This window comes from Sediminibacterium sp. FW305-C-61, assembly GCF_058231065.1.
Window position 1 is genome coordinate 346,029 of record NZ_JBIQXR010000003.1, and the last position, 57,671, is coordinate 403,699.

Sequence of the window (57,671 nt, forward strand, 5' to 3'; positions counted from 1 at the left end):
TCTCGAAGCTTACCGTAACCGTGAGGAGCAACTGGCTGTTGAAGAGTCAACGCTGGAGCAAAGGGAAGAGATGGAAAAAGCCTTACATGCCATCATCGAACAACTGCCAGCACAGCGCCGGGAGATATTTGTGCAGGTGTATTTTAAGAAGAAAAAATACCAGGCTGTGGCAGATGAACTGGGCATCAGCATCAATACCGTAAAGGAGCAATTGAGGCGGGTAATGCTGGAACTGAAAGATAAAATGAACGGAAAATTATATTTATGGCTATTGCTGTCACCCATCATCCGGTTATTAAACGACTAAGCTTATTATAGTGTATGCAAGCAGATATGGAGTATATTGATCATTTAATCATTGCACGTCTTTCAGGTAATGCTGAACCGGAAACAGATGCATTCCTCGACGAAATGATAGCAGCGGATGCAGATGTAAGGTCCAGGTGGACAGAGCTACAACAGGTACATGCGCAGTTGCGCCAGGATTTAGATAGAGAGAAAGCATGGAATAATGTGCTTTTTGGAATCAATGAACAATCCAGAGCAAGACAGAAAAGAAGAAGGTATTTACTGGTGCTCCCCATACTGTTGCTGGTGATGGCTGGTGCGGGTATTTTCTATTTTGGTTTTTATAATAACAGCGATCAAAACAATATCGCAGACGTTACAGCCAATACCCTGAAAAAAGGCATTACTTTTTCAACCGACAATGGAAGGGCCAGCTTTGAAAAGAACCAGCAGGGTAGTTTTATGGCGGGTGATGTTAAGCTCACCAACGATGGTGGTGCCCTGCAATACGATGCCTTGACTACATTAGCTAAAACAGCCACCATTGAAGTGCCACAGGGGCTCGATTACCAGCTCACGTTAAGCGATAGCACGAAAGTGTGGATCAATGCGGCAACCAAACTGGAATTTCCGCTTGCATTTACTGGCAATACAAGAGAAGTAAAACTCACCGGCGAAGCTTATTTTGAAGTGAAGCATGATGCCCGTAAACCATTTATTGTGCACAGTGGTCAACTGGCAGTGAAAGTACTCGGCACCAGTTTTAATATCAAAGCATATGCAAATGAACCGGTGCAGGCATCGCTGGTAACAGGTAGGGTGGAAGCGAGTATTGATCAAAGCAATCAACATGTAACGCTTAATCCCGGTAAAGCCGCAAGGATAGAAGCAGATAAACTAATTGAGAAAAGTTTCGATGAAAATTATACGCTGGCCTGGATCAAGGGCTATTATTATTTCAACAGCGAATCACTGAAACAGATTAATTATACGGTGGAGAGATGGTTTGGTTTGAGTTTTGTATTTGAAGATGCTGCCATCGGACAAATAGATTTTAGTGGTGCATTAGAGAAAAAGCAAAACCTTATAGAGTTTTTAACCCGTGTTTGCGCTGCTGCCAATCTTAGTTATAAGGTTGACGGAAATAAGATCGTTCTAAGTAAGAAATAGTTAAAAGATCAGTAAGTATTGCGTATGTTTTTTCATTGTTGTCCGCGGAAATTTGGGTGCAAGAAATTGTTTAGTAGGGCAATAAATAGAAGCTTGGTATTTAGGGAAGTTAAAAAAGATTAAATACAATCAGTCAGCCTGTTTACAGACCATAATTGGTTTAGGTTTAGTACAACTACGACAGCTAAATCAGAGGCCAATTCCGCCTGAGGCTGATGGGAACAGGTAGGGAACCAGGAGTAACATTCAATTTCGAACAGCAGCGTGATCGGTTTTATTCATTGCTAAAATATAATAAAGATTGCTTTAGCCTTAGTTTCGGCCAATTAAAAAAAAGTAAGGGTACTGTTTCCTACTTATGACAAAATGATTGCTGTAGAAGCATTTCAGAGTAGTGCGCTTTTTTTACCGGACAGCAATGTATGATTTTTCATGATTTTCAAGATTTATCATGATAAATCTTGAAAATCATGAAAATCTGTGTTCTATTAATACTCGCGCACATCATCCTTCGCTTAAATCATTAACAGTCACTCCGCACAACTCGTAGCTGTTTTTTACTGAACTGCAAGTCTTGAAGCCAAAGCTTGCAAAAGCCGCCTTTTTTTATTATTTATATCTCCCTAAACCTACCCTTATGACTACCATATTTCTCCAATATGAAGTCTGCGTAAAAAAATGGTTAATTCCTGTCACCCATTTGTCAATCATCCGGCGACTAAGTAATAACCCAAAACTTAGACGCTTTATGACAAGATTAGCGATTCTTCTACGCAGTGCGCTGCTTATCCTGACCCTTGTCTGTGTTTCGCAAACTATGGCGCGATCACAGAAGTACAAGGTTACGATCAAGGCAAAAGAACAACGCCTGCTGGATGTATTTAAGACCATCCAAAAACAAACCAATTTGATTGTGTTTTATTCTAACACCATATTAAATGACCAGGAAAAAGTGTCCATCCAGGTAAAGGATGAGGCGCTGGAGAAAGTGTTGGATCAGATTGTGGCGGGTAAAGGGCTACAGTATGAAGTGCAGGAAAAATATATTGTGATTAGTCCGAAGGAAATTAAAAAAGTTTCATCAGAAAAAAAATCGGAAGCAGGTGGTGAAGAAAAGGAATTAACGCCACCTGATATTACAGTTAATGGAAGGGTGACTAATGAAAATGGAGAGCCGGTTCCCGGCGCTTCTGTATTGATCAAAGGAACCAAGAGAGGTACCAGCGCAGATGTGAATGGTCGCTTCACTTTAACCAATGTACCGGATAATGCAACACTAGTTGTTTCGGGGACAAATATTGAAACGGTGGAGATGAGAGTGCAGGGGAGGACGGAGTTGAGTATTGTGACGAAGATGAAGGTGTCAGAGTTGGAGGAGGTGATTGTGGGGAAGGGGTATTATGAGGAGAAGCAGCGATTTACGGTGGGGAATACGGTGAGAATAACAGCAAAGGATATTGAGAAACAGCCTGTAACCAATCCATTATTTGCGTTACAAGGTCGGGTGCCGGGATTGCTGATTACTCAGAATACTGGGCTGGCGAATGGAGCATTTACCGCACGAATTCAGGGGCAAAATAGTATAGGTTATGGGAATGATCCTTTTATTGTTGTGGATGGTGTACCGCTTTCTTATGGGCTTCCATCTGGTAGTGGCAGGATGTTAGGCCCTTTAAATCCTGCAGGTGGTGGAGCTTCAAATAATGGTAATAATCCTATTAGTTTTATCAATCCAGCAGATATTGAGTCTATTGATATATTAAAAGATGCGGATGCAACGGCTATTTATGGATCCCGTGCCGCCAATGGCGCAATTATTATTACAACAAAGCGTGGGAAATCTGGTAATACAAAGGTTAATGTTGGACTTCAACATGGCTGGAGTCGAGTTGGACGTAAATTAAATCTTCTAAATACTAGGGAATACCTTGATATGCGGTATGAAGCAATCAAAAACGATGGACTAATAATCGGTACAACTGCGACTTTTAATGATTTAAACTTATGGGACACTACTCGCTATACTGATTGGCAAGAAGAACTAATTGGTAAGACAGCGACATATACTAATGCTAATGTGTCAATTTCTGGAGGTACTCAAACCGCTCAATATCTCATAGGAGGTACATATAATAGATCGACAACTGTTTTTCCCGGTGATTTTGAAAATACTAGTGGTTCAATTCATTTCAATATTAATACTTCTAGTGCGAATCAAAAATTCAAATTAAATATTACGGGTAGCTACAACGTAAGTAGTAATGCTATTCCAGGATCCGACCTTACAGAGGATGCATTGACAATAGTGCCAGTAGCCCCCAAACTTTACAATACTGATGGTACTTTGAACTGGGAACCCAACGCGGCAGGAAGTTCTACTTGGGATAATCCATTAACAGCTACTGCTTTCAGGACTTATGACCACGTAGCCAAAGCGCTGACTAGCAGCGCACAGGTAAGCTATAGCCTACTTCCAGGATTAATCATCAAAAGTAATTTTGGGTATAACAATATAAATGTAAATTCTTTTACAAAAGCTCCAATAGCATCTTTACGGCCGGAAGTACGTGCATTCTTACAAAGAAATTCTACTTTGAGCTATTCAACAATCAGTACGTGGCAAGTAGAACCGCAAATCACTTTCAACAAAGTCATAGGTGATTTAGGAATCGATGTAATAACTGGAGCTACCGTCCAGAAAAATCTCGGCGTTAATACATATATACAAGCATCAGGGTTTCCAAGTGACCTTCTTACCCAAGATTTGGCATCTGCAACAAGTTCTATAATAGATCATAGGCAATATATCTACCGATATAATGCTGCCTTTGGAAGATTAGGGTTGAACTGGAAAAAAAAATACTTACTGAATTTTACCACACGTCGTGATGGCAGTAGTCGGTTTGGAGAAAACAATTTATTCAACAATTTTTGGAGTATAGGTTCGGGGTGGATATTCAGCGAAGAGCCTTTTTTGAAGCCGTTAACTAAAATAATCAGCTTCGGAAAGTTAAGGACTAGCTATGGTACAACTGGCAATGATGGGATCCCAGATTATAGTTTTCTTGCTAGCTATTCGAATGTTTCGGTAGGCATTCCTTATCAAGGAGTAGCATCACTTAGGTCAACCGGGATTAAAAATTCATATATTCAATGGGAGGAGACCAGAAAGTTACAAGTAGGGTTAGATTTAGGTTTTTTGAAAGACAGAATTATGTTGAATCTTACCTATGTTCGTAACAGTAGTTCAAATCAGTTAATGAGTTATAGGCTGCCTACAACCACAGGAGTATCAGGTGTTGCTCAAAATTTTCCAGCCACTGTTCAAAATATAAGTTGGGAGTTCCTTGTATCCGCTTCCATTATTAAGCAGAAAAGTCTTAGTTGGACAACAAGCTTTAATCTAACAATACCGAGAAATAAAGTAATTAAGTTTCCTAACATAGAGAATACTTCCTATGCTAATGGTACTTCTGGTATAATTTTAGGACAGCCATTGGGGAGTAATTATTACTATCATTATCTTGGTATGGACCCAGCAACAGGGAATTACACATTTAGCGATGGTCAGGGCAATCCTAGTTTTACGCCCAGTGCCAGTGTAACTGAGGGTAAAACAGTGTTGTCGTTGCAAACTCAATTTTATGGTGGTTGGGTTAATACTTTTTCATATAAAGGGATTTCACTTGACTTCATTTTTCAATTTATTCGACAGCCAAATTTTTTCCTTGATGGAGTGACTGGGCCCTACACACCAGGCCAATTTTCTAGAGGAGCAGGTAATCAAACTAAAAATGTTTTATCAAATCGATGGCAATATCCTGGTGACATAGCCACTAATCCAAGATTCAGCACAGCAAATACTTCACAAAGAATGAGAACTTCTGACGCGTCCTATAATTATGATGCTTCATTCATCCGTCTTAAGAACGTTTCATTATCCTGGCAATTCCCCCCTAGTTGGCTTAAGAACATTCAACTGCAAAATGCTACAATGTTTTTTAGAGGTCAAAACTTGGCAACTATTACTAAATATGGTGGACTTGATCCAGAGACTGGGAGTGTATCCTTGCCTCCTTTACAGGTATGGACACTAGGTCTCAATGTTGTATTTAAATAAAAACAATTAAAAGGAAGTTATGACAAACTATTTATATAATTGGAAGTGGATATTCTCCTATAAAATTTACATAAGAAACTTGGCAATATTCTTGTTTATGTTTCTGGTTTCCTGTAAAAAACTGGTTGAGATTCCTGCACCCATTGACTCTATTTCCAACGAAAACGTGTTTACAATTGATGAGACCGCAATTGCTGCAGTAACAGGGATTTATGCCGAAATGAGTAAGTCAACTTCTTCAACCATAGGCGGTTTTTCAGGGGCAAGCAGCATCGGAGTTTTGACTGGACTTTCAGCAGATGAGTTGGTTTTTTTCGACCCACTAAATACAGGTCGTAACAATGCCTACTATACCAATGCTTTATCTGCAGAGGGGCAGGTATTCAATTTCGGCTTTGAACATTGGTCTCCACTGTACAATTATGTTTATCAATGTAATACTGCGCTTGAAGGCTTAATTGAAGAAAAGGCAGTAGCAGCGTTAACTCCATCTGTTCGGCAGCAATTATTGGGGGAAGTAAAATTTATGCGAGCTTTTTTTTACTTTCACCTTGTAAACCTTTATGGTGATGTGCCACTTGCTCTCAGCACTGATTATAATATAAATACCTTATTATTTCGATCGTCAGTAAATGAAGTTCTGAAACAAATAAAAAGTGACTTAATCGAAGCTACGAGTTTGATTTCTGAAAACTATCTTGCTTCTAATTTGTTGAGTAATTCAGCTGATCGAGTAAGACCAACGAAATGGGCAGCCTTAGCTTTACTCGCTAGAGTACATTTATATCTAAAGGAATATCAACAAGCCGAAAGTGTTAGCACACAACTTATTGAAAATGTTACGTTGTTCGGGTTGCCTTCATTAAATAATGCTTTTTTAAAAACAAGCAAGGAAGCTATATGGCAATTACAGCCCACCACTACCTATTATAATACAGAAGATTCCCGGTTTTTCGTGATTACAGCAAACGGCCCTAACGGTACAAATTTCGCATACTTGAGTGACCAGTTATTAAATGCATTTGAACAGGGAGACAAACGGGCTGTCATGGGCAACTGGATAGATAGTACTATTTACACTGTTTCAGGATCTATTCGGGATACTGTTTATTATCCATACAAGTATAAAAAGAGTTCTCTTGATTCTGCAATTTCAGGAAATACTGCTTCATCTGCAATGACAGAATACCAAATAGTATTAAGATTGGCTGAGCAATATTTGATAAGAGCAGAAGCACGAGCTATGCTGAGCAATATTGATGGCTCCCGACAAGATTTACTTGCGATTCGTAACAGAGCCGGATTATCCTCTGCTACACTCACAGCAAATGATCAATCATCTTTATTATCTGCTATTGCTCATGAGCGGCAAGTAGAATTATTTACTGAATGGGGCCATCGGTGGTTTGACTTAAAAAGAACAAATAAAGTTGATGAAGTGATGACAGTTGTAACGCCAATCAAATCAAAAGGAGCAACCTTGTGGCAGTCTTATCAAAAGTTATATCCTATTTCGCCAACGGACATACAGCGGGCACCAAATCTGTTTCAGAACCCAGGGTATTAGCAACACGATGAAAGAGTATTGAATCGAACTTGACAATAAATTAAGCTATGAACAAAATAAAATATGTTGTTAACCTCCTTTTTTTGCTGCCGGTTTTTACACAGGCGCAGATGAGTCAGACTGTTGCAACAGAACGTGGCACAGGTATTCAATGGACCACAGGACTTAGTTGGAAAGAGGTAATAGAAAAAGCAAAGCAGGAAAGTAAGTATATTTTCTTAGACATCTATGCCACTTGGTGCGGCCCATGTAAGCAGATGGATAAGTATGTATATACTAACGATACCGTCGGTGATTACTTTAATGATCAGTTTATATCAGTGAAAGTACAGATGGACAAAACAAAAAAAGATAATGAAAATGTGAGATTCTGGTATGCTGACGCTCAAAAGATCCAGAAGCAATACCGTATAAGCTCATACCCTACATATATTTTCATTGCTCCTGATGGCAGAACTACTCATGTTGCAAAAGGTTATATGGCTGTAGCAAAATTCATATCAGAGGCGGCGTTGGCAATGAAGCCTGGTCAAGTGTTTGTTGATAAGTATGCAAAGTTTGACAAGTTGGAGGTTGATTATACAAACGGGAAAAAGGATTATTCACAAATGTTATATATGATTAGGTGTTCCCGAGAATTGCGAAAGCAGGAGATATTTAGTGCTTTAGTAAAAGATTACCGGAAATATTTAGAAACTCTAAAGGGAAAGAATTTGTATACAAAAGAGAATATAGAATTTCTGAGCACCTACGGAGTAGTACATTCTAACTCAAAACTATTTGCCCTATTTTTTCCAAATGGTAAGAGGGCTGATAAAGTATCAGGAATAAGTAATCTTTCAATATATGTAGTCAATAGCATTATTCTCAGAGAGACTGTATTTCCTTTTTTGGGGATTAAACCGGGCAACATGCTGGGTGGCCCCATTAAGTTAGAAGAAGCTGATTGGGATAAGTTATATGCAATACTTCTGAAAAAGTGGCCAAAAAAATATGCTGATATAGCACTCCTTGATGGTAAACTTACATGGTACCAGCAGAAGAATAACCCAAAATTTGTGAGGTTTTATTTAGATAAACTGGACAAATATGGCTTTTATAATGGTGACGAGAATAGCAATACATCATATAGCATGGTGAATTTCCATTGCTGGGGAATATTTCTTAGCGAGCAAGACCAGTCACTGTTGGAACGTGCGGTTAAATATATGGCAAAAGTGGTTGATGCAAACCCCAATAATGTCTATTTTATTGACACATATGCTAACCTGTTATATAAGGTAGGGCGAAATGAATTAGCGATTGAGTGGGAACGTAAAGCTTTGGATTTTGTGACTAAGAATGATAATCAGCGTAAAATGAAACTATACAGAGAAATAATAGATAAAATATTAGCAGGAATACCGACTTGGCCAATAAAAAAATAATTGATTTATTAAATTAATTATTCAACAAATCATGATCAAACACTAATCGATAAATATGAAGGAGTTTGTAAAAATAGCTATAGAGATTTTAAATGTTATAGTTAGTTGAACATGAAATACATGATATTTTGTCATTGAAATTTAAAAGTTAATTCGCTATGCAAAAGTTGTCAATATCTTTTATTTAACAAACTCCACGTTATTGACGATTAAAGAAAGTATAAAACATAAAAGAGATTAAAATGAGTATAAAAATCAACCATTTGCTATTAATATCGTTCACAGTAATCGGCTTAGTAGCTTGTAAAAAATCCAATTTTGAAACTGTGGGACTTGTATCACTAAAAGTTGTAAATGTTGTGACTGGAGGAACAACTGCGAGATTAAATGGGTTGACGACTAATATTTCAAATGGAGGAACAACGGGAGGTTCCAACTTTACATTGTTTGCAGGCGCGCCTGATATTTATGTATGGCCTACAAATGATTCGTTAAAACCTTATTACAGTTCGCACAAAAGTGTAGTTATGGGTGAGAACGAGTACTATACACTTTTTCTGGGTGGGACACCTACTACCAGTGAGGGGCTTTTAGTGAAAGAAAACTGGAAGAATTATTCAGATAGTGTAGCTGGTATTCGGTTTGTTAATATGTCTCCAAACAGCAATCCCGTTAATGTAACACTCTCAACCTCCGCGAGCATAAATGAATTTTCTAATATTGCCTATAAACAGGTAACAGATTTTAAGTTATTTCCTGCAAAAAGCAATAATATAACATATACTTTCCAGGTAAGGAGTGTTGCTAACCCGGGAACTGTACTTGCCTCTGTAAGCATGAGTGGTACATCAGCAACAACTTATGTTCCACGATTTAGAAATGTGACATTGGTTTTCAGAGGAAATATTGGAGGATCAGGAGCTTCTGCCCCAGGTATTACCAGGGTAAATTATTACTAAATAATTTTCAATTTCAGGTACAATTAGTTTTTGGAGAATTACTTGTTAACTCTGTTGAGCTAATTAAAAGTTATTTGCATGAACTCAAAAAAATGACATGATCAAAAAGCCTTTTATTTATTGTTTTTTCAGTTTGGTTTTCACTACTCATTTTAATTCTGTTACACAATCACTAAGCAATAGCAATGGCATTTCTGATTCTGACATAATAAATAGTTTGCCGATTCGATGCGTTGGCCCTTTTATTCCATCGAGAATTAGTGATTTAGCTGTTTTAGAAAAAGATCCAATGATATTCTATGTTGCGTCGGCTTCAGGAGGATTATTTAAAACAGTTGACGGAGGGCGATCTTATCAAGTTTTTTTTGATAAGGATGGTGGAGGTAGTGTAGGGGCAATTGCTCTTTCTCAATCTGATCCAGATGTTTTTTGGATTGGTACAGGCGAAAGCTGGCATCGAAATAGTGTCGGCTGGGGTCGGGGGGTGTATAAAACCACTGACGGAGGGAAAACATGGCGGAATATGGGCCTTCACAATTCCAATAGTATCAGCAAAATTATCATTCACCCAAAAGATAAAAACATAGTATTTGTTGCAGTTACAGGTAGCGCTTGGGGACCTGGTAATGAACGCGGACTTTATAAAACAATTGATGGGGGTATAAACTGGAAAAAGGTGTTATATGTGGATGAAAATTCTGGAATAGCAGACATTGCAATTGATTACAAGGATCCTAAGAATTTGCTTGCCACCTCGTGGGATCATCAAAGGCTTCCTTTCATGTACCGTTACAATGGACCTGGAAGTGGAATATATCGTAGCACAGATGAAGGTGAAAACTGGTATAGAGTAACAAAAGGACTTGATCCAGTGCATTTTGGTCGAATATCAATAGATATTTTCCGAAGGGATGGACGCTATGCCGCCGCATGTGCAGAACAAGCACCGGAAAGTGGGTTCTATACTTCAGATGACGGTGGCGAGAGTTGGAAAAAGATGGCAGCTTTCAATTCAAAAAATTCAGACCAGTGGGGACGCCCCTTTTATAATAATCTCCTTCGTTATGACCCTGTCGATGTTAATAAAATTTATCACGCAAATCCTAAACATTTTACAACTGATCGTGGCGAAACATTCCGAGGTACTGTTGGTGACGATCATGCATTGTGGATCAATCCATCAAATCCGCGGCATAGCATTGCAGGTGATGATCTTGGCGTAAAACAATGTTGGAGTACTGGTTATGGAGAAAATAGTCTTTGTGACTATCTTCAATTGCTACCATTAGGTCAATCTTATGGAATAGGTTACGATATGCGTAAGCTATATCATGTAGTTACATCACCACAAGATAATCCTACTGTAATGATTCCGACACAAACAAATAATGGATATGTTGGAGCAAGGCACAATCAATGGTTGCGGGGGGCATCAGAAGGAGGTACCTGTAAAGTAGATCCAAAAGATTGGTCAACAGTTTACGCAGGTGGAAGAGGAGGGGAATTATTTCGTCATAATATACGCTGGGGTCAACAAAAAAATATTACTCCAGAAGGTGTGGGTGGAAAAAGGAGAAATAGATTTCGTGGCGGATGGTATTCTAAGTTTATACTTTCTCCTTGGGACTCCAAAACTATCTATTATGGGGCTAATCATTTATTTAAAAGTACAAACAGGGGAGATTCCTGGACGATGATAAGCCCTGATCTTACACATAATAAGCAAGAATGGAATCAACCTTTATTAGATATAAATGGAAGACCGGCTGGTGAATCCGGGGCGGAGGTATTTCAAACTATAACGACAATTTCTGAGTCTCCCTTAATAAAAGGGGTCCTTTGGGTAGGTACTGATTGTGGTAATGTTCAGCTTTCAATGGATGACGGGAAAACATGGAATAATATAACAGCAAATATTACAGGTTTGCCTAAATATACATGGGTTTCTCATATTTATGCTTCTAACCATTCTCCAGGGCGTGCATATGCGAGCTTTGACGGTCACCGCAATCAGGATTTAAAGTCTTACTTCTACGTAACTGAAGATTACGGGAAAACATGGAAAAAGATTAGCGAACAGTTTCCTGAAAATGAATCTAGCTATGTGATTAAGGAAGGATTGAAAAACCAAGATCTTTTATTCGCAGGAACAGAATTTTCGCTTTTTATCTCTCTTGACAGAGGTGTAACTTGGACAAAATATAGGGGGAAAGGAATATCGAAATTAGCAGGATATCTTCCTGATGTTGCAATTTTCGATATGGAGATTCATCCAAGAGAGCAAGATCTTATCATCGGCACTCATGGAAGAAGCATTTGGGTGTTGCCCATTGGTAACTTGGAGGAGCTCACAAAAGTGAACCGTATGAAAGATGTTCATTTTATGAAACCTGCCAATTATTACTTAATCCCACCTGATTATCAATTTCGCTTTTTAGGGAACAATAATGAACTATTTATTACTCAAAATACACAACCGGGCACCTCAATCAGTTATTATTTAAAGAAGGAAATTAAAGGGAAGGCAAGTGTTCGGATTGAGGATCATATGGGACGTATTCTTTTGAACCCAGGTGGAGGGAAACATATTTCGACTAATTATCCCTTAAAAGCTGGCGTAAATTTTTTTAAATGGAAAGATTATAGTGGGATTATAAAAAAGCCAGGGGAATACAAGCTTATATTAACGATAGGAGGAAGAGAATATTCGCAAATATTTCAGGTTGAAGATGCGGCCGATGAAGTTGTACCAGGTTGGGTAAAACCAAATTATCCAGAGATTAAACTTGCGAAGGAGGGTAGCGAGTAGATATTATATCAACATAGTTTTAAAAGATAAGAATCAATAGCTTATGTGTATTAGGAATAATAAAAGACAGATCATTTTTTTTTCAACCTTACTAATTGCACTTAGTCCGGGTTGCATCAGTAGAAAATATACCACTTGGCCTTCATACTTATATGATCATAGCACTCAACGGACAGTGATGGCTGAGCATGCGGGGGTTTCCAGTGCTCATCCTCTTGCCAGTAAAGTTGGGTTAAACATACTTCAAAAGGGGGGAAATGCTATTGATGCAGCCATTGCTATGCAGTTGGCATTAGCAGTTGTTTACCCTCAAGCAGGGAATCTTGGCGGTGGCGGATTTCTTACACTTCGAATGGCAGATGGAACGGTTAAAACGCTTGATTTCAGAGAGACAGCCCCGGCTCTTGCAACGAGAGATATGTTTTGGCAAAAAAAAGGCGAATTAGGGAAAAAAGATCTTAGAAGAACTGCACATTTGTCGTCAGGTATTCCAGGTACAATTGCTGGAATTTTTGAATGCCTGCCTTATGCGAAACTGCCATTTAAGGATTTAATTCAACCAGCAATTGATCTCGCAGAAAAAGGGTATTCTTTTAAAATACAGTACACAGTTGTATCTCAAGAACGAAATACGATGCCTAATGTCTTTGACGGTAAACTTAAAAGAAAGCTAGGCGAAAGTTTTGTGCAGCCTGAGTTGGCTGCCACATTAAAGCGGATTAGAGACAATGGAAGAAAAGAGTTTTATGAAGGATATACAGCAAATCTTATTGTTGACGAGATGCAAAGAGGTGGCGGAATTATATCAATGGCAGATCTAAAACAGTACAAAGCCATATGGAGAAAACCGCATCGTTTTTTTTACCGGGGCTATGAAGTGATTTCGATGGGACTTCCAAGTGGAGGTGGCATCCTTTTAAACCAAATGCTAAAAATGATTGAGCCTTATCCGGTTTCCACTTACGGGTTTGGTTCTGTTGCTGCCATCAATCTGATGGCAGAGGCTGAACGAAGAGCATACAAGGAAAGGTCTCTTTATTTAGGAGATGGCGATTTTTCAGAAGTTCCTGTTGATTTGCTTGTAAGTGCGCAACATTTAAAAGAGGTTATGAGCGATTTTATACCTGGAAAAGCAGGGGAGAGTACACCTTTGGAATTTTTTTCAAATTCTAATGAAAGTAAGGAAACCACTCATTTCTCAGTGGTCGATGCCCAAGGAAATGCTGTTTCAGTAACAACAACACTAAACGGTGCTTTTGGGAGTGGAGTGATAGTAGGTGGGGCAGGTTTTTTTCTTAACAATGAAATGTTTGACTTTCTTACGAATCCCGGAAAGGGCAATTATCCAGGTGGTGGCGGTAAAGCAAATCAGATTGAACCTCGGAAACGTATGCTCAGTTCCATGAGTCCTACGATCATCACTAAAGACAATAATTTATTCATGGTATTGGGAACACCTGGTGGCACTAATATTCCACTATCAGTATTCCAGACGATAGTGAACGTAATTGATTTTAAGATGTCGGCAACTGATGCCGTCAAAAGCACAAAATTTCATCATAAGTGGATACCAGATATACTCGCTGGAAAATTTAATCCAGATACTGCAAAAGCTTTGAAAAAAATCGGCTATCAATTAAATGGTAGATCTGTGGGGGCTGCGCTGGAAGTCATCAAAATTTCAGATTACAAATATTTGGAGGTTGTTTCACAGATTGGTTGTGCTGAGGGGTATTGACGAATAATAGCTGGCAAGTGTTTACTTGCATTATTGCAAAAAAGAAGTGCTAGGTCATTTTACCCCTTTTTGCATGTGCTAAATTAAAAAATGCCGATAAAAATAATTCCAGATGTAGTAGAGTGTTCAGTGGGAATGATCATATGCAATTTACTTAATTCAAAATGTGCTATTATATAAACGAGTAAAAATATGAAAGGGTAGCTGGTTTAATTTTTTATTGAACATTAGGAGTAACTAGTTAAACAAGTCTGAAAATCCCAAAACTGCTCAATCTGGTAACCTATATCAACTATTTCGAGAATAATTATATTAATATAAATAAGTATGAAAAGAGGAAATCATATGCGAATTAAAATATTGTTTATAATTTTTATTTTTTTAGCAATAGGAAGCTTTGTTTCATTATCATATGGACAGTCTGCTAGTAATATACTTAAGGCAGACGGAATGCCGTCAAATCCAAGGGTTCCTTTTCTATGGTATCGATATTACGATAGTAAGGGGTTATACGATATTATGAGAAAAATTGAAAAAGCCTATCCTAAATTGGCTAAGGTTAGTTCAATTGGAAAGTCTTACCTTGGAAGAGATATTTGGTGTTTGACTATCACAGATTTTTCGGTGGGTCAACCAGATGAAAAACCTGGTATATACCTTGAGGGAAATATTCATGGTAATGAAATACAGGGGGCAGAATTTTCTCTCTATACTGCATGGTATTTAACTGAAATGACATTAGAAAATCCAGTTATCAAAAAGTTGTTGCGTGAAAAAGTTTTTTACATCCTTCCATCAATCAATCCTGATGCCCGTGATCATTTTATACATGTAGCTGGTAGTGAATCGAGTCCGAGATTTAATATGAAAATAAATGATGATGCTTTGGTCTCGCAAAGTCTTACTAATGATCGATATCATAATTGGGCTATGGATTTAGATGGAGATAAGCACTTGACAGAAATCAGAATTCCCTCCTCGAAAGGAAGATATATTGAAAGCCCACAGAGACCATGGCAAATGATATTATTTAATGAATCGAAACCAGTTGAAGGAAGAATCAAATATGAAGTAATCAGCGAGGGGATTGTACAGAAGAATGATTTGTCAGTGTCGAAATATGATTTAAATAGAAATTGGTATTGGTGGTTTAATGCAAGAGATAGTGTTGAAATTTCCAAGCGTGCTGACTTTAGAAAATTTGGTGCATTTCCACAAAAAGAACAACAAGTTGTTCGAGATTTCTTTATAACTCATCCTAACATTTCAGTAGCAGAATCATTTCATAATGCTACAGGTGCTTTTTTTCGTGCAAGAGGCTTACAATTTTTACCAGTTGATAGCACAAATGCTGATAAAGCGGATGAATTAATATATAAAACGTTTGGCGAAAAGGCAATTGAAATTTGTCAGGGATTTGAGTATAATGAAACTCCGCAAAAGCTTACATTGTATAGATCGATAGATTGGATGTACGGTGCCCGGGGGGCGTATGCATTTCTACCAGAGCTTTTTACAAGACTTTATTCAAAATTCCATGGATCGCACTGGTTTGGGGATTCTACAATGGAAATACATGGTAAATTTCAAGATGAAATTTTATTTGGAGATGGTTTTTTACCTTGGCATAAGGTTATGCATCCAACCCTAGGCGAAGTGGAAATTGGAGGAACAAAAAAAACTTATGGACGAATACAGCCTGGTTTCCAAATTCTTGAAGATGCCCACTGTCAAATGGCTTTTACACTTTATATGGCACTTAGGACTGCCAAGGTAGAAATTATCAATTCTACAATTAAGCCTATCGACAAGAATACACAGGAAGTCAGTGTTGTAGTTCGCAATAGCGGATTGTTACCTACACACAGTTCGCCAGATCTGAAGCACGGCATTATTCCTCCAGATTTGGTTACTATAAATAATGCGAGCAAAGTGCTTCAAGTCATATCCACGTCATCTATTCCCAAAACAGCTAATGAAAATGCGGCAATAATAAAGATCACCAATATACCTGGGAGTGGAGAAGTTAAGATTACCTGGGTAGTGGAAGGGAAGGGAGACTATCTGATTTCTGTAAAGAGTATTCGCGGCGGTGTTACTCAACAGCAGATTAAACTTTGAACGGGATCGTAAAAAGAACTTATGCGGAAACATACATGTGCCATAGTTGTCTGATTATTATTTCCTACAATACTCAAACACTGATCAAAGACCAGTATTGGTTGTATGATCGGAATAGGCAGAAACCAGTGTTAGCCGAGAATGGTGCTGTGTCATCAATACACCCAATAGCCAGCAAAGCAGGTGTATATATCCTGAAAAGGAGGTAATGCTGTAGACTCAGCAATTGCCATGCAGTTGGTTCTGGCTGTTGTTCACCTTGCAGCAGGTAACCTTGGAGACGGCGGATTTATGAATGTACGGTTGAGGGATGGTACATGAGTATTCCGCGCAAATATACCAAGCATTCTGTTGAAGTTGGATTCAACTATTGCTAAAATCAAATAATCTTTCCTTCTAATACTCCCAACCCCCATCCCAAGCGTCTTATTCTCATCCACTCGTTCATAAACCAAACGGGTGGATGCATTTTTTCTCATAAAACAGCACTATGTATCTTATTCGTCGATGGCTCTTGTTGAGTCTTTTACCTTTTTGTGTAACTGCCCAAACCTACCAACAACCAACCATCCCCATCGCCACCCGATGGGCAAAACAGGTATCACCCACCAATGCCTTAAATGAATATCCTCGTCCACAATTAACCAGAAACAACCTACCTAACGGACAGGCAAGCTGGGTTAATTTAAACGGACTCTGGGATTATGCTATTTCAGATTCAGTTACAACTACACCTGCTTATGCAGGCAAAATACTGGTGCCCTATCCACTGGAATCATCGCTTTCGGGTGTTAAAAAATCACTTAAGCCAGCAGAAAGACTCTGGTATAAAAAAGTATTCTCTCTTAAATCCAATACCGGTGAAAAGACCATTCTTCATTTTGGTGCGGTAGATTACCAATGCTGGATCTATTTAAATGGAAAAGCCATTGGTGGTCACGAAGGTGGATATACCGCTTTTAGTTTTGATATCACGCCATATATACAGGCAGGCGAAAACGAACTGGTTGTAAAAGTGTATGACCCCTCTGATGCTGGTATCGGTCCAAGAGGTAAACAGGTATTAAATCCATCTGGTATATATTATACACCATCATCGGGTATCTGGCAGACAGTTTGGCTGGAAAGTGTTCCGGAAAAATACATCACACAAATAACCATAACCCCCAATATTGATAAGTCATCTGTAGCCATAAAAGTAGGTGCTGCTACAGATGAACCTATTACTATTACCCTTGATGGTAAAACCACAACAGGTAATTCTAATCAGCTCATCAATATCCCTATTAAAAAAGCAAGACTCTGGTCACCTGCCGATCCTTACCTCTACGACCTGGACATCAAAATGGGTAATGACCAGGTGAAGTCTTATTTCGGCATGCGCAAAGTTTCCGTGCAGAAAGATGTACAGGGGCATGAACGGATTTTTCTGAATAACCAACCCTATTTTAACCTCGGTGTACTTGATCAGGGTTTCTGGCCCGATGGTTTGCACACAGCACCTACAGATGAAGCATTGCGGTTTGATATCGAAGCCATCAAAGCCATGGGCTTTAATACCATTCGTAAACATATTAAAATAGAACCCGCACGCTGGTACTACCATGCCGATAAAATTGGGATGCTGGTATGGCAGGATTTTGTGCAACCCAATCCAAGATTACCGCAAGGAGCAAAAGAAATATTCGAGAAACAAGGTGCTGAAATGATGGCCCAATTGAATAATCATCCCTCCATTACAACATGGGTACTCTTCAATGAAAAATGGGGTGCCTATGATCAGCAAAGACTCACCGAATGGGTAAAACAAACGGACCCTACCAGACTGGTGAATGGTCATAGCGGTGAGATACTCTACGTAAATGAAAAATTGAGAAGCCCTTCACCAAACGCTTATGTATCTGCTGATATCACCGATGTGCATTCTTATCCTGATCCGAAGAATTCACTAGCTATGCCGGGCAAAGCAAGAGTGCTTGGTGAGTTCGGTGGTATTGGTGTATTCATTCCCGGTCACCAGTGGAACACGAATAGCGCCTGGGGTTATATCAATGTAACACCAGCCGCACTCAAAGCCAAATACCAGATGATGAACCAGCACTTACAACTACTGGAGAAAGAAGGGCTCTCGGCTTCTATCTATACACAGCCATTTGATGTGGAAGGTGAGCAAAACGGACTGATGACTTATGACCGGGAGGTCATCAAAATACCGTTTGAAGATTTAAGAAAAATTCATCGGCCACTTTATAGTATTACAGGCAGCCTGCCTGCAGTAAGTGCAGACAATGCAGACCTCACAGAACCCACACAGGTATATGCGAACCTTATGCAGTCTTACCTGAATGGTAAACGTGATGACCAGACATTGAAAGTACTTACACAACTGGCGATTCAAAACAACGATGCAGCAGGCAAACAAAGATTCGGGCAGGCTTATATATCCATGCTTTCAAAACCTTATAGTGCGGATGATCTCGCCTTTCTGGAAGGGAGCACTAAAAAAGTAACTGACCCCGGTTTTCAACCATTGATCCAGCATTTACAGCAGAATACTAACAGGCCACTGCATGTTAAACTGATGAATATGGTATATGCAGACCTGATAGCTCCGGCTGTTCCCAATGCACAGGCCAAACCCAATTGGGATGAAATTGCTGAGAAGGTAAAACCTTATGGTGCTGTTGGGGAAGAAATGTTACTGCGTGCCAAAACCGTACATACCTATAACCAGAAAGACTGGGCTGCTTTTGTACCGACGGCTAAAGCCTATACTGAAAAATATGGCAGCAATTTAAAACCGGAAGAGTTAAAACAATTTAAAGAAGCAATAGCTCAGCATCAATAATGAACACTATAATAGAAAATATAGTTGGGACTGATTATCTATCGGTTCGTGCACCCGGCCGCATCAACCTGATTGGTGAACACACGGATTATAACAATGGATTTGTATTGCCTGCTGCGATCAATAAATATGTACAGGTGCATATCAGCAAAAGATCTGATGATCAAATATCACTTTATGCAAGCCAGTTTGATGAACAACTGGAATTTAGCATGAGTGGAATCAGTCCACAAAAAAAACACTGGTCTAATTATGTCTTAGGTATTGTGGATCAGCTTTTCCAAAAACATTTATCCATTACAGGATTTAATATGTTCATTGAAGGAGATGTTCCAGTAGGAGCAGGTATGTCTTCCTCTGCTGCCATGGAATGTGCCGTATTGCTGGCACTCGATCAATTATTTGCCTTACAGCTTTCAAGGTTCAGTATGCCTTTTATTGCTCAGGCGGCTGAACACAAATTTGCCGGGGTGAAATGTGGTATCATGGATCCTTATGCCAGTATTTTTGGAAAAAAAGGCATGGCGCTGAAACTGGATTGCGCCATGCATACCCATAGCTATGTGCCACTCCACTTACAGGGTTATAAAATGGTGTTGTTAAATACCAATGTCAAACATTCCCTCGCTTCTACCGCTTATAACCAACGCAGGGAAGAATGTGAAGCAGTGGTAGAGAAAGTACAAAAGCATACAGACAATATCCGCTCCTTACGTGATATTACATTACCCATATTGTATGATTTTGTTGATGATCCAACACTTCGCAAAAGAGCCGCTTATGTGATCCGTGAAAATGCCAGACTGCAATCGGCCTGTGTGGATTTACAAATCGGTGATCTCGAAGCTTTCGGAAAAAAAATGACGGAAACCCATAAGGGTCTTCGGGATGATTATGAAGTAAGCTGTGTGGAATTAGACTGGTTAGTAGATGCGGCACTTGCAGAGCCCGGTGTGCTTGGAGCCAGGATGATGGGTGGCGGCTTTGGCGGATGTACCATCAATATCATCAAAGATGAAATGATTGAACCACTCTGGGAAAAACTCGCACCGGCTTATGAAAAAGCAATGGGCAGGAAATTAACCGCTTATATCGCAGAAACCTCAGATGGTGCTTCACCCATAAAACATGTCTATGCGTAATCTATTGATCCTGCTGATGGCAGTGGTGACTGTATACAGTTGCAACCAGGAAAAAACGATGGAAGAAGGCGTATATACCATTTGCAATAAAAGGGGTATGGAAGCTTTCTTTTGCGCAGAAGGTGCCAGGCTGATGCGTCTTGTAGTACCGGATAAAAATGGCCGACCCACGGATGTAGTGGTGGGTTTTGACAGTATTGCGCAATATGCCAAAAGCACAGAACCTTATTTTGGCGCAACCATCGGCCGTTATGGTAACCGCATTGCGAATGGAAAGTTCTCCATTGACAAGAATGCTTACCAGCTCTCTGTGAATAACGGCCCCAATACGCTTCATGGCGGTAAAAATGGGTTTCAGTACCAAAAATGGCAGGTAGAACAGGAGGGAGATTCCACACTCATTTTTACCTATCTATCCAAAGAGGGAGAGGAAGGTTTTCCCGGTAACCTGAACGTGAAAGTTACTTATACCGTTACTTATGATAACCAGTTACGAATGGCTTATGAAGCAACCACAGATCAACCTACAATTGTGAACCTTACCAACCATGCTTTCTTTAATTTAAACGGAGAAGGTAGTGGTACTATTGAAAACCACTTATTACAAATCAATGCTTCGCATTATACACCGGTAGATTCAACACTGATTCCAACAGGATTGATCGCACCCGTGGCTAATACGGTATTTGATTTTACGATGCTTCAAAACATTGGCAGTCGTATTCATGAAACGGATAGCCAGCTTATCTATGGCCTTGGTTATGATCATAATTATGTGCTTGATGGAGATGGTATGCGACATGCTGCAAAAGTAGTGGGTGATCTCTCTGGTATCGTTATGGATATCTATACCGAAGAACCAGGACTACAGTTTTACTCTGGCAATTTTATGCAATCAAAGAACAAACTACGTAAGGGTATGGATGATTTCAGGACAGCCTTTTGTCTGGAGACACAGCATTATCCTGATAGTCCGAATCAACCCTCATTTCCATCAACCCTATTAAAACCCGGAGAAGTTTACCGAACCGTATCCAGTTATCAATTTTCGACGCAATAATATTTTCATGACTGCTGCATTATTAGCCTCCCATCCACACAGAAGACTGAATCAACTGACTGGTGAATGGGTACTTGTTTCGCCACACAGGTCTAAAAGACCCTGGCTGGGAAAAACCGAATCACTGGATGAACCAGCTATTCCGGCTTATCAAAACGATTGTTATCTCTGTCCTGGTAATACCAGAACCAGTGGGGTACAAAACCCTGCTTATCCCGGTGTCTATGTTTTTGATAATGATTTTGCTGCCATATTAAACAGTTCGGAGACATTATTTCCCGAACCTCAGTCTCTGTTTAATTTCGAACTGGTCAGCGGAAGATGTCGTGTTGTTTTATTTTCTCCCAGGCACGATTTGAGTTTACCCGAGCTCGACTTACAACAGTTGAATGAACTGGTGGCTGTATGGATAGCAGAACACAAATCTTTGCGTGAGATACCCCAGATCCGTTATATACAAATTTTTGAAAACAAGGGAGCGATAATGGGATGCTCCAACCCACATCCGCACGGACAGATATGGGCAGGAGATTTTATTCCTGTTGAAATAACCACAGAGGATAAAATGCAGCGTAATTATTTTGAGAATTGTGGTCGCAGTTTGTTGTCGGACTATCTAAAACAGGAACAAAAAGCAGGAGAACGCATCGTTTGTTCGAATGAACATTTTACCGTTGTGGTTCCTTTCTGGGCGGTATGGCCTTATGAGACTTTGGTGATACCACATAATCAGGCAGCAACTATTGAAGCCATGACCAGGGCCGAACAGGCATCATTCGCTGCCATACTAAAAGAAATAACCACACGCTACGACAACCTCTTTGGCATTTCTTTCCCTTATTCTTCAGGGATTCATCAGTCGCCTGTCAATGGTATCAAGAGAAACTGGTGGCACTGGCATGTACATTTTTATCCGCCACTACTTCGGAGTGCTACCGTGAAAAAATTTATGGTAGGTTATGAAATGCTGGCCGAAGCACAAAGGGATATCAGTCCGGAAACAGCCGCTGCGCAACTAAGCGCTTTATCTGGTATTCATTATAAAAAAAGAGTTCTATGCAATTAGCATTTATTGATTACCTCATCATAGCAATCTACTTTTTAATTGTAGTGGGTATAGGGTTATACCTGAAGCGAAGAGTTAAGAGTGGAAATGATTTTCTGATGAGTAATAAAACCATTCCACTCTGGGCAACATCACTAGCATTCATCTCCGCTAATCTCGGAGCACAGGAAGTGTTGGGTATGGCGGCCAGTGGTGCCAAATATGGTTTGTATACCACCCATTTTTACTGGCTGGGTGCGGCATTTGCAATGGTTTTCCTGGGTATCTACATGATGCCTTTTTATTATGGAAGTAAAGCGCGTAGTGTACCTGAATACCTTAAGCTTCGCTTTGATGAAAAGACAAGAACATTCAATGCATTTTCCTTTGCAGGCATGACGGTTTTTTCCTCGGGTATCTCACTCTATGCACTTGCCATGCTGATGGAAGTGATTCTTGGATGGAACTTTGATACTACTATCTGGATTGCAGCATTGATTGTTTTGGTCTATATTTTTCTGGGTGGACTTACCAGTGCCATCTACAACGAAGTGTTGCAGTTTTTTCTGATTGTGATAGGAATTGCGCCGCTTGTATTTATAGGACTGGAAAAAGCAGGTGGTATCAATGGTATCATACAGCACGTGGGTGATGCAAAACTGCATCTGTGGAAGGGGATGGGCAATGCGGCCAATAACCCCATGGGAGTAGACGCTTTTAGTATGATTTTTGGTCTTGGCTTTGTACTTGCTTTTGGTTACTGGTGCACGGATTTTCTGGTAGTGCAAAGAGCAATGATTGCGCGTAACCAACGTGAGGCAAGGCTTACACCGATCATCGCGAGTTTCCCAAAAATACTCATGCCGGTGATTGTGATCTTGCCGGGTATCATACTGCTTGCTTTGCAGGATCAGTTCGCTGAATTTGATCTTCCGAAAAATGCAGGTGGTGATACGGATTATAATATGGTGCTTCCTCTGCTTTTACAAAAGCTCTATCCATCCGGACTGTTGGGTCTTGGAGTAACTGCACTCATCGCCTCTTTTATGAGTGGTATGGCAGGAAACGTAACAGCATTTAATACCGTTTTTACTTTTGATATTTACCAGACCCATATCCGCCCACAGGCATCCGACAAGCATTATCTCTATGTAGGAAAGATCACTACTGTTGTGGGTATTTTGATTTCCATCGCTACGGCTTATGTAGCTCGCAGCTTTAATTCTATCATGGACTTATTACAACTGGTTTTTTCTTTTGTCAATGCGCCGCTGTTCGCCACTTTTTTTCTGGGTATGTTCTGGAGAAGAACTACGGGTCATGGTGCGTTTTATGGACTGGTGAGTGGTACTTTTTCCGCCGCATTGATCCATGGGTTAAGTACCGCAGAGGGAAAGGGTGGTTGGATTACTGAACTGCATCATTTTTATTCCGGTACCGGACAGGCTTTCTGGATGGCTTCGATTGCTTTTATCATCTGTTTTGCGATTACGGTAGTAGTTAGTCTTTGTACCCGTCCAAAATCAAATGAAGCACTGGTGGGATTGGTTTACAGTCTCACACCCAAAGAAACAGTTGTGGAGAAACACTGGTACAAAAATCCACTCTGGCTTGGCCTACTGATGATTGTGTTAACCCTGTTACTGAATTGCTGGTTCAGGTAATTCCAACAAATAATATACGTGCAACCAAACCCTGGCTATATGAAAACTATCTTACTGTGTTTTGTCCTGATTATTTCTCTTTCCTGTTTTGCACAGGAAACCAATAAACAAATTTTTGAATCACCCCAGTTAAAGAGCATAATTACCAAACATAAAACAGTGGCTATTCTTCCTTTCCGCGTGACCATCACCTATAAGAAAATTCCCAAGGGCTACGATGCATCTGCAAACAAAGCGGATGAAGCGAGTCAGGGAGTGAATATGCAACAGGGTATGTATACTTATCTGCTTAGGAAATCGAAAAATTATTCCGTGAGTTTCCAGGAAACAGAGCGTACCAATGTACTCTTAAAAAAAGCAGGACTCTATGAGCGGCTCGATGAAGTGCTTCCGGATTCCATTGCCAATGTATTGGGAGTGGATGCGGTTATCAAATGCAGTTATGCATATGAGAAAACAGGTAGTGAAGGAGGGGCAATCGTTAAAACTTTACTCTTCGGAGGAATCGGCGCCAAGACTGGATCGGGTGCATTAACCATGCAGGTAAACAATGGAGCAGATGGTATGCTGCTCTGGCGTTTTTATAAAGAAATGAATGAGGGTGTTTTCTCTAATGCCAATGAGTTGATGGAAAGAATGATGCGCAAAGTGTCGCGGAATTTTCCTTATGAGAAATGAGAATGAATTGATGGAGCAGGGTGTACAAATTCAGTTGCCATCAGTCATATATAAAATGTTAGTTTTCTTCATGCTTGTAATCGTTAGTTGCATGAGCCGGGCTCCTTTTAAGGATGCCCGGTTTTTTGGTACTGGGTGCTGGGTGCCAGGTATTAGGGGTTTGCTATTAGCCATTAACTGACACATTTAATTGAACACTCCCTAATTGAACACTCCCTAATTGAACAATCCCGTGCGATTAGATAGGTTTTTCCCAGTACCCAGCACCTAACCTCTAGCCCCCCAAAAAAAATCCCCTCCCTCAATACTCCCTTTCCCATTCTCAAGCGTCTATACATTATCAAACAGCTCCCATTTTGGGAACGGTTGTGTTAATCTTTTAATCGGTTCTTGGTCGAACCAGGGGGCGAACCCAAACAATAATATGGGCAGGCGAGTCCCCTTTTTTAAACCTTAAGTATGAGAAAATTATTCATCAGCTTATGCTTATTGCTCGCGTATTATAGCAATGCGCAAAACCCGGTGCAATGGCAGTTTAGTGTAAAAAAAATAAGTGAGGGGCTGTATTCCTGGTCGGCTAAAGCTGCTGTGAATAAGCCCTGGCATATTTATTCACAGTCAACACCAGAGGGTGGACCTATTCCTACCTCCATAGCATTCAATAAGAATCCGATGATTGATTTGGAGGAGCAGGTAAAAGAACAGGGTAAAATGATTACCAAAAGAGAAGAAGTGTTTGGGGTGGATGTAAAATACTACGACGGTACAGTAGAGTTTGTACAGGTATTTAAACTAAAGCGAAAAATTAAAACCAATATCAGCGGAACTATCGAATACATGGTTTGTAACGACAGTGAATGTTTGCCACCCAAAAAACAAAGCTTTTCCCTTGCGGTACAATAAATGGATACTTGCAGGACTTGCCGGATTGCTGTCTTGCAAGTCGCCCCATAAAGCATACCTGATGCCCTATGGGTTGCGCTATCCTACGGTAGCAAATGAGCAGATCTGTATCAACACCGATACTTGTTGTAATGAGGGAGTGCTGATTGGGATATTAATGAAGGAGGGAGCGCATAGGGTGAACATAAGATCCGATCAGCGCCAGATAACGGCATTTTATGCACCGATGGATGCGGAAAGGATAAAACAACTGACAACAAAACTCAACCTGCAATGTGTGCATTTGAAACCGGTACACAGCAGGATGCAATAATCATTTTCTCATGTGCATTAGGTTTAAAAAAAGAAGTGCACTCCCGGGTCTGTTTCCACAGACCCGGCTATTAAAAATATCGGAACCTGAATTGAATGGATAAAATGCTCATTATAGAACCCTTTCCTGATTTGGCAGTCAAGGCACTTGAAAAATATTTTCGGGTGCAAAGGGTAGTTCATTTGTATGAACTAAGAGCAGCATTACAGCAAGACAGATTCCTTTTGGTTTTTTGTCCGGTACGTCTCTATCATCCAAAAATCGCTGAACTATTACTTGCTACAAAACAACCGCCTAAACTGGTATTGGTAAGAACACAACTGGATAAACTGGAACATTTAAACGATGATAATATTCCTTACTGGAACCTGCCATATTCAGTCAAGGTATTACAGTCAATAATAACAACTATAAAACCACAAAGTCAGGAGGATCTGCAACGCATCCACGTAATGGAAAACAGAAGGCTGCAGATTATACGGGTACATACTATTTTACTGATAAAAAAAATACCGCCAGGTCAGGTAATAATTCATACCACAGAAGGGGATCACCTGGTCAATGCAAACCTAACTACCATACTGCAATTGTTACCGGATAATTGCATGGATAGAATTAGCGATCAGTTGGCCGTACCTGTTCACATGGTACATAATATTACTTACAAAGGGTTTGCATTCAGGGGCGGATTTATTCCTATTCGTGACAGGTATTTAAAAACAAGAAAGAAAACCTATAATGAAGAACTTATTTAGGGCAGTCTTAACGGAATGCTTTTTTGAGCAACTAGCATCCAGGAATGGCGCTCTTTAAATAACAAAATGATGAAAAGAATTTATCTCGATAATGCAGCCACTACACCTATTGCTCCGGAAGTGCTGGAAGCCATGATGCCTTACCTGACTGAGCAATTTGGTAATCCCTCTTCACCAGGACAGGAAGGGCGTATTGCCAGACTGGCGGTTGAAAATGCACGCAAAAAAATTGCAGGCTTATTGCATACCAGTCCATCACAACTGGTGTTTACATCCTGTGGTACTGAAGCAAATAACCTGGCTTTACGCGGATTGATCAAAGCAAAAAAAATAACCAGGGTCATCAGTACACGTATCGAACATTCCAGTGTGTACAATACACTTTGTGATTTGACCTGGCAAGGGCAGATAGAATTCGTACAACTCAATGTTGATAGGGAAGGTCGCCCGGATTTGAAAGAACTGGAATCTTATCTGGCAGATGGTCATGGTCATACAATGGTATCACTCATGCATGCCAACAATGAAATCGGCACCATGATCGATTTATGGGAAGTAGGTACGATCTGTTCACGATACAAAACTTTTTTTCACAGCGACACCGTACAAACAATGGGGCATTTTCCAATGAACCTGTCTGAAATACCTGTGGACCTGATGACCATGTCGGCACATAAATTCCATGGTCCGAAAGGAGTAGGTATGTTATGGATGCGCAAGGACCTCGGCCTGCAGGTTATACAAACAGGTGGTTCGCATGAAAATGGTATGCGTGCAGGAACAGAAAATGTAGCAGGTATTGTTGGAATGGCCAAAGCCTTTGAAATGGCCATGCAGTATTACCAGCAGGATAGCCATCATATTCAGCAGCTAAGTAACCTGTTACAGAAAGGACTCGAAAAACTGGGTGCTATCAGGCATGGCAGTAAAAACGATCAACGTTTATACACCGTATTGAATATGGGTTTGCCGGATATTGAAAGAAGTAAGCATTTATTACTTGAACTGGATATCGCCGGAATTTCTGTGAGTGCTGGCTCCGCCTGCAATAGTGGTAAAACATCTAAAGTGATGGCGGCCATTCATGCAGATCAAATGATTAACATCCGTTTTTCCTTTTCACGATACAATCAATTGCCGCAGATAAACCGTGTATTGGATATTATTCAATACCAACTGATCGGCGAATCTATCACCGCTGAAAATCCTTTAGTATGATCCGCAATATTTTATACAAACTGGAGGCCCAGTTAGTGAATATGGCATCTGACCCTGCGGTTAGAGAACTTGAGCTGCTCCATGCTATGAAAGAATTGGTGATGGAAGCTGCAGTAGGTATTAAAGTGCTTGAAAATGTATTCCCGCAACTGGATGATGCCGAAAGGGTACAGTTGATGTCTGTACGCAAGCGTATACTTCACTATATCGTGTATTTCGAATTTGAAATACATGACCTGATGGGAATGAAAAAACCAACCATTGAAACATTAAAACCATTGTATGCAAATGCCAGCTATGAAGAATGGAGCATCGCGATCCGTTCTGCTGAAAATAACTGGCGTAAACCTTTATTACCAAGGGAGGCATTACAGTTTCATACTAATTAAAGAAGAGTAGTTTTCTCATGTGGTTTGGGAAATCACATGCCCGGGTTCCTTTCCAGGATGCCCGGTCTTTTAAAATAAAAACATGAACCTTAAAAAACAGTGTCTGATCATCACCATCCAGCTTACAGATTATATAAGACTGGGAGAATGGCTTGCCGGGAACGATTATGAGGTACAGTTCGCTAAAACGGAAACCGAGATCATAAAAAAAGCAGCAGCACAGCCTTACGACGTGGTATTGTTACACCCCGGTCAATGGCAGTTGCATTTGTTGCAACAATTCATGGTGCTGCATTCATTTGGTCTGATCAGTGGCCGAAGAGATTGCTTTCCGGAATACCTCGATCACCAGGTGGCAATACATGTACGGGAGCCCCTTCGTCCATCTCAGTTTCAACGATTGGAAAAAGGGTTAAGATCTGTCAACAATATATTACTGGCAGATTGTATGATCGTTAAATCACAATGGCATTATCATAAAATTCCATTGGAGCAGATTGATTTTTTAGCGTGTGATAAAGTGCCGGGTTATACAAGGATATGTTATGGAAGAAATGTAGTGGTTGTTTTCGGCATCCTGACAGCATGGGAAAGAAGTCTGCATTGTACAGAACTATTCGAACGTATCGGTGATAATATACTGGTGGCCAAAAAACACCTGGACAGCATCAGCAACGGTTATTTTATAAAAGACCATTATCGGATCAAGGTAGTAGCCAGATATATCGAAACAAATGCCTACCGTAAGAGGAAAGAAAAATTTCCTGTAATCAACATGCACCTGCAGGGAGTAGCAACTCAGCCTGTGAATACCTGAGCAGCACAGGGGCATGGTATTACAAGTACCCTCTGGGCGGTCTCGGCCACCCAAAGGCGGGTAATTTTCATTACCCGCCGATTATTATAAAAACAATGATGAAGTATATATTTTTCATACTACTACTTTTCACTTTTTCCCTGAATCAGCTTTCAGCGCAGGCTGTTATTAAGGCAGGTGTGAAAGATGCTGCGGGACAACCACTGGAAGGTGCCACCGTTCAATTAAAAAGAGCAAAAGATAGCGCGGTTCTGCGACAGACAAGAAGCACCCGCCAGGGTTTTCAGTTACGAAGGGTTATCGCCGGGAACTATATACTGCAACTTCAATTCCTCGGTTTCGCAACAGTAGAAAAAAAATTAGTCGTAAGATCAACAGATACCTTATTGATATTGGATGCAATTGTAATGGAAACTGCCCCAGACACTTCATTAATAGGCGTCGTAGTAAAAGCATCTATACCTCCTGTGCTGGTAAAAAAAGATACGATTGTATACAATGCAGCTGCCTATAAACTTGGTCCCAATGCATCTGTACAGGAACTCCTGAAAAAATTACCGGGTGTGCAGGTGGATAAAGATGGTAATGTGACCGTACAAGGACAAAAAGTAGAAAAGATATATGTAGATGGGAAAGAATTTTTACTCAGTGACCCCAAGTTGCTCACCAAAGATTTCCCCGCTGATATGCTCGCAGCAGTCGAGGCCTTTGATCAGCAAAGTGACGAAAGCAGATTCTCCGGAATCAAAGATTTCAGTGGCACAAAAGCATTGAATTTCAGGATGAAAAAAGATATGCGCAATATGCTCGTAGGGAAAGCATATGGTGCCCAGGCACTCGGTGGAAAGTATAGTGTAGGCGGTAGCCTGCAAAAATTATCTCCCAACGAGTGGTTAAACCTGAGCATAAATGAAAATACCCTAAACGATCTTTTCAAGGGCTACAACGAATTACCCAGGATGGGAGGTTCGGCAGGGGATAAAAAGAGCAGGGAAGCGATGATCAATTACCGTAACCGCTTTTCAAATAAAATATCCGGCGGATTTAGTTACCGTATGAGTGATATCGATAATAGAATACGAAGAAACAGCATACGGAGAGATTTTTTAACAGACTCAATCCTAAATAAAGCGAGTAGCCAAACACAACAAACTGCACAATTACAACATCAGTTCCGGGGTGACCTGGTATGGCAGACAGATAGTATGCAATCCATTGTTTTCCGTCCCAATATATCTCTTCAAAAATCGGATGAACATACGATCGATAGTTCCGTGCTGCGTTCTGAAAAAAATGGTATGCAATCACTGATTAATCAGGTGCACCGGAGACAATCAGAAAGCGCTACCCAGTTACAATTGGGCGGATCAGTTTCCTATCGCCGGCGTTTTCAGAAACCGGGCAGGAGTGCCGTGATTGGGTTTAGCTATAATGACAGCAACACTGATGAAGATCGGGCATTGCAAACCAGTAGCAGTTTCCAACAGTTAGACCAGCAATCTGCCAGAACCCTTGATGGAAATAATATCGGTATTCAGGCATTTTATACAGAGCCCATCGCAAAGGGTAAAATCCTCGACTTTCAATATACCTATCAACAACAAAATAGCCAGGCAACAAGGGCTAGTTATAATTATAATGCGGCAACAGGATTTTATGACCAGTATGATTCACTCACGAGTAATCAATTTCTGTCGTCCAATAGCTCACATCGGGCAGCCATGGGTATAAATATTTCCCACCAAAAAATTCGTTACCAGGCAGGATTGGCGAGCCTTTACACTTTACAGCAAAACGAAGTACTCAGTGGTAAAGGAAATAGTGTGAACCAAACAACGGTTAACTGGATGCCAAGGGCTTCTATGCAGGTTGAAATAAATACACAGACCCAACTCTTCATTCGTTATACAGGCAGGAGCCAGCAGCCAAGTGCAGATCAGCTACAACCATTGATTGATCCTACAAATCCCCTGCTCATAAAAAAAGGGAACACTGCATTACGTCCCTCTTTTAACCATAGCTGGAATATCTCCTATGTAAAAGCCGACAGAAAAACCGCCAGGTACCTGATGTTGGATCTTGGACTTAACCTTACCACCAATAAAATAACACCCTCCACACAACTACTGCAAGGAGGTGTGCAGGAACAGCAGATGGTCAACATCAATGGGATATATGATGTCAATGCTTCAATCAATTATAGTATACCCGTTTTTGAAAAATCAGGAATGCTTCGCCTTGGTCAAAGAATAAGGGCACAAAGAGATAAAAGTATCATCAATCAACTAGAAAATGTGCAGGAGCAAATTGCACTTACTCCATTTGTAAGTCTGCGTTGTGAGCCGCTGGCCGGGCTTTCCATTGAAGGAGAGGCAAACATTGATTATTCCAGCACGCACTACACCATCGGTAACCGGAAAATTGAATTGTTATGCTCAAATTATGGTATGAACCTTCGGTACGAATTACCAGGCGGTTTATTAATTAACAGTGATCTCTCTATTGCAAACAACCCTGCACAGTCCGGATTACAGGCAAACCAGGTAACAGTCTGGAACAGTGCTTTGTCAAAATATTTTTTAGCAAACCGTCAGGCAGAAATAAGGTTAAGTGCTTTTGATTTATTGGACCAGAACAAAGGAGTGCAACAGTATGCAGGCGAACAATACATTGAACAATCGAATGTGAATATGCAACAGCAATTATGGCTTTTAAGTTTTGTCTGGAACTTTAAAAAAGCAGGATCATGAAAATCATTTATCGGGTATTTCTATTGGCTTTTATTTTTTGTACAGCATGCGATAACAATGCTTTTACCAAAGGAAAAGCAGGCATGGAATACCGTATTGTAGCGAAAGGAAAAGGGAGTACAGTGCAATATGGACAGTGGATAGAAATAGATGTACAACAGTATTTCAATGATTCCTTGTTAAGGGATAGTAGGGCAAACGGACATACAGAGTGGATGCATTTTGATTCTACTCAGTTGTCTGCTGATGCATTCCCGATTTTCAAAAATTGTAAAGCAGGCGATAGTATCATCTTCCGTGTTTTAGCTGATAGCGCATTCAAATTTGGCAGACCGCCATTTGCTGAAGGTAAAAATGGCTGGTTACTTACGCATATAAAAATTAAAAACATAAAAGCAGCAAAACCAGACATGTCTGACAACAATCTGAGCCATGAGTGATTCATGCAGGTCACTCATAAGCGGGGTATTTCTATACCCTGCATTTACTTTTTAAAAACTAAACCAATGAAACAGCTATACACAACTTTGTTTTTTCTTGCAGTGGTTAGCAATATCCATGCACAAAGAGAAAGAAATGAATTCAGTTTTAACTGGGCCGGTGATGCAAAAGGCAATGGTATTGCTTCTGTATTTGCAATAGGAGCTTCAGGTCAGTATGCCATTTTAAGGGCAGCAAATGCCCCGGGATATTTATCCGCCGCACAGGGCTGGAGAATTCATTTTGTCGTTGGTGTGCCGGTTAGTAAAGCTTTTTTTATTCATCCAGAGATAGCATTGTCCCAATTAAGAACAGGTAATACTGCTAATGGTATAAGGATGGCAACATTGGATTTGCCGTTACAGTTTGGACTGCACCTGGGTAAAAAAAGACAATGGATGATGAAAGCAGGCCCGGAATTATCCTTGGCACTTAATGGGTATCAAAAAACGAATGGGGTAGAACAGGATATTTACCAGCACACTAATCAAACACAATGGTTCCTTCAAACAACCCTTGAATACCTTCCCAACCGTTTCGGTCTGTCAGCACGTTATCGCCATGGACTTTCACGAATCGGAGATCCATCAAATAATGCACTGCAGGGAAAATTCAGCACCCTGAGTATTGGCGCTATTTACAGACTGGCAAAAAAAGCAAAATAGGATGAACAAAGGAATTCTTGTAATGCTGCTGTTACAAACCGCAGCATTTTCTGCGCAAGCGCAATTATCGTTTAACGTACAGGCAAAAGCAAAGTCGGAGAAAGAATATACACTATCCATTGAAATAAAAGGAAGCAAATCAACCGTTGTTTATGCCACTAATAAAAAATTGGCATTAACCGGACCGATAATAGAACTGCTGAATGCAACAGGCAAACTTTCTGAAATAACAGGAACGAGTATCGAAGAAATTGATCCCATTTTCCCGCCCGACAAAAGCAGGGTTTACAAAACAGGAACAAACTTAAGCGCGGAACTCGTTTTTAATAGTAAAGTCCCCAAAGTTTTAAAAGGACGTATGAATGGTTTTTATAGAGAAGATGATCAGTTTCTTTCTTTTGAATTTCCATTTGAAGTAGCGTTGGAAGGAGGAGAGGTAGATGCTGCAAACGTTATTGACTTGACTAACCTGGATTTGTTAAATCCGTTGTATGATTGTGGTTCAGCAAGCCAGGGAACAAAGGCTTCCTCTGCATGGAAGATATTTTTACTTGGACTTGCCGGTGGACTACTCGCTTTATTAACGCCCTGCGTTTTTCCGATGATACCTGTTACGGTTTCTTTTTTTACGCATCGGGCATCAAACAGAAAACAGGCGATAAAAAATGGGGTGTTGTATGGTGGATTTATTTTCCTGATTTATATTGCCGCATCACTTCCCTTCCATCTGGTAAAAGGATTAAAACCAGAGCTACTCAATAATATCGCAACCAGCGTTCCCCTCAACCTGATTTTCTTTCTGGTCTTTTTGTTTTTTGCACTCTCTTTCTTTGGACTCTTTACCATTTCATTGCCCAGTTCTCTGGCAACTGGAGCATCCAAGCAAACTGGGATATTTTTTATGTCGCTCACACTGGTGATTGTTTCTTTTTCCTGTACAGGCCCGATTTTGGGCTCGTTGCTGGTGGGCACTTTATCTGGTGGGGCATGGTTACTCACGGCAGGACTAGCAGGATTTGGCGTCGCGTTGGGACTGCCCTTCGGACTATTCGCCATCTTTCCGCAATGGTTAAAGAAACTTCCTAAATCGGGAGGCTGGCTGGAGACATTTAAAAAATCACTGGCATTTATTGAACTGGCACTTGCCTTTAAATTTTTATCCAATGCAGACCTGGTCATGCACTGGGGTATTTTAAAGCGGGAGGTTTTTATCGGGATATGGGTATTGATATTTATCGCCATGGGTATTTACCTGTTGAATATGGGCGAATGGTATAGGCAAGGGAAAAGGAAGATCAGTAAGTTTAGGTTTGGATTAGCGATAGGTATAATATTGTTCGCGCTTTACCTGCTTCCTGCATTGGGTCCAAAAGGTCATAATGGTTTATCTTTTCTGAGTGGCTTCCCACCACCCACACATTATAGTGTATACAAACAAAATGAAAACACAACGAATCAACAGCTCTCTCCAATAATAAATGATTTCGAAGTGGCCATTCAAAAAGCAAAAGCAACCAATAAACCCATCCTGATCGATTTTACGGGTTGGGCATGTGTCAACTGTCGGAAGATGGAAGAAAATGTTTGGAGCAAACCAGCCATCGCAAACATGCTCAAAGAAAAATATATACTACTCTCACTCTATGTAGATGATAAAGCGCCACTACCCGTATCAGAAAGATCAACATCCATCCGAACAATCGGAGATAAGTGGGCCAACTTTCAGTCTACCTATTTCAAGCAGGTAACCCAACCCCTTTACGTAGCAATCACCCCCGAAGGAAAATTATTAACCCACCCCATCGGCTACACCCCCAATGCCGGGCAGTATTTGGAATGGCTGAGATGTGGGGTGGGGGATTGAGGTGTGAGGTGTGAATTGTGAATGGTCAATATGGGTGTGAGGTGTGAATTGTTGAATGGTCAATGGTGAATGGGGGGTGTGAATTGTCAATTGTCAATGGTCAATAAAGGGGTTTCTATTTTCACAATTCACAATTCACAATTCACGCCTCCCATTCACAATTCACAATTGACAATTCACCCCCCCCCTCAACAAAAGCTGCAATTACAGCCAGAATCCTGTATATTGAGATAAGCTAATCTTTGAGTACCTGCATGAAATTAAGTAGATACTACATACTTGTACTAGTGATTCTGTGTTTCTGTGGCAAAACATTGGCCGCTGATGATTCTTTGCGTGTGCAGCTTAAATGGTGGCATCAGTTTCAGTTTGCTGGCTATTATGCAGCAGAATATAAAGGGTATTATAAAGAGGAAGGGTTGAAAGTTAAATTGATACCCGGTGATCCTACTCATGCGGCTGTGCCGGAAGTATTGGCAGGAAGGGCTGATTTTGGCATTACTGGGTCCGACCTGGTGGTTCAATATGCCAAAGGCGAGCCTGTGGTTGCCCTGGGGGCCATATTTCAGCATTCACCTTACACTATTCTTTCGGTCAAAGAAAGAAATATCAATTTACCATCGGATTTAATTGGCAAAAGGTTGATGGCTTCTGAGGACCAGGGCTGGACAGAATTAAAAGCGGTTTTCCTGAAAGAAGGGATCAATCCCGATTCATTACATGTACTATCTCATACCTGGAACAATACCGATCTGGTTAATGGTAAAGCCGATGCAATTTCCGCATACATAACGGTTGAAGTTAATCAACTGCTTAAAATGGGGGTTGAACCTTCTTTTATATTACCCATAAATTATGGGATCGATTTTTATGGTGATATTCTTTTCACGAGAAAAAAAATAGCCGACTCCGATCCCCAAACAATTGCCGGTTTTCGTAATGCCACTTTTAAAGGATGGGAATATGCGATGAGTCATACAAGCGAAATCGCCGATTATATTTTAACATTACCCGGTGTTAAAGAAAGAGGTGTAACCAAAGATGATTTATTGGTGGAAGCAGAAGCCATGCGCAAACTGATTCTTCCCGACCTGGTTGAAATAGGTCATATGAACGAGGGCAGGTGGAGACATATTGTAGATGTACATGAAAAATTGGGCATCATAAAAAAACAACCTGACTTGAATGGATTTCTTTATGATGGTACCAAAAAAGTTACTTCCAGGTATTTACGCAATATTATTTATGTAATCATAGCCGTACTCACTTTATTACTTTTGTCGATCCTCTACGGTTTCTCTTTACGTAATGCAGTACGCAAACGTACCAGGGAACTGGAAAAAGAAATAGCGGAACGAGCCAATGCCCAGCAATTATTAAAGATTAGCGAAGAGCGTTTGGAAATGGCCACCGAGGCGGCTGGGTTGGGTATATGGGATTGGAATATCAAAACCGGGGAAGTTTATTATAATAACCAGTGGAAATTAATGCTCGGTTATGAACCCGATGGATTGCCAGATACCATTGAAACATTTGAAAGCCTGCTTCATCCCAATGAGAAAGAAACCATCATGCAACTGTTGCAGCAACATTTGAATGGTGAAACCAATTCATACCAGGCCATGATCCGCCTGCGCACGAAAGATAAAAGGTGGAAATGGATCTTAACCATGAGTAAGGCATCTATGCGCGATGAAAACAATAACGCCATACGTTTGTCGGGTATTCATTTAGATGTAGATGAAATCAAACAAAAAGAAATTGAACTAAAAGAACTTACACAGGAACTGATGCACAGTAACAGCGAATTACAACAATTTGCTTATATCACATCGCATAATTTGCGTGCACCTGTCGCCAACCTGATCAACCTGCTCGATTTATTCGACCGTGGTAATTTGTCTGAACGTAATACTATTTTCCTGGATAAAATGGAAACCAGTGTTAACCGATTACACGCCACTTTGAATGACCTCAATGAAATTCTTTCCTCCAGAAGTAATAAGGCGGATAGAGAAGAATACCTGCAATTTGAGGAAGAGCTGAAAAAAGTGCAGGATTTAATTTCGGAAGATATCCGTCTCAATGAAGTAACCATCGAATCAGACTTTTCAAAAGCCCCTGGAATGTATTTTTCGAGGAAGATCATTCACAGCGTATTATTGAATTTATTGACGAATGCGATTAAGTACCGAAAGGAGGGCAGATTGCCTAAAGTGCAGATAAGTACAGAGGAAGATGGGGAATTTATTATCCTTTATGTAAAGGATAATGGACTCGGTATTAACATGGAAAAATTTGGCAACAAAATATTTGGTCTATATCAGCGTTTTCATGATAACAAAGATGGAAAAGGGCTTGGTTTGTACATCATCAAGAACCAGATAGAAGCCCTTGAAGGAAAGATTGCCGTGGAGAGTATCGTGAATAAAGGAACCATGTTTCATGTATTCCTAAAGAAAAAAAAGGGGTTATATGACTAAAGCACCAATGCATGTTTTATTGGTAGATGATGATGATGTGACGAATTTTCTTAGTAAAGAAATGCTGCGGTTATTTATGGGTGGACCAAAGGTTGATATAGCCTTAAATGGACAAGAAGCCATTGATTACCTGGTAGCGCATAGTAACACTGGAGAAGTGTTACCCGACCTGATATTGCTGGATATCAATATGCCCATCATGGATGGCTGGGATTTTCTCGCTGAATTCAACCGTATCAAACAACCAGGTTTTGAAAATATCACCATCATCATGCTCACTTCTTCTGTTTACTTTGAAGATATTGAACGTGCTAAAACCTACCCAACAGTAAAAGATATTTACTCCAAGCCACTGGATGAAGGGAAGATCAGGGAGATTGTTCAGGCTTGTGGTTGATAGCCGTTAGCTTTTAGGTATTAGGTGTTAGGTATGAGGAAAAAAACTTCCTAACACTTAACACCTAATACCTAGCGCCTAGCACCCAGCACCTAAAGGCAAAATGCTAAAAGCCATTACCCATCTGCCAAATTTGTGTATTTGAAAATAGTGTATACACAAATTAATGATAATCAATACTATAAAAGCTATATTTAGCGTGAATGCCAATTATGCTGTTTCAAAATTCAGTGTTTTCAACCGCATAATTCAGTGAATAAAACTAGGATATACCTGCTTCAGCGATGTATCTTGCACTCAGTAAATGATTCTATCGAATCGTTTCGCCTATATCCTAAAAGACCAAGAAAAATGTAATAAGAATCTTATTACATTTTTTCCCTCGATCCAATTTCCTTTAATATAACGAATCCTATATTCTAATGTAAAGACTAAGAGAATGGGGCAATCAGTTGCCCCATTCTCTTTTTATACCTGCTACCAAATCTTCTTCCCTGTTTTATATCAAAAAAAATTACTAACTTTCATATGAAGGTTCTTTGTAATTATTTTTCTTTTGAACGAGTTAATCGGAAATAGTTTTTTTGCAGCATTACTATTTTAAAAATTATCGGTGTTGATACAATAAAGCAACATATAATTGCGTGTATAGCATATATTAGTGCCGGATATTGCATTACTGATTTCTACATAAACTGACTGACTAAAGGATAATAAATGAGAATACTGATAGCAGACGATCATAGCTTGATTCGAGAGGGACTACGGAAAATTTTGTTAGAATCACTTCCATTTGCTGAAGTGCATGATGTTGCAGATTCAGCGGACCTCTTTAAAAAAGCGATCAGCGAAAAATGGGATATCATTATCTCTGATATCAGTATGCCAGGCTACTCCGGCATTGAAATACTCAAGCAGATAAAGGAACACGCACCTAATACACCTGTATTAATGCTTAGCATGCACACCCCCGAACAATATGCAGTGCGGGCTATTAAAGCTGGTGCTTCCGGTTATCTTACCAAAGAAAGTGCTCCTTATGAATTGGTAAAAGCAGTACAACAAATTCTAAGCGGAAGAAAATATATAACAAGTGAAGTAGCAGAAGTGCTGGCAGGTTCTCTCGAACAAAAAGACCAGCGTGCTCCCCACGAACAATTATCAGATCGCGAATTTGAAGTGTTTAAAATGATTGTTATGGGAAAAAGTATTTCAGAAATTGGTGAAATACTTTCGCTTAATGTAAATACAATTAGTACATACAGAGCCAGGATTATGGATAAAATGAAACTGCATAACAATGCAGATTTGGTTAAATATGCCATCCAAAACAACCTGGTTTAAAAAATAGCGGCTTTTGTGTAGTAATATCACTACATTTATTTCAAGGGTTGCATTATTGCAGCATTTCTAAAAATGAGGGTATTTTGTTGTAGCTATAAAGCCCCCCCATTTACTAGCTGACTATTGTTTTTAAATATTCCACTATCCTTTATTAAAATCCAATTCGTATTGGGATTACCGGTACTATAACTTATTTATCCTAGGAAAACCTTATAGCCAAAAGCTATATGAGCTTTGCAGGGTTAGACCTGCAAAGCTCTTTTAAAACCAATATTCTAATGATGCCATTTCCCATTATGGTGGACAAAGCACTGAAAATATTACTGGTCGACGACTCAGAGTTTATTCTGCAGCGGGTAAAGCATTTGCTGGAAGGAATAAAAAACGTACAGGAAATACGAACGGCTACCAGTGCGGAAGAGGCAGAGAATTGGATCAATACGTTTAATCCCACCCTTATTTTTCTCGATATCAACCTCCCAGGAAAAAATGGGCTTCAAATGTTAAAAGATATTCGCAGAAGTAATACCATTGATCCTATCATTGTTATCCTTACCAACAATACCTTATCTGGCTATAAATCAGAATGTATGCAGGCTGGCGCCGATTACTTCCTCGATAAAGCAAAAGACTTTGCCATTATTCCGGATATTATCCGGCAAACTGCGGAAAAAATAGCTTCCGATACCCGCTTCAATTAATTATGTGAATCAAAGGTTGAAGCACATTAGATGGGTGCTTATAGTCATTACTATTCAGGGAAATTTGGCTTCTAGCTTCTAGCCACTAGCTGCTGGCTTCTAGCCTTTTTTTGCTATTAATTTAACCATCCGCAAGCGTAAATATGGTAGTTGAATATTTATTTTAAATAGGATTTTTACAAAACAAATTCGCAAGCCCTGTCAGTTATTCAAATAGAAGCAGATAGCCTAAAACAAGCACCAATCAAGGCTAGCGGCTAGTCTAGTTTAGGCGCGATGGTGCTTATTTTAGGCTTTCTGCTATTAATGCAATACCAGCTATTAATAGAACACAGATTATCATGATTTTCAAGATTTATCATGATAGATCTTGAAAATCATGATAATCTGTGTTCCATCATCCGCCCCTGCGTTCGCATTAATTGTTGCGCTAAATACCCAGGGCTGCTTTTAACCTGGAATACCCCGATTTACTTACGGGTAGTCTAACCCCAATACTAAGTATAGCAAGGTGTCCATCTTTTTCATATGGATCAATCCTCGCAATCAGGTGCACATTTACAAGATAAGACCTGTGAATGCGTATAAATAAAGCAGGATCCATTTTCTGCTCAAAAAACTGCATGGTTTTATGTTTCAGGAATACCCCCTCACTCGTATAAATTTTTACATAATCATCTGCTGCTTCAAAATATTGTACCTGGGCTGTAGGAATAATTTTAATCTTCCCATTATCCTTCAATACAATCCTGTTCTGCTGCTGAGCCGTTGAGGCGACTGTATTCAGTAGGGCCGATGTATTATTTTGTTGAACCTGTGTTTCAGTGGCCCTCCATTTTTCAATGGCCTTTGTGAATCTTTCTTTGCTAAATGGTTTGAGCAAATAATCAACCGCATGTGCTTCAAATGCTTTGATGGCAAATTCCTCAAATGCAGTGGCAAAAATTACGGCTGGTGGATTTTCAATTAGTTCCAGCATCTCAAACCCATTGATCTTGGGCATTTGTACATCCAATATTATCAGATCAGGCTGGTGTTGTTGAATGGCTTTTACACCCTCAAATCCGTCGCCACATTCCTGCACCAGTTCAAGGTCGGGAAAGGATTGAAGGTATTCTTTCACAATACTCCTTGCCAGTGGCTCGTCATCGATGATGATTAGTTTCATGCTGGTTTCTTTTAAGCAGTTCGTTCTTTGATCATTATTTTAATACCATTTTTATTGTCCACTTGTTTCCTGGTTGTATTGGGGAATAAGTATGGTAGTGGTAAATTGTTTATCAGTTTTACTAGTACGAATGAGATCTTGTCTTGCATAAAGCAAATACAATCTTCGGGCAATGGATGCCAATCCAAAACCTGTACCATGTATGGCAACCGTTGTATCCGGATCGTAAGGGTTTTCAACCACAATCTCCAGCATTTCCTTTGTTGAACCATTCGCCCTAATGCTAATCAATACATCATCAGTGGTATCGTACAAACCAAACTTAATGGCGTTTTCAACCACCGGCTGCAACAATAAAGCAGGTATACGCATGGTTGAAGCCTGTTGATCGATGTCTAATGCCGTTTGCAAACGATGACCAAAACGCACTTTTTCAATTTCAAGGTATAGTTGTAAATGATTGATTTCTTCCTGCAAATCAACCAACTGGTGTTCTTCTTTTTTTAAAGTACCCCTTAGAAAATCCGACAGTTGCTGAATCATATGTCTGGCTTTCTCCGGCTGACTTCCCGCAAGGGCGCTGATCGAATTAAGACTGTTAAAAAGAAAATGTGGTTGTAGTTGCTGTCTTAATTTTAATAACTCAGCATCCTTGGATACTTTTTCTGCTTCTTCTTTTCTTCTTTCATTTTCCTGTTGTTCCAGTAAAGTGTACCAGAGCAAACTGATCATCGACATACATCCGATCATCAGAAAACCGGTAATATACCGGATATAAAAAGATTGGCTCAGCAAGAGTTGGTAACCATCATCTGCCTTAAATAAATATCGAAGAATCACCCTTACCAGAAATAGATATATACTGCTGAGTACAAGACTGATGATTAATATATACCAATACCTTTCCTTACGGGGAAGATAATATTTCATATTGTTAACCACCAGTAAACAGAAGGATGCCAGTAAAAAGTTGGAGATAAAAGCATCTGCTAATGTTTCCACAAAACTAACCCTGTATTCACCCATCACCCAGATATGCACTACCGTCCAGGCCAGCCACCAGGTAATAAATGCTACATAAAAACTTCGTCCTTTTGTTATGGGTGTTATCATGCTTAAAGTGCTTGAAGAAACCGTTCAGTACAGCTCGATAACAAATATCCGGCTTTTAACCGAACCTCAAGTTGGTAACGGTCTTTGTCTGCAGGCTGGCTAATCTGCGACAACACTTCAGCACCATCCATCATCTTATGTAAGGGATATATTTCAATAACATCCATGAAAATCCAGTTTACCTGATGTGGGGAATGCTCTTCCGCAACAAGCTGCTCCTGCTGGCCAATTAACTGAGCTTTATGGAAAGCATGCAAATTGTCTTCCGCCAAAACCAGTCTCAATTGTTCATCAAACTGGGTCTGAGACTCATTGCTAGCTGTCTGGAACCGATAAACAAGTTTTGCAAGAAACCATTCCATAACTGTGTTGCGTTGGGTGAATAAATATTTTTGCGTTTTGGACTATTAGCTGATGAGTGATTTCGCTGTCCCCACATCTTCTGCCAGCTAGAGGCTAGCAGCTATTATTAATAGCTTTTTATTTCAATGCCCCCAAAAACAGATGTACCTTTTAGGATCAATATTTTATCCGGATCGAATTTGCTGCCTGGTAGCAGGTTGCGTTTATCTTCGATGCCTGCAAAAACAGCTACGGTTTCAGTACGCACTTCCCAGTTTGGCGGAATGACCAGTTTCGTTCCACCAAAAACAATGGTTACATCCAGGAATACGGGTCCCTGTATATCAGCTTGTGAAAGGTTTATCTGCGATCCACCCATGAAACATACAATTTCGCCTCCTTTGAAATTTTTAGAAGTAACCATTCTCTTAACCTCGCCGAATACAGAAGTAGTGTCGATCCTGTCTTCCGAAGATGGTGGAAATTCTGGGTCGTCGTTGTTCTGCTGTTTTGGTTTAAAGCCAAGTAGTGGATCCTGACTAAGCGAACTTACTTTAGGACGGAAGATGAATAGAATACCCACCAGAATGATCAGTGAAGGCCATAGAAAGCGGCGAATTTCAACGTCTTTGATCAGTTCATCCGACATGAAGAATAAACCAACCGCGATCATAATCATCCAGGATACTCCCCTGAATTTTACTTTGATACCAGATATTATTCCAACCAGCACAATAATTGCTGACCAATCGTATAACCAGGATGGAATATAAACACCCACCCGGCGCAACAGAATAACTGCACCAACAAGAATCAGTATAATGCCGGTATAAAAGCGGTCATTATTATTGCGTAAACCATATCCTCTTTGTCTCATAGTATTTTATTTAATGCAAAGCTATTTGTGTGGATACTGCATACAAAGTGGAATTAGGTTACAGGAATAAGAAAGGCGGTAAACGACGGGAAATTGGCGGTAAATGGAATTGCATCAAACAGACCAGGTGGGTTTACCGGCAGTTTTTGATTATTGCAGCGGGGAAACGGGCATCTCAAAGGAGTCCTTTGAGCAAGTCAAGCATAGGATAGAACACGGATTTTCATGATTTTCAAGACCTATCATGATAAATCCTCAAAATCATGAAAATCCATGTTCTATTAATAGCGGGTAGTGCAATTGAGGTAACCAAATATTTCTTTAAGCAACTGACTTTAAACTTTCTCCTCCTCTTTAATTCCATTAAAAGCAGAAAGACTATAATAAGCACCCATCAAAGCTTGTAGCCTGCAGCCTGCAGCTTGCAGCCAATTTCACTTTCCATCAATATCCCTACTCTGCCAGCCAATCAAAATAACGCCAATAATAACCAGTATGGTACCAATGATTTGTTCCCTGATAATGGTTTCGCCCAGAAAAAAATGGGCTTGAAGAATGGTCGATACAGGTCCGATGCTGGTAATAATGGCAACATTATTACTGCCAATTTTTTTCATACCCACACTCATCATAAAAGATGGTAAAACAGTTGCCACAATAGCGAGTGCAATGCCATAACTGGTAAGGGTTGCATCAAGTGTAAATGATGGAATTGGTTTTTGAATAAGGTAATGAATAAAAATACCGGCCGTAGCAGTAAGCATCGCATAAGCGGTATAACGTGTAGCACCAACTGCTTTAACCAGTCTGCCAGTTCCGACAAGATAAAAGGAATAAGTAACAGCGCAGAGAAAGATCATAAAAGAACCATAGTAAAATTGTGGTCCATAATGCGCTGCATGTATTTCACCCCAATAAGCGGTACCTATACCAATATAAGTAAGGATTAATGCAATGATTTGCCTTTTAGAAAGTGCAGTCTTAAAATAAAAGGTATTAATAAGCACCGCAAAAGTGGGATACAAAAACAGGATCAGTCTTTCCAGGCCAGCAGATACATATTGTAATCCGATAAAATCAAAAAGGCTGCTCAGGTAATAACCAAAAATACCCATGAGCATAATGAGCAACCATTGTCTTTTTGTAATGCTTGAGCTATTCTCCTTTCTACTCGCAAACCAAACTGCTCCAACATAAAAAGGCAATGAGAAAAGCATCCGCAGACTCAGTAGTGTAAGAGCATCAACTTTTGTTTCCTGAAATGCGAGCTTAACAAATATAGCTTTAGTAGAAAAAAAGATAGCACCCGCAATAGTGATGAGGAAACCAACAAGATTTATTTTTTGTGCCTGGGTATTCACAGTTCGTTTTTTGCGGGGGGCGTAGTTTTTAGTCCATGGTCCATAGACCATAGTCCATAGTTAAAGCAAAACTTTCTTACCATGGACCATGGACTATGGACCTTCCCCTACACGCTCACATTAAAATCTCTCAATGCGTCATTTAAGCTTGTTTTCAGATCGGTACTAGCTTTACGCTGACCAATGATGAGGGCGCAACTTACCTGGTATTCTCCTGCATTGAATTTCTTCGTGTAGCTGCCTGGTATTACAACGCTTCTGGCTGGTACCCTTCCTTTGTATTCTACTGGTTCATTTCCACTTACATCAATGATTTTGGTGGATTGGGTGAGTACCACATTTGCTCCTAATACGGCTTCTTTTTCCACTACAACACCTTCTACTACTATACATCTGCTGCCAATAAAACATCCGTCTTCAATGATAACCGGACTAGCCTGCAGTGGTTCCAATACACCTCCGATTCCAACACCGCCACTCAGGTGTACACCTTTGCCGATCTGCGCACAGCTACCTACAGTTGCCCAGGTATCAACCATGGTACCTTCGTCTACAAATGCACCGATGTTTACATAACTCGGCATGAGTACCACATTCTTTGCTATATAAGCACCATAACGTGCTACTGCATGCGGAACGGCCCTTACACCCAGTTCTTTATAATTTGATTTCAACAACATTTTATCATAAAACTCAAAAGGAGGGAGGTTCCAGGTTTGCATTTGCTGAATACCGAAATACATCAGTATGGCTTGCTTAACCCACTCATTCACCACCCAATTTCCATCGATGGGTTCGGCTACACGTAAGCGACCTTTATCTACTTCTTCGATAACTGCTCTTACTGCGTCACTATGCTGATTTGCCTGTAATAATGTTCTGTCAGACCAGGCTTCCTGGATCAATGATTTTAGTTCCATAGCAAAAATTTTTGCAAACATACAGGTTGCTTGTAGGATAATCGCATATTCAACACAATTTGTACATTGCATAGCCATGCTACCATTTCAAAATGATATCGATGCCTGCCTGGAAGCACTGGAAAAGGGCGGATTAATACTATATCCAACAGATACTATCTGGGGTATAGGATGCGATGCAACCAATCCCGATGCAGTGGAAAAAATTATTCAGCTCAAGAAAAGACCGGAACATAAGGCCATGATTGTTTTGGTGGCAGATGAAAGAGAAATATTACAATATATCACCCAGCCCGACTTACAGGTATTTGATTATATAAAAGGGGTGTCGAGACCCATTACTGTTATTTATGATGGTGCTATCGGACTATCAGACGCCATATTAGGTGATGACGGCTCAGTCGGTATTCGCATAACAACCGACCCATTTTGCAAACACCTGATCAAAAGATTCCGCAAGCCTCTGGTAAGCACATCAGCTAACCTATCAGGATATCCGGCTCCGCAGTCGTTCCAGGATATAGAACCTGTTATCAAAGAAGGTGTAGACTACGTAGTCAGGTACCGCCAGGCAGACGAAAACTACTATAAACCTTCCTCTGTTGTTAAATGGGACAGGAATGGGGTTTTGACGATTATCAGGAATTGAGTTGCTGTTTTTTTGGCTGCTTAGATAGAACACGGATTTATCATGATCTATCATGATCATCATGATAAATCTGCGTTCCATTTCCCGCTCTAATGGAATTTCAGCACTCGATGCGCATTAAGGGCTAATAGCTAATACCCCAAAAAAAAAAACCACCCCAAAATGTGCATAACCCTGTGTGAAAGTCGAAATTTCTGTTAATAGCTTATAAATCAGTTATTTAGACCCAAATAGGGATGGATTGGCAGGAATTTTGTTTAGATTTTAGTTGCATTTCTAGTAATAAAATGCAAACTTAAAGTAAGCAAATATCCTATGGCACGTGTAATACTAGATGTACCCAACGATAAAATGCAATCATTTTTAAAAGCTATCCTTGAATTGGGGTTAGACAGGCATGCCATAAGTTCCAATAAGCCCAGCCGCCGTAGCTTAGTATCCCGCAACCGCAAAATTGGACGCAAACATTTCTCTCCCGATTTTTTACTATTCGATTGGGAATTTTTTAGCAATGAACTGGAGTATGAGTAGAGTAGTCCATGGTCCATAGTCCATGGTCCATGGTTAGAGCCGGTACTTTTCTACTCTCCTTAATAAAGCAACTAATTTCCTACCATGGACTAAAGTCCATGGTCCAAACCAAAGCTCCCAGCTTTATCCTAATTTTGCCCGATGCAGCGCATCCTGGTTATTCAAACAGCTTTTATTGGCGATGTTGTTCTGGCAACTGGATTATTGGAAAAATTGCACCAGCATTTTCCGGATAGTCAGCTTGATATTGTTGTACGCAAAGGGAATGAAACCCTTTTTACCGCACACCCTTTTCTGCATGAAGTATTAATCTGGGATAAAAAGCAACACAAATACCGTCATCTTTTTCAACTGCTGAATCGTATCCGCCGCAACAAATACGACCTCGTAATAAATGTACAGCGCTACATGGCTACTGGATTGCTAACTGCTTTTTCCGGCGCAAAAAGAACGATTGGGTTTAATAAAAATCCATTTGCCTTTTTATTTACCGATAAAATTCTACACGATTTCTCAGGGGAAGGTGATTCGTTCCATGAAATACAACGTAATCATGCCCTCATCAGAAATATTACTGATTTAATTGCAGCTAAGCCTAAATTGTATCCATCCAAAACAGATTTTGCAAATATTGAGCTCTATCAGACGCAACCATATATCTGTATTGCCCCTGCATCGGTATGGTTTACTAAACAGTTTCCTGCAAATAAATGGATCGAATTAATTACAAACCTGCCAGAAACCTATACCATCTATTTATTGGGTGCACCTGGTGATTCTACTCTTTGTGAAACGATCCAAAAAGCAACACATAAATCGGTCATCAACCTTGCAGGAAAACTTTCTTTTCTATCATCAGCAGCCCTGATGCAGGGAGCTACAATGAACTATGTAAATGATTCAGCACCCATGCACTTTGCATCAGCCGTAAATGCACCGGTAACGGCCATCTATTGTTCAACTGTTCCATCCTTCGGATATGGGCCACTTTCTGATCATTCCTTCATTGTACAAACCACTGTTCCACTATCTTGTCGCCCCTGCGGACTCCATGGTCACCCACAATGTCCCGAAGGACATTTCAACTGCGCCCAAAAAATTGAAATCTCCCAATTGCTGGAAAACATTTAGCTGCAAGCCAAGGGTAGGATAGGACACGGATTTTCATGATTTTCAAGATCTATCATGATAAATCCTGAAAATCATGAAAATCCGTGTCCTATTAATCCTTCTCGCATATTTATTCCTCAATTTTATCATTGATAATAAACTCGCTCAAGATTGAATAATTAATGAGAAAAAGCATCAATCAAGACATGCAGCTTATAGCTATTGCTGTCTAGGGGAAAAAAGCTTCTAGCCACTAGCTTCTAGCTGCTAGTTTTTTTGCTATTAATCTAGCCATCCACATGCGTAAATAGGGTAATTAAATTTTTAATTTAAGTAGGGTTTTACAAAACAAATTCGCAAGCCCTGTCATTTATTCAAATAATAGCAGAATACCTAAAACAAGCCCCAATCAAGGCTAGCAGCTAGAAGCTGGAAGCTAGCGGCTTATTTTCCCCTAACAGTTCAGGTTTGTAGCTTGAATCCTGAAGCTCAAAACATACAGAAACAGATTAACTTTGCCGCACATGGACATCCTTTGTACTGATACAGAACTAAAGATTTTTAAGACTATTGCACAGGCCGGAGCATCGTTGAATATGCAATGTTACCTTATTGGAGGTTTCGTGCGCGATAAACTGATTGGAAGACCTACAAAAGATATCGATATCGTATGTATAGGTGATGGCATAGCATTGGCACATAAAGTGGCAGAACAGTTTAACCCCAAACCTTATGTTTCCTTTTTTAAAACATTTGGTACGGCACAAATAAAAATCGGCGACCTGGAAATTGAATTTGTAGGAGCTCGAAAAGAAAGTTATGCCCGACATAGCCGTAAACCCGATGTATTACCCGGAACTATTGAAGATGATCAGAACAGACGCGACTTTACCATTAATGCACTGGCAATCAGTTTGAATGAAGCAGACTATGGAAAATTAATTGATCCTTTTAATGGTCAACAGGCACTCAATGATAAGATCATCGTAACTCCTATGGAGCCATCGCAAACATTCAGCGATGATCCATTGCGTATGATGAGGGCCATACGTTTTGCAGCACAATTAAACTACACAATAGTACCTGAAACATTTGCTGCCATCACCGCAAATGTTGATCGCATCAGTATTGTTTCACAGGAAAGAATTACGGATGAACTGAATAAAATAATGATGTGCGAAAAACCATCCGTAGGATGGGATCTTTTGTTCCGGTCTGGCTTATTACATAAAATTTTCCCCCAGATGGTAGACCTCTATGGGGCTGCATATATTGATGGAATCGGACACAAAGATAATTTTTACCATACCCTGCAGGTATTGGATAATATTTCAGCACACACAGATGATCTCTGGCTTAGATGGGCAGCATTATTGCATGATATCGGTAAGCCGGCAACGAAAAGATTTGAAGAGGGACATGGCTGGACCTTCCACGGACATGAAGTGGTTGGCGCCAGAATGGTACCTAAGATTTTTACCAGGCTGAAATTGCCACTGAATGAAAAGATGAAGTTTGTGCAGAAACTGGTACTTCTTCACCTGAGGCCTATTAGTCTTACCAAAGAAAATATTACTGATAGCGCAGTTCGCAGGCTGTTATTTGATGCCGGAGAAGATATTGATGCATTGATGATGTTGTGTTCGGCAGATATTACCAGTAAGAACAAAATGAAGGTGAAACGATTCCTGTCGAATTTTGAATTGGTAAAACAACGCCTCGCAACTGTAGAAGATGCAGACAGAATAAGGAATTGGCAGCCACCTATTACCGGGGAAATTATTATGCAGACATTTGGACTTACCCCTGGCCGACAAGTAGGTATTATTAAAGATGCCATAAGGGAAGCCATTTTAGATGGGGAAATTCCGAATGATTATGAAGCAGCCAGGACCTTTATGCTGGCAAAAGCTGCAGAACTGAACTTGCGGGCGGTGGAATAAATTGTATTTTAGCAGATAATTGGTAATTATTACCCAACTATTGATTCAACAAAAGTTTAAGTTAAGAGGATGGCGGTATTAAAATTTCGGATTTACCTTGAAGAAGATGATGCAGTTTATCGCGATGTGGTGATTAAACACACACAGCATTTTTTGGACCTGCATTTTGTGATCCTGAAAGCCTATGAATTTGATCAGAAGCATCAGGCAACTTTCTTCCGGAGTAACGATAACTGGCAACGGGGAAGAGAAATCAGTTTTGAGAAATACGATAAGCCCTATGTGGCAGAACCACTCCTGATGTCTGAAACAACAATCGGAAGTGAAATAAGAGATACAAACCAGAAATTTGTATACGTATATGATTTCGCAAAAAACTGGACCTTTCTTGTTGAACTGATTAATGTAAGCAAGGAAGAAAATCCCAAGCTTAGCTATCCTGCCATATCACGCACCGAAGGAATCGGACCCCAACAGTATGGTACCAAAAGTCTGTTAGGGGATAAATTTGCCGACATAGAAGAAAAATACGATCTCACCGAAGCAGCAGATGGATTTGGAGAAGAAGGAGAAGATGGCGATCAGGATACAGATGAATTTGGTGCCGAAGAATCCAGTGAAGAAGATTTTTAATGTCCCCCAATTGCTAATCCTTTAGTTTGCACCAACATACTGTTATACTTATTGTAGGTCCAACCGCCGTTGGAAAAACAGCCGTTGCCGTGCAACTCGCTAAACAGTTTCACACGGAAATTATTTCTGCCGACTCACGTCAATGTTATCGTGAAATGAATATCGGTGTTGCCAGACCATCAACAGCAGAACTGGCAGCAGTACCACACCATTTTATTGCATCGCACAGCATAACGGATGATGTAAATGCAGGTGTTTTTGAGCAGTATGCACTTGCCAAAGCAAACGAATTGTTTCAGCAGCATCCGGTAATTGTGATGACGGGTGGAACAGGACTTTATATCAACGCATTTGTAGAAGGTATTGATGTTATGCCATCTATACCTCAGACAATCAGGGAAAATATTATCCGAACTTACCAGGAAAAGGGACTCGCCTGGTTGCAGGAAACCATACAACAAAAAGACCCCGCATTCTGGGAAATTGCGGAACAACAAAACCCCCAGCGCCTGATGAGGGCACTTGAATTTGTAGAAGCTACAGGGCAATCCATTACTACGTATCGATCAGGAAAGAAAGAAGAGAGGCCATTTAAAGTAATTACCATCGGACTTGAAATGCCACGCGAATTACTAAATGAAAGAATCAACAGCAGGGTAGATACGATGATGGAAGCCGGACAATTGGAAGAAGCAAAGAGACTCTTTTCCTCGCGCCACCTCAATGCATTACAAACAGTAGGCTACCAGGAATTATTCGATCACTTCGAAGGAAAAACAAGTTTGTCGAAAGCTGTAGAGTTGATTAAACAACATACCAGACAATATGCAAAAAGACAAATGACCTGGTTCAAAAAAAACAGCAGCATCCATTGGGTGAATGCTGCTGAAGAAAATATTCAGGAACAGATCGCAGCACTGCTACGATCTGCAGATTTATGATCTTAGAATTTGAAACCAAAAGTCATCATCACAGTTCCTCTTGAACCTCTCTGGTCTGCAAATGTATTAGGCTTATCATTCAATCTGTAAGCAAACTGTACATCGCGATTAAAAGCATGTGCATAGCTCAGATCAATAAATATTCCTTTATCACGGTAGCCGATACCACCGGTTGCCAGGATGCGATGCGCTTTTAATTCACTTTCCTTATAAGGACTTCCATAATAAGCACCACCGAGGCGGAACATAATAGTGTGTAATTTCAATTCACCACCTAACCTGAAATTGATATTGCCTTTATAAGTGTCTTTAACCACATTATTCAGCAAATTATAATAGTTCACGAGTGCCTGATCGTTTTTATCTTCTGCAGAAAATCTGGAACCCCTGTAGTTCACATATTCAAGATCGGCACTGATGAATGCTCTCTGACGACGTGTATCCTTAATTTCACGGAACACATAACTCGCACTGATGATGGCGCGCCATGGAGTTACGAGATTGTAATTACTGTTACCTGGGTTGCCACTGTTCAGGTTATCACTATTCTCAGATCTGAGTCCGGCATAAGATTCAGTATTGGCAGTCATAGAAGCCCTTACACGATCTTTAAAAGTGATGAACTGTGGAGTATGAAAAGCGAAACCTATGCGCCAGTATTCTTTTGGTTTGTAAATGGTACCAATTTTTGCACCCACACCTAAACCATTTGATGTAAACTGTTCTTTGAATTCAAAATAACTAAACTGGTTATTCGGATCGTTGGTAGGATCTGTTTCTCTGTACACAAGGTCGCGGGTGTAGTGAATTACAGGTATGGTAAGACTTCCACCTACGTATAACTTATCTTCCATGTTCCCGGCCATGCCTAAAGCTATTTCATGGTAACCGCCTCGCGTAATGGCATCATAATGCTGGTTAACACCAGTTGAAAGTGGCACAAGGCTCTGGTAGCCTATGAAATTACCGGAAGCGTTGTTGGCTGTATCAATCAGGAATGTTCTGAAAGCCAGTGAAGAACCAAAAATATAATTACTGAGTGCAGCATTGGTATCTGCAAGATCACGGGTAAGTTCTTCAAGGTATTGTTCAGAAAAAGAGCTCATGTTATTAAAGCCCTTAAACTGAATACGATTGTTATAACTCGCCAACTGGTTAACAGAAATGGCAAATGCACTACTTGTCCATTTACTGTTACGCTTATAGTTACTGCTTAGGATAAGTCCTGAAGCACCATAACCAAAATTGTTTTTACTATTGAGTGTATCTGTTCCCCGGTAATTGAATTTATTGTTGTTTAAAAAGAAACCTGGCGACAAAACAAATTCATTGGTTTTGAATAGGCCAAGTCCGGCAGGGTTTACGTGATTGGCAGTGATCTCACCACCGAGTGATCCCATTACGCCGCCTGTTGCAATGTTTCTTGCTGAACCATTTTGGTTGAACCAGGCCATTCTCAGGGAATAATCAGGGTTTTGTGCAGCCGTTGTAAGGGTAAGTAGAACTGCTATGATGGGTAAATATGATTTCATATTACAATGCGTTTGGATATAGGTTTAGTAATAAGTGCCAGGCACTGAATGGTTATTAATTGCTTCCAATTTGAGGTTGATGATTAATTGCCCCTGCCACCACGTCCTGAGCTCGAACTGCTTCCGGTACTCTTAACACCCCCGCTGTTACCACCTGCATTACTGCTTGGTGTTGCAGTAGAGCCATTGCTGTTGCTAGGGAAACTTCTTACGGCCCTGTCAACAGTAGTTCCCGATGAACCATTGCTGCTTCCGGTAAATACCCTTTTCAGCAGGCTTCCGAAACTGTTATTGTTGCTTCCTGTGCTAACAAATGCACCGGTTTTAGGATTATAATATCCCTGGTTATTGTTGTTGAAGCCTTTTGTATTTCTGTAGGCAGACAGATTACTACCTGAAGTGCTTCCGGCATAAAATTTAGGTGAAGCATATACTATAACTGTATAAAGTGGGTTATTCCAACCCCAGTTATAATATCCATAACCTAGTCCCAACTGAGGTCTCCATCCTCCATAACCTAATCCCAGGTTCCATTGGTGGTTCCAGTTGTAGGTATTCCAGTTGCTATATGGGTTGATGCGGTTAAAATCGTAACGACTATCGTACCAATATCCAAAATCATCGATTCCAGACCAACGGTACCTGTTGGCAACTTTCATGCGCAGGTAACGGTCGTCCTGACTGCTGATATATTCTTCATATCGCTCCTGTTGCTCTTTGGCCTTCTCTTCCTCTTTTCTGTTCAACCCTTCACGGGCAGGTGAATAATACACATCATCAGGCGTTTGCCCAGACTGATAGGCAGTAGAACACCCGGAAAGGAGTCCTATGGCGAGTAATGAACCGAGTAGTATTGTTTTCATGATAGGAGGATTGACTAGGTTATATAATGTGAAGTTACATACATTTGCGCTGTTGTTGGCTTCATGGTTTAGCGGCAATTATTTTGCCAACTAACATCTGTAAGCAATGTATTTTGTTAAGAGAATTATAATTTTTTATGAGTAAGGAAATAACATCCCGTGAGCAAGACTATTCACAATGGTATAATGACCTGATTTTAAAGGGTGGATTGGCTGATTATAGTGCCGTTCGTGGCTGTATGGTAATCAAGCCCTATGGCTATGGTTTATGGGAGAATATGCGTGATGTATTAGACAGGATGTTTAAGGATACCGGCCACCAGAATGCTTATTTCCCCTTATTCATCCCTAAAAGCCTGTTTGAGGCGGAAGAAAAGAATGCGGAAGGCTTTGCCAAAGAATGCGCGGTTGTTACCCATTACCGTTTAAAAACAGATCCGGCAAATAAAGGCAAACTCATCGTTGATCCTGAAGCCAGACTGGAAGAAGAACTGGTGGTTCGTCCAACAAGCGAAGCCATCATCTGGAATACGTATAAAGGCTGGATACAGTCGTACCGTGACCTTCCCATCCTGGTAAACCAGTGGGCCAATGTGGTTCGTTGGGAAATGCGTACGAGGTTATTCTTGCGTACCGCAGAGTTTTTATGGCAGGAAGGGCATACCGCACATGCGACCAAAGAAGAAGCGATTGAAGAGACCACCAAAATGCTGGATGTATATGCCGATTTTGTTGAAAACTGGATGGCAGTACCCGTAATAAAAGGTGTGAAGACTCCGAATGAACGTTTTGCAGGTGCAGAAGATACTTATTGTATTGAAGCAATGATGCAGGATGGTAAAGCATTACAGGCAGGTACCTCACACTTTCTGGGTCAGAACTTTGCCAAAGCATTTGATGTGAAGTTCAGCGATAAGAATAATAAACTCGAATATGTATGGGCAACCAGTTGGGGCGTAAGCACAAGGCTGATAGGTGCGCTGGTAATGGCGCATAGCGACGACGATGGTTTAATACTTCCTCCTAAAATTGCACCTATACAGGTTGTTATTGTACCTATTTACAAAGGAGAGGAGCAGAAGGCTAAAATTGATGAACATGCCCACCGACTCGTCCATGAATTAAAGGCAATGGGCATCACGGTTAAATACGATGACAACGACAATACAAGACCAGGTTGGAAATTTGCCGAATATGAAATGAAGGGCGTACCCGTGCGTATTACACTTGGTGCAAGAGACCTTGAAAATAACCAGGTAGAATTAGCCAGAAGAGATACCAAAGAAAAAAGTGCTGTATCGCTTGATGGACTCTCCACTATGGTGAAGCAATTGCTGGATGATATTCAGCAGCAGATGTATGACAAAGCAAAAAAATACCGCGACGAACATCTTACACCCGCTAACAGTTGGGATGAATTCGTTGAACTGCTTGATACGAAAGGCGGATTTATTGCTGCACATTGGGATGGTACTCCAGAAACAGAAGATAAAATCAAAGAACTCACCAAAGCAACCATACGTTGTATTCCTTTAAATAATCCGCAGGAAGAAGGCACTTGTATTTTAACAGGTAAACCCTCTGTTCAGCGGGTACTGTTTGCAAGAGCATATTAAAACTTGCATTCGCAGATCCTTCATGAAGCAGAAAGAAATACATCCCGCACTGCAACCATACCTGGATGGTAAAGTGATTCTATTAGATAAGCCCATCGACTGGACCTCATTCGACGTGGTTAAAAAAGTGCGTATCCTCACGAGGATATCGAAGGTTGGACACGCAGGTACTTTAGATCCTTTGGCTACTGGGTTGTTAATTGTGTGTACAGGGAAGTTTACCAAAAAGATCAACGAGTACATGGGTATGGAAAAAGAATACACGGGTACTTTTACTTTAGGTGCTACAACCCCAACCTATGATCTTGAATCTGCACCTGAAAATATTTGCGATTACACACATCTTACCACAGAACAGATACATACTGCAACAGAACAGTTTACTGGTCCAATTATGCAGGTACCACCCGCGCATTCAGCCATTAAAAAAGATGGCAAGCCCGTTTACCTCGCTGCAAGAAAAGGAATAGAAGTAAAATTAGAACCACGCCCGGTTACCATTTTCAAATTCGTAATTGAGAAAATTGAATTACCCATTCTACATTTCAGGGTAGTTTGTTCAACAGGCACTTATATCAGAAGCCTCGCCCACGATTTCGGTGCAGCACTTGGCGTAGGTGGATACATGAGCAGTCTTCGCAGAACACGCATCGGCAACTTTAGTGTTGAAGAAGCAGATAGTCTGGCAGTTTTTGAATCGAGGATTGCTGAATTGAAAGGGGAGTAGTTTTTTTGGCTTCAAGCTGCAAGCCATTGCTGTCCGGGGAAAATTGGCTACTAGCTTCTAGCTACTAGCCTTGATGGGTGCTTGTTTTAGATTTTCTGCTATTATTTGAATAAATGAGTGGGCTTGCAAATTTGTTTTGTAAAAATCCTACTTATAATAAACATATAATTACCCTATTTACACTTGTGGATGGTTAAATTAATAGCAAAAAAAAGCTAGTAGCTAGCAGCTAGCAGCTAGTGGCTAGAAGCTATTTTTTCCCCCAACAGCAATAGCTTCAAACTAAAAAGGCAAACCAATACCAAATTGCAATGCTGCATTATTAATTTTTAAACCAGATGGTCTTGTTTCAGACCATACAAAATTTTTGATACTCATCCAGCCTCCATTGGTAGGGCGGGCGGGGTCTTTTACTCTATAGGCTACGTCAAAACGAATAAGAAAATAGGAAAAGTCGAAACGCAAACCAGTACCAATGCCTATGGCAAGATCTCTGCCGAGGTTACTTAATGAAAACCTTGAAGTAGGATCCTTATCGTTTCTTTTAATGTTCCAGATATTGCCAATATCCGCAAAAACAGCACTACCAATTTTAAAAGAACCAAGTGATGCCAGTTGGAAACGATATTCGAGATTGGTTTCAAGCTGCATGTCACCAAACCTATCACGGTAACTGCTGTTAACGGTATCACTAAATACAGAACTACCCAATCCTAATTGCCGCAATCCCCATGCACGCATGCTATAAGGTCCGCCAACGATAAACTGCTTAAAGAATGGTAGCGTTTGACCGATTGATGCATTGTCGCTATAATTATAACCCAAACCTGCAAAAGCCCTATAAGCAAGTTCAGCTTTTGGAAAAAGTATCCTTTGTCTGTATTCTGCTTCTGTTTTAATATACCTGTAAATATTATTTTTCAAACCAGGTAGTAATCCAAATAAGCCACCTGCTTCTTCAATACCAATTCTCAGGTAATGACTTTTATTCCTGTTCTTTGGACTTGTAGTGGTTCTTACAAATGATAAGCTCTGACTTACGATATTGCCTTCATTAAAAGAAGCCTGAAGGAAGGGGTTGTTTTTTATTAAGGTGTCTAATCCAGGTAATCTTTTAATGCCGTACAATTCTATATTGAGTGGTTTATATAACCAAACTTCATCTCCATTTTTCCTGGGCTTTCTCCATTCATAACCGATGCTTCCTGTAAGTGAGGTTACTTTATAATAATTTTTTCTGTCGATATAAGAACTGCTGAGCGCAAATAAGGTTCTTTTATTTTCCAGGTTACGCAGTGCTCTCCAATTGCGGAAGGGGGTTAATAAACGAGGTAATGCATATGTATGACTACCATTTAATAGAAAAGTTTGCAACAATGGATTATTACCCTGACTCAACAGGTTTAATTCAACCCCTGTTCTGATCACACTTTGTTGCTGTACGGCTTGCTTCCATCTGTTTCTGTTGATATAACTAAGATTGGTAGATATACCCAGTGTATTACCAGTAATTACATCTCCCGAGTTTCTGCTTCCTTCCAGTTCTGCGGCAATGGTTTGTCTTGCAGCAGGTACCAGCAGAATATGCATATCTAAAGTGTCTTTATCGCGAACGCGTAAAATGGCATCT

47 protein-coding genes (2 of these 47 cut by a window edge) are annotated in these 57,671 nt (G+C 40.2%); 38 read left to right on the forward strand and 9 right to left on the reverse strand.

Annotated elements, in window-relative coordinates; translation table 11 throughout:
• From ACH30E_RS10485 to ACH30E_RS10630, 30 genes are all read left to right on the forward strand, one after another.
• Window positions 1-307: the 3' portion of an RNA polymerase sigma factor gene (locus ACH30E_RS10485; RefSeq protein WP_490824774.1), read on the forward strand. Its footprint begins 284 nt before the window's first position; only the last 307 of its 591 coding nucleotides appear in the window; its start codon lies beyond the left edge, outside the window; it ends in the stop codon at window positions 305-307.
• A gap of 14 nt (window positions 308-321) precedes the next feature.
• Entirely contained in the window at window positions 322-1,458 is a 1,137-nt protein-coding gene (locus ACH30E_RS10490) for a FecR family protein (protein ID WP_490824775.1), read from the forward strand.
• Between the two features lie 637 nt (window positions 1,459-2,095).
• Window positions 2,096-5,578: a SusC/RagA family TonB-linked outer membrane protein gene (locus tag ACH30E_RS10495; RefSeq protein ID WP_490824776.1), complete on the forward strand. Its 3,483-nt coding sequence runs from the start codon at window positions 2,096-2,098 to the stop codon at window positions 5,576-5,578.
• Window positions 5,579-5,597: 19 nt separating this feature from the next.
• Window positions 5,598-7,145 carry a RagB/SusD family nutrient uptake outer membrane protein gene (locus ACH30E_RS10500; RefSeq protein ID WP_490824777.1) on the forward strand — a complete coding sequence of 516 codons (1,548 nt, stop codon included), beginning with the start codon at window positions 5,598-5,600 and terminating at the stop codon, window positions 7,143-7,145.
• Window positions 7,146-7,192: 47 nt separating this feature from the next.
• A complete protein-coding gene (locus ACH30E_RS10505) occupies window positions 7,193-8,572 on the forward strand; it encodes a thioredoxin fold domain-containing protein (RefSeq protein ID WP_490824778.1) in 1,380 nt (459 codons plus the stop codon).
• 242 nt (window positions 8,573-8,814) lie between these two features.
• Window positions 8,815-9,531 (forward strand): hypothetical protein, encoded by a 717-nt coding sequence (locus ACH30E_RS10510; RefSeq protein ID WP_490824779.1) that lies wholly within the window; start codon window positions 8,815-8,817, stop codon window positions 9,529-9,531.
• A gap of 97 nt (window positions 9,532-9,628) precedes the next feature.
• Complete coding sequence (locus ACH30E_RS10515; protein ID WP_490824780.1) at window positions 9,629-12,340, forward strand: WD40/YVTN/BNR-like repeat-containing protein; 2,712 nt, start codon at window positions 9,629-9,631, stop codon at window positions 12,338-12,340.
• A 178-nt stretch (window positions 12,341-12,518) separates the two neighbouring features.
• Complete coding sequence (gene ggt, locus ACH30E_RS10520; protein WP_490824781.1) at window positions 12,519-14,078, forward strand: gamma-glutamyltransferase; 1,560 nt, start codon at window positions 12,519-12,521, stop codon at window positions 14,076-14,078.
• Window positions 14,079-14,405: 327 nt separating this feature from the next.
• Window positions 14,406-16,199, forward strand: coding sequence for a M14 family zinc carboxypeptidase (locus ACH30E_RS10525; RefSeq protein ID WP_490824782.1), 1,794 nt, complete (start codon window positions 14,406-14,408; stop codon window positions 16,197-16,199).
• 231 nt (window positions 16,200-16,430) lie between these two features.
• Window positions 16,431-16,520, forward strand: coding sequence for a hypothetical protein (locus ACH30E_RS10530; protein ID WP_490824783.1), 90 nt, complete (start codon window positions 16,431-16,433; stop codon window positions 16,518-16,520).
• 169 nt (window positions 16,521-16,689) lie between these two features.
• Window positions 16,690-19,047: a glycoside hydrolase family 2 protein gene (locus ACH30E_RS10535; RefSeq protein ID WP_490824784.1), complete on the forward strand. Its 2,358-nt coding sequence runs from the start codon at window positions 16,690-16,692 to the stop codon at window positions 19,045-19,047.
• Window positions 19,047-20,189, forward strand: a complete 1,143-nt coding sequence (gene galK, locus ACH30E_RS10540) for a galactokinase (RefSeq protein WP_490824785.1) — start codon at window positions 19,047-19,049, stop codon at window positions 20,187-20,189. The genes ACH30E_RS10535 and galK overlap by 1 nt, the downstream gene beginning before the upstream one ends.
• Entirely contained in the window at window positions 20,182-21,249 is a 1,068-nt protein-coding gene (locus ACH30E_RS10545) for an aldose epimerase family protein (RefSeq protein ID WP_490824786.1), read from the forward strand. Before galK ends, ACH30E_RS10545 begins: the two co-directional genes overlap by 8 nt.
• Window positions 21,250-21,256: 7 nt before the next feature.
• Window positions 21,257-22,315 (forward strand): UDP-glucose--hexose-1-phosphate uridylyltransferase, encoded by a 1,059-nt coding sequence (locus ACH30E_RS10550; RefSeq protein WP_490824787.1) that lies wholly within the window; start codon window positions 21,257-21,259, stop codon window positions 22,313-22,315.
• Window positions 22,306-23,958 (forward strand): sodium:solute symporter family protein, encoded by a 1,653-nt coding sequence (locus ACH30E_RS10555; RefSeq protein ID WP_490824788.1) that lies wholly within the window; start codon window positions 22,306-22,308, stop codon window positions 23,956-23,958. Before ACH30E_RS10550 ends, ACH30E_RS10555 begins: the two co-directional genes overlap by 10 nt.
• Before the next feature lie 39 nt (window positions 23,959-23,997).
• Complete coding sequence (locus tag ACH30E_RS10560) at window positions 23,998-24,636, forward strand: hypothetical protein (protein ID WP_490824789.1); 639 nt, start codon at window positions 23,998-24,000, stop codon at window positions 24,634-24,636.
• 459 nt (window positions 24,637-25,095) lie between these two features.
• On the forward strand, window positions 25,096-25,539 hold the full coding sequence (locus ACH30E_RS10565) for a protein-disulfide reductase DsbD domain-containing protein (protein ID WP_490824790.1): 444 nt from the start codon (window positions 25,096-25,098) through the stop codon (window positions 25,537-25,539).
• Entirely contained in the window at window positions 25,526-25,852 is a 327-nt protein-coding gene (locus ACH30E_RS10570; RefSeq protein WP_490824791.1) for a hypothetical protein, read from the forward strand. The genes ACH30E_RS10565 and ACH30E_RS10570 overlap by 14 nt, the downstream gene beginning before the upstream one ends.
• A 95-nt stretch (window positions 25,853-25,947) precedes the next feature.
• Window positions 25,948-26,607: a hypothetical protein gene (locus ACH30E_RS10575; RefSeq protein ID WP_490824792.1), complete on the forward strand. Its 660-nt coding sequence runs from the start codon at window positions 25,948-25,950 to the stop codon at window positions 26,605-26,607.
• A 66-nt stretch (window positions 26,608-26,673) separates the two neighbouring features.
• Window positions 26,674-27,825 carry a cysteine desulfurase family protein gene (locus tag ACH30E_RS10580; RefSeq protein WP_490824793.1) on the forward strand — a complete coding sequence of 384 codons (1,152 nt, stop codon included), beginning with the start codon at window positions 26,674-26,676 and terminating at the stop codon, window positions 27,823-27,825.
• Window positions 27,822-28,214 (forward strand): hypothetical protein, encoded by a 393-nt coding sequence (locus ACH30E_RS10585; protein WP_490824794.1) that lies wholly within the window; start codon window positions 27,822-27,824, stop codon window positions 28,212-28,214. Before ACH30E_RS10580 ends, ACH30E_RS10585 begins: the two co-directional genes overlap by 4 nt.
• An 82-nt stretch (window positions 28,215-28,296) precedes the next feature.
• Window positions 28,297-29,031: a hypothetical protein gene (locus ACH30E_RS10590; RefSeq protein WP_490824795.1), complete on the forward strand. Its 735-nt coding sequence runs from the start codon at window positions 28,297-28,299 to the stop codon at window positions 29,029-29,031.
• A gap of 95 nt (window positions 29,032-29,126) precedes the next feature.
• Window positions 29,127-31,781 (forward strand): outer membrane beta-barrel protein, encoded by a 2,655-nt coding sequence (locus tag ACH30E_RS10595; protein ID WP_490847341.1) that lies wholly within the window; start codon window positions 29,127-29,129, stop codon window positions 31,779-31,781.
• Window positions 31,778-32,221 (forward strand): hypothetical protein, encoded by a 444-nt coding sequence (locus tag ACH30E_RS10600; RefSeq protein WP_490824797.1) that lies wholly within the window; start codon window positions 31,778-31,780, stop codon window positions 32,219-32,221. Before ACH30E_RS10595 ends, ACH30E_RS10600 begins: the two co-directional genes overlap by 4 nt.
• Window positions 32,222-32,287: 66 nt before the next feature.
• A complete protein-coding gene (locus ACH30E_RS10605; RefSeq protein ID WP_490824798.1) occupies window positions 32,288-32,926 on the forward strand; it encodes an outer membrane beta-barrel protein in 639 nt (212 codons plus the stop codon).
• Between the two features lies 1 nt (window position 32,927).
• Complete coding sequence (locus ACH30E_RS10610) at window positions 32,928-34,790, forward strand: protein-disulfide reductase DsbD family protein (RefSeq protein ID WP_490824799.1); 1,863 nt, start codon at window positions 32,928-32,930, stop codon at window positions 34,788-34,790.
• A 254-nt stretch (window positions 34,791-35,044) separates the two neighbouring features.
• Entirely contained in the window at window positions 35,045-37,273 is a 2,229-nt protein-coding gene (locus tag ACH30E_RS10615) for an ABC transporter substrate-binding protein (RefSeq protein WP_490824800.1), read from the forward strand.
• A complete protein-coding gene (locus ACH30E_RS10620) occupies window positions 37,266-37,670 on the forward strand; it encodes a response regulator (protein ID WP_490824801.1) in 405 nt (134 codons plus the stop codon). Before ACH30E_RS10615 ends, ACH30E_RS10620 begins: the two co-directional genes overlap by 8 nt.
• 717 nt (window positions 37,671-38,387) lie before the next feature.
• Complete coding sequence (locus ACH30E_RS10625) at window positions 38,388-39,014, forward strand: response regulator (protein WP_294994151.1); 627 nt, start codon at window positions 38,388-38,390, stop codon at window positions 39,012-39,014.
• A 227-nt stretch (window positions 39,015-39,241) separates the two neighbouring features.
• Window positions 39,242-39,715, forward strand: a complete 474-nt coding sequence (locus ACH30E_RS10630; RefSeq protein WP_294994148.1) for a response regulator — start codon at window positions 39,242-39,244, stop codon at window positions 39,713-39,715.
• 430 nt (window positions 39,716-40,145) lie between these two features.
• Here ACH30E_RS10630 and ACH30E_RS10635 read toward each other — a convergent pair whose 3' ends face one another.
• The 6 genes from ACH30E_RS10635 to ACH30E_RS10660 all read right to left on the reverse strand — a co-directional run bounded on the left by ACH30E_RS10635 (window position 40,146) and on the right by ACH30E_RS10660 (window position 45,496).
• Entirely contained in the window at window positions 40,146-40,883 is a 738-nt protein-coding gene (locus ACH30E_RS10635; RefSeq protein WP_294994144.1) for a LytR/AlgR family response regulator transcription factor, read from the reverse strand.
• A 51-nt stretch (window positions 40,884-40,934) separates the two neighbouring features.
• Entirely contained in the window at window positions 40,935-41,996 is a 1,062-nt protein-coding gene (locus ACH30E_RS10640; RefSeq protein WP_490824803.1) for a sensor histidine kinase, read from the reverse strand.
• Window positions 41,997-41,998: 2 nt separating this feature from the next.
• Window positions 41,999-42,358, reverse strand: a complete 360-nt coding sequence (locus tag ACH30E_RS10645) for a DUF4288 domain-containing protein (RefSeq protein WP_294994138.1) — start codon at window positions 42,356-42,358, stop codon at window positions 41,999-42,001.
• Between the two features lie 107 nt (window positions 42,359-42,465).
• Complete coding sequence (locus ACH30E_RS10650) at window positions 42,466-43,215, reverse strand: LiaF transmembrane domain-containing protein (RefSeq protein ID WP_294994135.1); 750 nt, start codon at window positions 43,213-43,215, stop codon at window positions 42,466-42,468.
• Window positions 43,216-43,649: 434 nt separating this feature from the next.
• The gene (locus tag ACH30E_RS10655; RefSeq protein WP_490824804.1) at window positions 43,650-44,627 is read right to left on the reverse strand and encodes a DMT family transporter; all 978 of its coding nucleotides are present in this window, start codon (window positions 44,625-44,627) and stop codon (window positions 43,650-43,652) included.
• A 56-nt stretch (window positions 44,628-44,683) separates the two neighbouring features.
• The gene (locus ACH30E_RS10660) at window positions 44,684-45,496 is read right to left on the reverse strand and encodes a 2,3,4,5-tetrahydropyridine-2,6-dicarboxylate N-succinyltransferase (protein ID WP_490824805.1); all 813 of its coding nucleotides are present in this window, start codon (window positions 45,494-45,496) and stop codon (window positions 44,684-44,686) included.
• A 76-nt stretch (window positions 45,497-45,572) separates the two neighbouring features.
• On the opposite strand from ACH30E_RS10660, the gene ACH30E_RS10665 reads away from it, so the two are divergent.
• From ACH30E_RS10665 to miaA, 6 genes are all read left to right on the forward strand, one after another.
• Window positions 45,573-46,145, forward strand: a complete 573-nt coding sequence (locus ACH30E_RS10665; RefSeq protein ID WP_294994124.1) for an L-threonylcarbamoyladenylate synthase — start codon at window positions 45,573-45,575, stop codon at window positions 46,143-46,145.
• Between the two features lie 315 nt (window positions 46,146-46,460).
• Window positions 46,461-46,676 carry a hypothetical protein gene (locus tag ACH30E_RS10670; RefSeq protein WP_490824806.1) on the forward strand — a complete coding sequence of 72 codons (216 nt, stop codon included), beginning with the start codon at window positions 46,461-46,463 and terminating at the stop codon, window positions 46,674-46,676.
• Window positions 46,677-46,817: 141 nt separating this feature from the next.
• The gene (locus ACH30E_RS10675; RefSeq protein WP_490824807.1) at window positions 46,818-47,807 is read left to right on the forward strand and encodes a glycosyltransferase family 9 protein; all 990 of its coding nucleotides are present in this window, start codon (window positions 46,818-46,820) and stop codon (window positions 47,805-47,807) included.
• Window positions 47,808-48,310: 503 nt separating this feature from the next.
• Window positions 48,311-49,729 (forward strand): CCA tRNA nucleotidyltransferase, encoded by a 1,419-nt coding sequence (locus ACH30E_RS10680; protein WP_490824808.1) that lies wholly within the window; start codon window positions 48,311-48,313, stop codon window positions 49,727-49,729.
• 69 nt (window positions 49,730-49,798) lie between these two features.
• Window positions 49,799-50,362 carry an IS1096 element passenger TnpR family protein gene (locus ACH30E_RS10685; RefSeq protein WP_294994112.1) on the forward strand — a complete coding sequence of 188 codons (564 nt, stop codon included), beginning with the start codon at window positions 49,799-49,801 and terminating at the stop codon, window positions 50,360-50,362.
• 26 nt (window positions 50,363-50,388) lie between these two features.
• The gene (miaA, locus tag ACH30E_RS10690) at window positions 50,389-51,303 is read left to right on the forward strand and encodes a tRNA (adenosine(37)-N6)-dimethylallyltransferase MiaA (RefSeq protein ID WP_490824809.1); all 915 of its coding nucleotides are present in this window, start codon (window positions 50,389-50,391) and stop codon (window positions 51,301-51,303) included.
• Window positions 51,304-51,305: 2 nt separating this feature from the next.
• On the opposite strand, the gene ACH30E_RS10695 is transcribed toward miaA, so the two are convergent.
• Both ACH30E_RS10695 and ACH30E_RS10700 read right to left on the reverse strand, forming a co-directional pair.
• On the reverse strand, window positions 51,306-52,835 hold the full coding sequence (locus ACH30E_RS10695) for an OmpP1/FadL family transporter (RefSeq protein WP_490824810.1): 1,530 nt from the start codon (window positions 52,833-52,835) through the stop codon (window positions 51,306-51,308).
• An 83-nt stretch (window positions 52,836-52,918) separates the two neighbouring features.
• A complete protein-coding gene (locus tag ACH30E_RS10700) occupies window positions 52,919-53,698 on the reverse strand; it encodes a hypothetical protein (RefSeq protein WP_490824811.1) in 780 nt (259 codons plus the stop codon).
• Window positions 53,699-53,835: 137 nt separating this feature from the next.
• Here ACH30E_RS10700 and proS point away from each other — a divergent pair, with 137 nt between their 5' ends.
• The gene (gene proS, locus ACH30E_RS10705) at window positions 53,836-55,314 is read left to right on the forward strand and encodes a proline--tRNA ligase (RefSeq protein WP_294994100.1); all 1,479 of its coding nucleotides are present in this window, start codon (window positions 53,836-53,838) and stop codon (window positions 55,312-55,314) included.
• Between the two features lie 22 nt (window positions 55,315-55,336).
• Complete coding sequence (truB, locus tag ACH30E_RS10710; RefSeq protein ID WP_490824812.1) at window positions 55,337-56,041, forward strand: tRNA pseudouridine(55) synthase TruB; 705 nt, start codon at window positions 55,337-55,339, stop codon at window positions 56,039-56,041.
• 282 nt (window positions 56,042-56,323) lie between these two features.
• Here truB and ACH30E_RS10715 read toward each other — a convergent pair whose 3' ends face one another.
• Window positions 56,324-57,671: the 3' portion of a BamA/TamA family outer membrane protein gene (locus ACH30E_RS10715; protein ID WP_490824813.1), read on the reverse strand. The gene runs 1,043 nt beyond the window's last position; the window shows 1,348 of its 2,391 coding nt (coding positions 1,044-2,391); its start codon lies beyond the right edge, outside the window; its stop codon occupies window positions 56,324-56,326.

Excerpts from the sequence above, each read along its gene's own strand:
- ACH30E_RS10625 (WP_294994151.1), top strand. The coding sequence starts at position 38,388 with ATGAGAATACTGATAGCAGACGATCATAGCTTGATTCGAGAGGGACTA.
- ACH30E_RS10655 (WP_490824804.1), bottom strand. The coding sequence starts at position 44,627 with ATGGTCTATGGACCATGGACTAAAAACTACGCCCCCCGCAAAAAACGA.
- ACH30E_RS10500 (WP_490824777.1), top strand. The coding sequence starts at position 5,598 with ATGACAAACTATTTATATAATTGGAAGTGGATATTCTCCTATAAAATT.
- ACH30E_RS10495 (WP_490824776.1), top strand. The coding sequence starts at position 2,096 with ATGACTACCATATTTCTCCAATATGAAGTCTGCGTAAAAAAATGGTTA.
- truB (WP_490824812.1), top strand. The coding sequence starts at position 55,337 with ATGAAGCAGAAAGAAATACATCCCGCACTGCAACCATACCTGGATGGT.
- ACH30E_RS10695 (WP_490824810.1), bottom strand. The coding sequence starts at position 52,835 with ATGAAATCATATTTACCCATCATAGCAGTTCTACTTACCCTTACAACG.
- ACH30E_RS10665 (WP_294994124.1), top strand. The coding sequence starts at position 45,573 with ATGCTACCATTTCAAAATGATATCGATGCCTGCCTGGAAGCACTGGAA.
- ACH30E_RS10675 (WP_490824807.1), top strand. The coding sequence starts at position 46,818 with ATGCAGCGCATCCTGGTTATTCAAACAGCTTTTATTGGCGATGTTGTT.
- ACH30E_RS10575 (WP_490824792.1), top strand. The coding sequence starts at position 25,948 with ATGGATAAAATGCTCATTATAGAACCCTTTCCTGATTTGGCAGTCAAG.
- ACH30E_RS10555 (WP_490824788.1), top strand. The coding sequence starts at position 22,306 with ATGCAATTAGCATTTATTGATTACCTCATCATAGCAATCTACTTTTTA.
- ACH30E_RS10645 (WP_294994138.1), bottom strand. The coding sequence starts at position 42,358 with ATGGAATGGTTTCTTGCAAAACTTGTTTATCGGTTCCAGACAGCTAGC.
- ACH30E_RS10610 (WP_490824799.1), top strand. The coding sequence starts at position 32,928 with ATGAACAAAGGAATTCTTGTAATGCTGCTGTTACAAACCGCAGCATTT.
- ACH30E_RS10585 (WP_490824794.1), top strand. The coding sequence starts at position 27,822 with ATGATCCGCAATATTTTATACAAACTGGAGGCCCAGTTAGTGAATATG.
- ACH30E_RS10685 (WP_294994112.1), top strand. The coding sequence starts at position 49,799 with ATGGCGGTATTAAAATTTCGGATTTACCTTGAAGAAGATGATGCAGTT.
- ACH30E_RS10615 (WP_490824800.1), top strand. The coding sequence starts at position 35,045 with ATGAAATTAAGTAGATACTACATACTTGTACTAGTGATTCTGTGTTTC.
- ACH30E_RS10650 (WP_294994135.1), bottom strand. The coding sequence starts at position 43,215 with ATGAGACAAAGAGGATATGGTTTACGCAATAATAATGACCGCTTTTAT.
- ggt (WP_490824781.1), top strand. The coding sequence starts at position 12,519 with ATGGCTGAGCATGCGGGGGTTTCCAGTGCTCATCCTCTTGCCAGTAAA.
- ACH30E_RS10545 (WP_490824786.1), top strand. The coding sequence starts at position 20,182 with ATGCGTAATCTATTGATCCTGCTGATGGCAGTGGTGACTGTATACAGT.
- ACH30E_RS10635 (WP_294994144.1), bottom strand. The coding sequence starts at position 40,883 with ATGAAACTAATCATCATCGATGACGAGCCACTGGCAAGGAGTATTGTG.
- ACH30E_RS10510 (WP_490824779.1), top strand. The coding sequence starts at position 8,815 with ATGAGTATAAAAATCAACCATTTGCTATTAATATCGTTCACAGTAATC.
- ACH30E_RS10565 (WP_490824790.1), top strand. The coding sequence starts at position 25,096 with ATGAGAAAATTATTCATCAGCTTATGCTTATTGCTCGCGTATTATAGC.
- ACH30E_RS10640 (WP_490824803.1), bottom strand. The coding sequence starts at position 41,996 with ATGATAACACCCATAACAAAAGGACGAAGTTTTTATGTAGCATTTATT.
- ACH30E_RS10620 (WP_490824801.1), top strand. The coding sequence starts at position 37,266 with ATGACTAAAGCACCAATGCATGTTTTATTGGTAGATGATGATGATGTG.
- ACH30E_RS10670 (WP_490824806.1), top strand. The coding sequence starts at position 46,461 with ATGGCACGTGTAATACTAGATGTACCCAACGATAAAATGCAATCATTT.
- ACH30E_RS10505 (WP_490824778.1), top strand. The coding sequence starts at position 7,193 with ATGAACAAAATAAAATATGTTGTTAACCTCCTTTTTTTGCTGCCGGTT.
- ACH30E_RS10550 (WP_490824787.1), top strand. The coding sequence starts at position 21,257 with ATGACTGCTGCATTATTAGCCTCCCATCCACACAGAAGACTGAATCAA.
- ACH30E_RS10700 (WP_490824811.1), bottom strand. The coding sequence starts at position 53,698 with ATGAAAACAATACTACTCGGTTCATTACTCGCCATAGGACTCCTTTCC.
- ACH30E_RS10590 (WP_490824795.1), top strand. The coding sequence starts at position 28,297 with ATGAACCTTAAAAAACAGTGTCTGATCATCACCATCCAGCTTACAGAT.
- ACH30E_RS10600 (WP_490824797.1), top strand. The coding sequence starts at position 31,778 with ATGAAAATCATTTATCGGGTATTTCTATTGGCTTTTATTTTTTGTACA.
- ACH30E_RS10595 (WP_490847341.1), top strand. The coding sequence starts at position 29,127 with ATGATGAAGTATATATTTTTCATACTACTACTTTTCACTTTTTCCCTG.
- galK (WP_490824785.1), top strand. The coding sequence starts at position 19,047 with ATGAACACTATAATAGAAAATATAGTTGGGACTGATTATCTATCGGTT.
- ACH30E_RS10680 (WP_490824808.1), top strand. The coding sequence starts at position 48,311 with ATGGACATCCTTTGTACTGATACAGAACTAAAGATTTTTAAGACTATT.
- ACH30E_RS10490 (WP_490824775.1), top strand. The coding sequence starts at position 322 with ATGCAAGCAGATATGGAGTATATTGATCATTTAATCATTGCACGTCTT.
- proS (WP_294994100.1), top strand. The coding sequence starts at position 53,836 with ATGAGTAAGGAAATAACATCCCGTGAGCAAGACTATTCACAATGGTAT.
- ACH30E_RS10605 (WP_490824798.1), top strand. The coding sequence starts at position 32,288 with ATGAAACAGCTATACACAACTTTGTTTTTTCTTGCAGTGGTTAGCAAT.
- ACH30E_RS10535 (WP_490824784.1), top strand. The coding sequence starts at position 16,690 with ATGTATCTTATTCGTCGATGGCTCTTGTTGAGTCTTTTACCTTTTTGT.
- ACH30E_RS10525 (WP_490824782.1), top strand. The coding sequence starts at position 14,406 with ATGAAAAGAGGAAATCATATGCGAATTAAAATATTGTTTATAATTTTT.
- ACH30E_RS10560 (WP_490824789.1), top strand. The coding sequence starts at position 23,998 with ATGAAAACTATCTTACTGTGTTTTGTCCTGATTATTTCTCTTTCCTGT.
- ACH30E_RS10630 (WP_294994148.1), top strand. The coding sequence starts at position 39,242 with ATGAGCTTTGCAGGGTTAGACCTGCAAAGCTCTTTTAAAACCAATATT.
- ACH30E_RS10530 (WP_490824783.1), top strand. The coding sequence starts at position 16,431 with ATGCAGTTGGTTCTGGCTGTTGTTCACCTTGCAGCAGGTAACCTTGGA.
- ACH30E_RS10515 (WP_490824780.1), top strand. The coding sequence starts at position 9,629 with ATGATCAAAAAGCCTTTTATTTATTGTTTTTTCAGTTTGGTTTTCACT.
- ACH30E_RS10580 (WP_490824793.1), top strand. The coding sequence starts at position 26,674 with ATGATGAAAAGAATTTATCTCGATAATGCAGCCACTACACCTATTGCT.
- ACH30E_RS10660 (WP_490824805.1), bottom strand. The coding sequence starts at position 45,496 with ATGGAACTAAAATCATTGATCCAGGAAGCCTGGTCTGACAGAACATTA.